The sequence below is a fragment of the Psychrobacter sp. CX97 genome (assembly GCF_057396285.1).
Map to the genome: position 1 here is coordinate 115,343 of NZ_JBXYJE010000001.1, position 57,671 is coordinate 173,013.

Annotated in this window: 44 protein-coding genes, 2 tRNA genes and 2 pseudogenes (2 of these 48 running past the window's edge); 28 read left to right on the forward strand and 20 right to left on the reverse strand. The window is 36.7% G+C overall.

Translation table 11 applies throughout. From position 1 onward, the window contains the following. The 7 genes from AC2SLL_RS00490 to AC2SLL_RS00520 form a co-directional block, all read left to right on the forward strand. Window positions 1–83, forward strand: the 3' end of a protein-coding gene (locus AC2SLL_RS00490) for a bifunctional folylpolyglutamate synthase/dihydrofolate synthase (RefSeq protein ID WP_486529903.1). 1,234 nt of this gene lie to the left of the window's left edge; only the last 83 of its 1,317 coding nucleotides appear in the window; the start codon falls outside the window, past its left edge; its stop codon occupies window positions 81–83. Window positions 84–208: 125 nt separating this feature from the next. Next, a complete protein-coding gene (gene gspE / locus AC2SLL_RS00495) occupies window positions 209–1,687 on the forward strand; it encodes a type II secretion system ATPase GspE (protein WP_486529904.1) in 1,479 nt (492 codons plus the stop codon). Between the two features lie 454 nt (window positions 1,688–2,141). Next, the gene (locus tag AC2SLL_RS00500; RefSeq protein ID WP_486529711.1) at window positions 2,142–3,944 is read left to right on the forward strand and encodes a TolC family protein; all 1,803 of its coding nucleotides are present in this window, start codon (window positions 2,142–2,144) and stop codon (window positions 3,942–3,944) included. Window positions 3,945–4,007: 63 nt separating this feature from the next. Continuing rightward, window positions 4,008–6,662 carry a type I secretion system permease/ATPase gene (locus tag AC2SLL_RS00505; RefSeq protein ID WP_486529712.1) on the forward strand — a complete coding sequence of 885 codons (2,655 nt, stop codon included), beginning with the start codon at window positions 4,008–4,010 and terminating at the stop codon, window positions 6,660–6,662. 2 nt (window positions 6,663–6,664) lie between these two features. Next, window positions 6,665–7,834 (forward strand): beta-barrel domain-containing protein, encoded by a 1,170-nt coding sequence (locus AC2SLL_RS00510; RefSeq protein WP_486529713.1) that lies wholly within the window; start codon window positions 6,665–6,667, stop codon window positions 7,832–7,834. A 305-nt stretch (window positions 7,835–8,139) separates the two neighbouring features. Continuing rightward, a tRNA-Val gene (locus AC2SLL_RS00515) sits at window positions 8,140–8,215 on the forward strand. A 52-nt stretch (window positions 8,216–8,267) separates the two neighbouring features. Continuing rightward, window positions 8,268–8,344: transfer RNA gene (locus AC2SLL_RS00520), tRNA-Asp, on the forward strand. A gap of 421 nt (window positions 8,345–8,765) precedes the next feature. On the opposite strand, the gene AC2SLL_RS00525 is transcribed toward AC2SLL_RS00520, so the two are convergent. Continuing rightward, window positions 8,766–9,107: a hypothetical protein gene (locus AC2SLL_RS00525; RefSeq protein WP_486529714.1), complete on the reverse strand. Its 342-nt coding sequence runs from the start codon at window positions 9,105–9,107 to the stop codon at window positions 8,766–8,768. Window positions 9,108–9,327: 220 nt separating this feature from the next. Between AC2SLL_RS00525 and AC2SLL_RS00530 the strand changes: the two are divergent. Beyond that, window positions 9,328–9,943 (forward strand): annotated as a pseudogene (locus tag AC2SLL_RS00530) (transposase). A 21-nt stretch (window positions 9,944–9,964) separates the two neighbouring features. On the opposite strand, the gene AC2SLL_RS00535 reads toward AC2SLL_RS00530, so the two are convergent. Genes AC2SLL_RS00535 through AC2SLL_RS00555 form a run of 5 tightly spaced genes read right to left on the reverse strand, consistent with a single transcriptional unit; the run spans window position 9,965 to window position 16,614 of the window. Then, window positions 9,965–11,044, reverse strand: a complete 1,080-nt coding sequence (locus AC2SLL_RS00535; RefSeq protein ID WP_486529715.1) for a caspase family protein — start codon at window positions 11,042–11,044, stop codon at window positions 9,965–9,967. Window positions 11,045–11,046: 2 nt separating this feature from the next. Next, window positions 11,047–13,512 carry a GAP1-N1 domain-containing protein gene (locus tag AC2SLL_RS00540; RefSeq protein WP_486529716.1) on the reverse strand — a complete coding sequence of 822 codons (2,466 nt, stop codon included), beginning with the start codon at window positions 13,510–13,512 and terminating at the stop codon, window positions 11,047–11,049. Window positions 13,513–13,521: 9 nt separating this feature from the next. Beyond that, a complete protein-coding gene (locus tag AC2SLL_RS00545; protein ID WP_486529717.1) occupies window positions 13,522–14,346 on the reverse strand; it encodes a TRAFAC clade GTPase domain-containing protein in 825 nt (274 codons plus the stop codon). After that, entirely contained in the window at window positions 14,346–15,311 is a 966-nt protein-coding gene (locus AC2SLL_RS00550; RefSeq protein WP_486529718.1) for a TRAFAC clade GTPase domain-containing protein, read from the reverse strand. The genes AC2SLL_RS00545 and AC2SLL_RS00550 overlap by 1 nt, the downstream gene beginning before the upstream one ends. Then, window positions 15,304–16,614, reverse strand: coding sequence for a GTPase-associated system all-helical protein GASH (locus AC2SLL_RS00555; protein WP_486529719.1), 1,311 nt, complete (start codon window positions 16,612–16,614; stop codon window positions 15,304–15,306). The genes AC2SLL_RS00550 and AC2SLL_RS00555 overlap by 8 nt, the downstream gene beginning before the upstream one ends. 374 nt (window positions 16,615–16,988) lie before the next feature. Between AC2SLL_RS00555 and AC2SLL_RS00560 the strand changes: the two genes are divergently transcribed. Next, complete coding sequence (locus AC2SLL_RS00560; RefSeq protein ID WP_486529720.1) at window positions 16,989–18,191, forward strand: phosphoribosyltransferase-like protein; 1,203 nt, start codon at window positions 16,989–16,991, stop codon at window positions 18,189–18,191. Window positions 18,192–18,417: 226 nt separating this feature from the next. Beyond that, window positions 18,418–19,593, forward strand: a complete 1,176-nt coding sequence (locus AC2SLL_RS00565) for a reverse transcriptase family protein (RefSeq protein ID WP_486529721.1) — start codon at window positions 18,418–18,420, stop codon at window positions 19,591–19,593. 6 nt (window positions 19,594–19,599) lie between these two features. Here AC2SLL_RS00565 and AC2SLL_RS00570 read toward each other — a convergent pair whose 3' ends face one another. The 5 genes from AC2SLL_RS00570 to AC2SLL_RS00590 all read right to left on the reverse strand — a co-directional run bounded on the left by AC2SLL_RS00570 (window position 19,600) and on the right by AC2SLL_RS00590 (window position 28,005). Further along, window positions 19,600–22,728 (reverse strand): type I restriction endonuclease subunit R, encoded by a 3,129-nt coding sequence (locus AC2SLL_RS00570; protein WP_486529722.1) that lies wholly within the window; start codon window positions 22,726–22,728, stop codon window positions 19,600–19,602. Between the two features lie 53 nt (window positions 22,729–22,781). Next, window positions 22,782–23,918 carry a restriction endonuclease subunit S gene (locus tag AC2SLL_RS00575; RefSeq protein WP_486529723.1) on the reverse strand — a complete coding sequence of 379 codons (1,137 nt, stop codon included), beginning with the start codon at window positions 23,916–23,918 and terminating at the stop codon, window positions 22,782–22,784. Window positions 23,919–23,972: 54 nt separating this feature from the next. Beyond that, window positions 23,973–26,759, reverse strand: coding sequence for a type I restriction-modification system subunit M (locus tag AC2SLL_RS00580; protein ID WP_486529724.1), 2,787 nt, complete (start codon window positions 26,757–26,759; stop codon window positions 23,973–23,975). A 506-nt stretch (window positions 26,760–27,265) separates the two neighbouring features. Next, on the reverse strand, window positions 27,266–27,541 hold the full coding sequence (locus tag AC2SLL_RS00585) for a hypothetical protein (protein WP_486529725.1): 276 nt from the start codon (window positions 27,539–27,541) through the stop codon (window positions 27,266–27,268). Window positions 27,542–27,795: 254 nt separating this feature from the next. Next, complete coding sequence (locus tag AC2SLL_RS00590) at window positions 27,796–28,005, reverse strand: helix-turn-helix domain-containing protein (protein ID WP_486529726.1); 210 nt, start codon at window positions 28,003–28,005, stop codon at window positions 27,796–27,798. Between the two features lie 136 nt (window positions 28,006–28,141). On the opposite strand from AC2SLL_RS00590, the gene AC2SLL_RS00595 reads away from it, so the two are divergent. From AC2SLL_RS00595 to AC2SLL_RS00610, 4 genes are all read left to right on the forward strand, one after another. Beyond that, window positions 28,142–28,357 carry a hypothetical protein gene (locus tag AC2SLL_RS00595; protein WP_486529727.1) on the forward strand — a complete coding sequence of 72 codons (216 nt, stop codon included), beginning with the start codon at window positions 28,142–28,144 and terminating at the stop codon, window positions 28,355–28,357. Between the two features lie 2 nt (window positions 28,358–28,359). Next, window positions 28,360–29,526 carry an Arm DNA-binding domain-containing protein gene (locus AC2SLL_RS00600; RefSeq protein WP_486529728.1) on the forward strand — a complete coding sequence of 389 codons (1,167 nt, stop codon included), beginning with the start codon at window positions 28,360–28,362 and terminating at the stop codon, window positions 29,524–29,526. A gap of 122 nt (window positions 29,527–29,648) precedes the next feature. Beyond that, a complete protein-coding gene (locus AC2SLL_RS00605) occupies window positions 29,649–35,267 on the forward strand; it encodes a tyrosine-type recombinase/integrase (protein ID WP_486529729.1) in 5,619 nt (1,872 codons plus the stop codon). A 12-nt stretch (window positions 35,268–35,279) separates the two neighbouring features. Then, on the forward strand, window positions 35,280–35,894 hold the full coding sequence (locus tag AC2SLL_RS00610) for a hypothetical protein (RefSeq protein ID WP_486529730.1): 615 nt from the start codon (window positions 35,280–35,282) through the stop codon (window positions 35,892–35,894). Between the two features lie 6 nt (window positions 35,895–35,900). Here the strand turns inward: AC2SLL_RS00610 and AC2SLL_RS00615 are convergent, their stop codons facing one another. Further along, window positions 35,901–36,155: a helix-turn-helix domain-containing protein gene (locus AC2SLL_RS00615; RefSeq protein WP_486529731.1), complete on the reverse strand. Its 255-nt coding sequence runs from the start codon at window positions 36,153–36,155 to the stop codon at window positions 35,901–35,903. A gap of 71 nt (window positions 36,156–36,226) precedes the next feature. Here AC2SLL_RS00615 and AC2SLL_RS00620 point away from each other — a divergent pair, with 71 nt between their 5' ends. Further along, a complete protein-coding gene (locus AC2SLL_RS00620) occupies window positions 36,227–36,817 on the forward strand; it encodes a hypothetical protein (RefSeq protein WP_486529732.1) in 591 nt (196 codons plus the stop codon). A 70-nt stretch (window positions 36,818–36,887) separates the two neighbouring features. Further along, window positions 36,888–37,685: a hypothetical protein gene (locus tag AC2SLL_RS00625; protein ID WP_486529733.1), complete on the forward strand. Its 798-nt coding sequence runs from the start codon at window positions 36,888–36,890 to the stop codon at window positions 37,683–37,685. Window positions 37,686–37,807: 122 nt separating this feature from the next. Here the strand turns inward: AC2SLL_RS00625 and AC2SLL_RS00630 are convergent, their stop codons facing one another. After that, a complete protein-coding gene (locus AC2SLL_RS00630) occupies window positions 37,808–38,035 on the reverse strand; it encodes an antitoxin VbhA family protein (RefSeq protein WP_486529734.1) in 228 nt (75 codons plus the stop codon). A gap of 144 nt (window positions 38,036–38,179) precedes the next feature. On the opposite strand from AC2SLL_RS00630, the gene AC2SLL_RS00635 reads away from it, so the two are divergent. The 3 genes and pseudogenes from AC2SLL_RS00635 to AC2SLL_RS00645 form a co-directional block, all read left to right on the forward strand. Beyond that, window positions 38,180–38,425 carry an EexN family lipoprotein gene (locus AC2SLL_RS00635; protein ID WP_486529735.1) on the forward strand — a complete coding sequence of 82 codons (246 nt, stop codon included), beginning with the start codon at window positions 38,180–38,182 and terminating at the stop codon, window positions 38,423–38,425. 2,635 nt (window positions 38,426–41,060) lie between these two features. Further along, the gene (locus tag AC2SLL_RS00640) at window positions 41,061–41,540 is read left to right on the forward strand and encodes a DUF2059 domain-containing protein (RefSeq protein ID WP_486529736.1); all 480 of its coding nucleotides are present in this window, start codon (window positions 41,061–41,063) and stop codon (window positions 41,538–41,540) included. Window positions 41,541–41,800: 260 nt separating this feature from the next. Then, a pseudogene (locus AC2SLL_RS00645) lies at window positions 41,801–42,004 on the forward strand (cysteine peptidase family C39 domain-containing protein); the annotation flags it as partial. Window positions 42,005–42,538: 534 nt separating this feature from the next. Here AC2SLL_RS00645 and AC2SLL_RS00650 read toward each other — a convergent pair. After that, complete coding sequence (locus tag AC2SLL_RS00650; protein ID WP_486529737.1) at window positions 42,539–44,101, reverse strand: ATP-binding protein; 1,563 nt, start codon at window positions 44,099–44,101, stop codon at window positions 42,539–42,541. Between the two features lie 71 nt (window positions 44,102–44,172). Further along, window positions 44,173–44,847 (reverse strand): heavy metal response regulator transcription factor, encoded by a 675-nt coding sequence (locus tag AC2SLL_RS00655; RefSeq protein ID WP_486529738.1) that lies wholly within the window; start codon window positions 44,845–44,847, stop codon window positions 44,173–44,175. Window positions 44,848–45,182: 335 nt separating this feature from the next. Here AC2SLL_RS00655 and AC2SLL_RS00660 point away from each other — a divergent pair, with 335 nt between their 5' ends. The 6 genes from AC2SLL_RS00660 to AC2SLL_RS00685 all read left to right on the forward strand — a co-directional run bounded on the left by AC2SLL_RS00660 (window position 45,183) and on the right by AC2SLL_RS00685 (window position 50,273). Then, window positions 45,183–45,443 (forward strand): hypothetical protein, encoded by a 261-nt coding sequence (locus AC2SLL_RS00660; RefSeq protein ID WP_486529739.1) that lies wholly within the window; start codon window positions 45,183–45,185, stop codon window positions 45,441–45,443. A 161-nt stretch (window positions 45,444–45,604) separates the two neighbouring features. Then, on the forward strand, window positions 45,605–46,231 hold the full coding sequence (locus AC2SLL_RS00665; protein ID WP_486529740.1) for a c-type cytochrome: 627 nt from the start codon (window positions 45,605–45,607) through the stop codon (window positions 46,229–46,231). A gap of 21 nt (window positions 46,232–46,252) precedes the next feature. Then, complete coding sequence (locus tag AC2SLL_RS00670) at window positions 46,253–46,855, forward strand: DUF411 domain-containing protein (RefSeq protein ID WP_486529741.1); 603 nt, start codon at window positions 46,253–46,255, stop codon at window positions 46,853–46,855. Window positions 46,856–46,996: 141 nt separating this feature from the next. Next, window positions 46,997–48,706: a copper resistance system multicopper oxidase gene (locus AC2SLL_RS00675; RefSeq protein ID WP_486529742.1), complete on the forward strand. Its 1,710-nt coding sequence runs from the start codon at window positions 46,997–46,999 to the stop codon at window positions 48,704–48,706. A gap of 33 nt (window positions 48,707–48,739) precedes the next feature. Beyond that, window positions 48,740–49,762 carry a copper resistance protein B gene (locus AC2SLL_RS00680; protein WP_486529743.1) on the forward strand — a complete coding sequence of 341 codons (1,023 nt, stop codon included), beginning with the start codon at window positions 48,740–48,742 and terminating at the stop codon, window positions 49,760–49,762. A gap of 22 nt (window positions 49,763–49,784) precedes the next feature. Continuing rightward, entirely contained in the window at window positions 49,785–50,273 is a 489-nt protein-coding gene (locus AC2SLL_RS00685; RefSeq protein ID WP_486529744.1) for a DUF305 domain-containing protein, read from the forward strand. A 157-nt stretch (window positions 50,274–50,430) separates the two neighbouring features. Here the strand turns inward: AC2SLL_RS00685 and AC2SLL_RS00690 are convergent, their stop codons facing one another. Next, window positions 50,431–50,631 (reverse strand): hypothetical protein, encoded by a 201-nt coding sequence (locus AC2SLL_RS00690; RefSeq protein ID WP_486529745.1) that lies wholly within the window; start codon window positions 50,629–50,631, stop codon window positions 50,431–50,433. 186 nt (window positions 50,632–50,817) lie between these two features. Between AC2SLL_RS00690 and AC2SLL_RS00695 the strand changes: the two genes are divergently transcribed. Further along, entirely contained in the window at window positions 50,818–50,937 is a 120-nt protein-coding gene (locus tag AC2SLL_RS00695) for an MGMT family protein (RefSeq protein WP_486529905.1), read from the forward strand. A 323-nt stretch (window positions 50,938–51,260) separates the two neighbouring features. On the opposite strand, the gene AC2SLL_RS00700 is transcribed toward AC2SLL_RS00695, so the two are convergent. The 4 genes from AC2SLL_RS00700 to aroQ form a co-directional block, all read right to left on the reverse strand. Then, window positions 51,261–51,725 (reverse strand): Rrf2 family transcriptional regulator, encoded by a 465-nt coding sequence (locus AC2SLL_RS00700; protein ID WP_486529746.1) that lies wholly within the window; start codon window positions 51,723–51,725, stop codon window positions 51,261–51,263. Window positions 51,726–52,093: 368 nt separating this feature from the next. Then, complete coding sequence (locus AC2SLL_RS00705; protein ID WP_486529747.1) at window positions 52,094–53,341, reverse strand: NnrS family protein; 1,248 nt, start codon at window positions 53,339–53,341, stop codon at window positions 52,094–52,096. 525 nt (window positions 53,342–53,866) lie between these two features. Then, the gene (locus AC2SLL_RS00710; RefSeq protein ID WP_486529748.1) at window positions 53,867–55,165 is read right to left on the reverse strand and encodes an ABC1 kinase family protein; all 1,299 of its coding nucleotides are present in this window, start codon (window positions 55,163–55,165) and stop codon (window positions 53,867–53,869) included. Between the two features lie 64 nt (window positions 55,166–55,229). Then, entirely contained in the window at window positions 55,230–55,718 is a 489-nt protein-coding gene (aroQ, locus tag AC2SLL_RS00715) for a type II 3-dehydroquinate dehydratase (protein ID WP_486529749.1), read from the reverse strand. Between the two features lie 511 nt (window positions 55,719–56,229). Between aroQ and AC2SLL_RS00720 the strand changes: the two genes are divergently transcribed. Then, on the forward strand, window positions 56,230–56,445 hold the full coding sequence (locus AC2SLL_RS00720) for a cold-shock protein (RefSeq protein WP_486529750.1): 216 nt from the start codon (window positions 56,230–56,232) through the stop codon (window positions 56,443–56,445). Window positions 56,446–56,923: 478 nt separating this feature from the next. Continuing rightward, window positions 56,924–57,671, forward strand: partial view of a DEAD/DEAH box helicase gene (locus tag AC2SLL_RS00725; protein WP_486529751.1) — the 5' portion only. Its footprint extends 404 nt past the window's final position; the window shows 748 of its 1,152 coding nt (coding positions 1–748); it begins with the start codon at window positions 56,924–56,926; its stop codon lies off the right edge, out of view.

A 57,671-nucleotide genomic window follows, 5' to 3' on the forward strand; every position in this document is an offset into this window, starting at 1 on the left:
TACCAGTTACCACGGCGGATGATCTGATATTAGTTTGTGGTTCATTTCATACGATTAGTGAAGTACTGTTAACTTTAAGGTAATATCAGAGTCAATTTGTCTATATAATAATTAAGTCATTATAATAATAAAATTATCGTTCAAACTTAGTAAGTAGCACTTTATGTTATTTTTACCCTATGGCTTTGCAAAGCGTCATCAAATCCTTATGGTACCGTCTCCTGACAATACGGTTGTTCCTTCTTTGGTGGTCACTGAGGACACACCTATCAGCGCTATTAATGAAGCTATTTCCTTTGCTTCTATCAATGGTACTTCTCAACCCCTAGATATAGAAACTGTACTAGCGGATGAGTTTGATAAACGTATGGAGACCGCTTATGCAGGAAATACAGGCGAATCGCAGCACATTGCTGCTGGTCTAGAAGACCACCCAGATCTAGACAGCCTTGCCGATAGCGTCCCAGAAACTGAAGACTTGATGGATCAACAAGACGATGCGCCTATTATTCGTCTAATCAATGCTTTGCTATCTGAAGCCATTCGTTTAAATGCTTCGGATATTCACATCGAAACCTTTGAAAAAAGATTGTCTGTTCGTTTTCGTGTTGATGGTGAATTAAAAGAAATTGTCAGCCCAAAGCGGCAGTTAGCACCTCTGTTAGTATCACGTATTAAAGTAATGGCAAAGTTAGATATCGCTGAAAAACGTGTGCCGCAAGATGGTCGTATCAGTTTAAGGCTGGCAGGTCGTGAAGTAGATGTTCGAGTATCCACTTTGCCATCAAGCTTTGGCGAACGGGTGGTAATGCGTCTGTTAGACAAGCAAGCGGGTAGATTGAACATGACTTACCTTGGACTAGCCGACAAAGATTTTCAAGTACTTAAAAAGCTCATTCATCGTCCGCATGGTATTTTTTTAGTAACAGGGCCAACCGGTTCGGGCAAAACCACTACCTTATATGCTGCTTTATCAGAGCTTAATGATCAAACTCGAAATATTTTAACTGCTGAAGATCCTATTGAGTTTCAGCTTGATGGTATTGGTCAGACGCAAGTTAACACCAAAGTCGAGATGACCTTTGCGCGCAGTTTACGCGCCATGCTGCGTCAAGACCCAGATGTGGTCATGGTAGGCGAAATTCGAGATTTAGAAACCGCCGAGATTGCAGTTCAGGCATCATTAACGGGTCATTTAGTATTATCAACTTTACACACTAATACGGCTATTGGTGCCGTTACCCGTTTACAAGATATGGGCGTTGAGCCGTTTTTACTTTCTTCCTCTCTCATTGGTGTAGTGGCCCAACGGTTAGTGAGAACGTTATGTCCTCACTGCCATCACTGGAAGGATGCTGATCCTGTGCAAGCGCAACTATTTAGAGAAGTCGATATTCATAACTCAGCAACTGAGACAATTCGGCTGCCTATTCCTAAAGGCTGTGAGAAGTGTAGTCAGTCTGGATTCAAAGGGCGTACTGCCATATATGAAGTTATTCCTGTGGATGATGACTTAAGACGTATGATTCATGGCGGTGTTGCAGAATATAAACTTGAAGAATATGCCCGACTGTTAACACCTTCCATACGGGCCGATGGGCTTAAAAAAGTATTGGCAGGAAAAACGACACTAGAAGAGGTGTTAAGAGTGACTAAAGAGACTGTTTTTGCCAATTCAGATGAGTAACTATCATTAATGAATATATTTATTACTATTATAATAGGTAATATTTAGCACTAAAATTTAGTATCAAGGCTTAAGCTAACAAGGCTTACAGTAAATGGTACAATTTTTGCTAGATATTTTCATAAATTTTGCTTGGGTTATATATAAGTTTACTATCAGTTAAGCTTAGGATTATATTTTCGCTAAACTGTATATAGAAGTTGTAATATAAAAGTTTTAATGTGTTCTACGCCACAATTTTTAAACCAGTAAAAATAGGCAACTGTCTATTTTTAGTCGCGGGTTTTAGTCGCGTGAAAATTATTTATACTGAGTACGGCGGTAACTTGGTTGCAACTATTTCTTATTGTAACCACTTAATAAGTACAGCTAATAATATTAATACGAGTATGCTATGGTAAAATGTATTAAATCCAACCTAGCATTAACCCCTTAACAAATAAGCTTACCCACTATGCTATTTAGTCAATTTAAATATAAAAACAAACTATTGCTTTCACTACTGTTAATGTCTGGTGTTAGTTTGCCATACCATGCTCAAGCAGCAGTCAGTGACGTGCAGATAAACTCGTTAATATCGCAAGCTATTGACTCGCATCCCTTAGTTGGCTCGGCAAAAGCTGAACAAGAAGCCACTAAAGAGGGCATTTCAGCGGCAAAACTTAATTTATTGCCGGTACCCAGTTTTTCGACGGGCTATCAAAAAGATAAAGATCTCGTTTCAGAGATTAATATTCGTCAACCTTTATGGACAGGTGGCCGTCTTACAGCTAATGTCAATCAAGCCATTTTTGATGATAAAGCTGCCATAGAAAATATTTATGAGCAGCAAAATGATGTGGCTAAAACCACCATTGATGCATGGCAAAGTTATATTTCGGCAGTGGCTAAGCAGCGGGTTTATTTAGAAAATCTTGAACAGTTGGCTGATTTTGAAGCGATGATGCAGCGCCGTGTTAAGCAGGGTGTTTCAGCAAGAATTGAGCTTGATTTGGTAACCAATCGTATTTTACAAGAACAAAATGCGTATGAAGCAGCAGTGGAACAGCAAAGCATTGCTGGCTCTAGATTAGAACAAATTATTGGTCATCCACTATCTAGAGACAGCGCCCGCTTTGTCCCTCAGCTAAAAGTTTTAGCCGATCAAGCTAAAATTCAATCAGCTGGGTTTGAACAAATGGCTTTTAATAAAGCCAGCTTCTATAACCCCTCTGTTGTCAAAGAATACTTTCAAATTGAGTCTGCCAAACAGCAAGTAAAATCTCAAAGAGCCTCAAATTATCCTTCACTATATGCTCAATATACCCATACTTATGAGCATGAAGATAATGATAATGATGGCGCATTTTTAGTGGGTTTAAACTACGAACCAGGTGCCGGATTTTCTAATCTAGCGTTAACGCGTGCTTCCGCAGCTCGGGTAAATAGCTTGATACAAAATCAAGAGGCAGCACGTCGTAATGTGATGGAAAATATTCAGGTTGAGTATCAGAAATTCGCCAGTGCCAAGAGTCGTGAGCAATCATTAGTTGCAGCGGTTGCTGGTGCGCAAATTGTTGTTGATTCATACCGTCGACAGTTTATAGCGGGTAGAAAGTCATGGTTAGAGGTTCTAAATGCGGTACGTGAGCTTAGTGACTATCAAAACCAATTGGTGCAAACACGCTCTGATATTTTAGGTTCGTTTTATAAACTTCAAGTTGATTTTGGCTTAATGCCTTGGCAGAAGTTTGCCCGTAATCGTGAAAAAGTAGATTTGTTCAAAGTGACTGACCCTGTACAAAACTGGCTAGGAAAACAAGATAGTGTGTTGGATGGTCAGGATTTTGAATATAATAATTATGTTACTCAAGATCAGCCAATAAGCTCTGATTCATTAATGGAAGTTAATCTTCCAGCCTCAGCTGAGCAAAGACTTAACGATGGTGTTATCTTAAGGATAAACGATGATAAGAGCGTGGAAGAAGTATCTACTATTGAAAATGAGCCAAGAGAAATGTCGGACAAGGCTGGCAAGCCACTGTCTATTAAACCCAACCCAACTGATATTCATGAAGTAAGCGATGATTATATTTATATTGAAGAGTCCAATCAAACGTACCAGCAACCACTAAATAATGATGAAGACAATACTGTAAAAGTTAGAGCGCCTATCTCTTTAACAGAAAACTTTGTTGATAACAACGATCATGACAATGTATATAAAGTTGAAGTTTATGAGGTAGATGATTTTTTTGTGTATGCTGATCGAAATTAATCAGCTATGAACTGACTGATTTTGTCTTCTAATTGAAAAATAATAATTGAATAAGTGACATCTATGACTGTTAATGATAACCAAACAGATGAAACAGTGTTAACTGGCGAATTGGTAGAGACTAATGAACAGCTTACTATTGCACAATCGTTAGCAGATGCATTAAGGCATCTGCTAAGCCAACAGGGCTACCCTGTTGACAATGTACGCCTACAAGATGTAATAAGACGCCATGATAATCAAAAAAATAGTGGTGAGGGCCGTGGTATAAATACTCTTGGCGGGGTTATTGAAGTATTACATGGTATAGGTGTTGAAGATACGCCAGAGATATTAGAGCAACCTGATGCTGCTTTTTTACCGTTATTGACATACCACACGAGGTTTGGTTGGGGCGTTATTGATGGGCATACTCCACAAGGTGCGTGGAATTTTCGTCAAGAAGAAAAAACTCAGCCTGTCCGGGTTAGCGAGTTATCACTCGTATTACGCGTACGTTTAAAAGACGATCATATTAAAAAGCGTAATGCGACATTTACGGACTTATTAAAATCGAATTTAAAAAGCTATAAAGGTGTAGTAATTGAGGCGGTACTTGCTTCTTTTCTTATTAACTTTTTAGCACTTGCAGTCTCTTTGTTTTCAATGCAAGTCTACGACCGTGTGATTCCAACACGTAGCCAATATACGTTAATAATTTTAGCGAGTGGTGTAGGGTTAATCATCCTGTTTGAAGCGTTCATGAAATTCTCCCGCTCAAGAATTATGGATAAGGTAGTCGCTGGATTGGATCAGTATCTATCACGGGAGGTGTTTCAACGCTTATTAAAAGTTCGCATTGATCAGATGCCAGGCTCAGTAGGGTCTATGGCCGCTCAATTGCGTGGTTATGAACAAGTGCGCAGCTTTTTTACAGCAGGTACGTTGTTTGCTTTAGTCGATTTACCCATGACAGTTATCTTTTTATCGTTAATAGCTTATATCGGTTCGCCTCTGGTTGCACTAGTACCTATCATCGCTGCGACTATCGCTATTATTTTGGGTTTAAATGCGCGCAAACGAATTGATACCATTGCGGCCGAAGGTGCTTCTGCTTCTTACTATAAAACAGGTTTATTAGTTGAAACTGTTGAGGGTGTTGAGACTATTAAGGCAGGGGCTGGAAGTTGGAAGTTTTTATCACGTTGGCTTGATGTAATGAATGTTACTATCAAGAACGACTTAGACATGAAGCACACCAATGATAATTTAAGTTATTTTACCCAAATGTTACAACAAGTCAGTTATGTTGGTATGGTAATTACCGGTGCATTTGTGGTTATGAGTGGCGATATGACCATGGGTGGTTTGATTGCCTGTTCAATTCTAGGTGGTCGTGTTCTTGCCCCTGTTATGGCCATACCAGGGCTTTTGGTTCAGTTCTCTCATGCTAAAGCTGCTAAAGGTATGATTGAATCTATTTTCGCCCTTGAGCAAGACAATCATGGTGTTAACTATCCGTTATCTCCTACTAAAATAAGAGGTCACTATCAAGTTGACGATATGGTTTTTAATTACCTGGGTAATGACCGTCCCGCTATTACCGTTCCTAATTTAACCATAAGGCCAGGTGAAAGGGTAGCTGTTCTGGGTCCTATTGGTTCTGGGAAATCTACTTTACTTAAGCTGTTATCAGGATTATATGCCCCAACATCAGGAAGAATATTGCTTGATGGTTTAGATATCCAACAAATTAGCCGAGAATCACTAAGTGAGCAGGTCGGTTATCTTCAGCAGGATCATCGATTATTTCAAGGCACTTTACGTGAAAACCTCCTGATTGGTATGGCAGCGCCTACGGATGATGTTATCCATCAAGCCCTATTAAAAACAGGTTTAATTAATTTAGTTGCCAACCATTCAAGCGGTTTAGACTTACCGATTAGTGAAGGTGGGCGTGGGTTGTCGGGTGGTCAGAAGCAGTTAGTTGCCTTTACCCGTCTTTTATTAACAAAACCGTCTGTCCTATTGATAGATGAGCCCACAGCCTCAATGGATAATCGCCAAGAACAGCGATGTTTAAGTGTACTACGTGAAGAGTTGCAAGATGGGCAAACCTTGATTGTATCGACTCATAAGACAGCTCTGTTAGACTTGGTTGACCGTATTATTATTATGGATAACCAAAAAATTGTTATGGATGGTTCGAAAGAAGATGTATTAAACAAGTTAAGGCAGAATGAAAAAGCTAAGCACACCACACCAATCGATAAAATTGGACAATCGCCAAGCTCTGAAACGGCCCTAAGTGCCCCTTCAAGCAGTCCAAAATCCCCTAAGGGGCCTAACAGATTAGGCAAGTCAAAGAGGCCGCCATCTGCTAACCAAACTATTGTGATTAATCCCGCCTCAGAGAAGAAGAGTAGCGACTCTGCGCAGTCCGGTACTCAAAAAGATACTTTAGATGAAGCCAGTAAGTCGTCTATCAAGGCTAACAGTACTAGAGTATCATTAAAACCGACAAGTAGTAAGGCTTCAGGAGACAGTAAAAAGGCATCAATTTCAATAAAGCCTGTCTCAGAGCAACAAGCAGGGTCAGAAGGCAATAATACAGTTTCCCAGACTGTGTCAAACGTTGAGCAGAAGCGAAACAATGTGAATCATAGCGCAGATAAAACTGCGCCCAGAAAGCCGAAGCAACCAACCATCATTATTAAACCTACATCAGAAGAGAAATAGGCATGTCTGAATATCAATATACACCAACAAAGCCCAAAGTTGGCCGTGCTCGTCTTAGTATATGGATTGCCCTAATCGGTATTGGTATATTATTGACGTGGGCATATTTTGCTAAAATTGACCAAGTTACTCGCGCCAAAGCTACCGTAATTGCCAGTGCTAGAACGCAACAAATTCAAGCTTCTGAAGGTGGAATATTGACCGACATATTAGTATCAGAAGGGGATGACGTTAAAGAAGGGCAGTTGCTGGTTGTATTAGAAGAGGAGCGTGCTAAAGCCGCTGTAGATAACTCAGCTTCAAAGACTGCTGCTTTAAGAGCAAAGCTTGCAAGATTGCAGGCCGAAATTTTTCTGAAGCCACTGGTCTTTACCGATGATGTGCTTGATTATCCAGAATATGTCGAGAACCAAACCCAACTGTATAATCGTAGACGTCAAGCCATAAATGAAGATGTTTCCTCCTTAGAGAAAATGCTGGTATTGGCTCGTAAAGAGCTGAGTATGAATGAACCGTTACTTGAGTATGGAGATGTTAGCCAAGCAGATATCATTAAATTGCGTCGTCAGGTGGCTGATATTGAGGCGCAAATCAATAATAAACGTAATAAATATTTTGAAGAAGCACAGGCTGAGATGACAAAGGCGCAAGAGGAGCTTGATACTGAGCTTGAACAGTTGAGAGATAGATCTCAGGTGCTGGAAGAAAAGCGATTATTATCACCTGCAAACGGTAAAGTTAACAATATTAATATTACTACCATCGGCGGTGTTGTTAAACCAGGTGAGGTTATCATGGAGTTGCTGCCAACAAGTAGTGACCTAATAGTTGAAGCTGAAGTTAGTCCGGGAGATATTGCTTATGTTAAAGAAGGGCAAGCTGCTTCGGTTAAGCTAGATGCCTATGACTTTTCAATCTTTGGTGCAATGAATGGTACGGTAACTTATATTAGCCCTGATACCCTAATGAAGAAAACCCCAAATGGCGAAGAACCGTATTATCGAGTGCTCATTAAGATAGGGGAGGCTGAATTTGCGGGACGGGGTGATGAAATTGTTATTAAACCTGGTATGACAGCCAGCGTTGATATTAAAGCAATGGAACGTACTGTGCTATCCTATTTAACCAAACCTATTACTAAGACGTTGTCAGAGGGATTAGGGGAGCGTTAAAAATTTATTTATACCATCGATAAGCCATAGCTTATTGATGGTATAATCCAATAGTGTATTAAGTTAGCGTCTTCATTAAAGTCGATGTTGAGTTATTAAGTTATTTTATTAAAATATTTGACACACCGTTTAAAATCTATATAATACACTCCCACAGCGAGAGACCTTAGTTGTTAAATAACTGTAGTTTTTGAATAACTAAGTATATTACAATTATGTTTAGTTTCTTATTTTTACTTAATACTGTAAAATTAGTTTTCTCTTGCGAAATTAAAAAAGCAGTGCTTTTTTAATACGTTTTTCAAGGGTGATTAGCTCAGTTGGTAGAGCGTCTGCCTTACACGCAGAATGTCGGCGGTTCGAATCCGTCATCACCCACCACTATATAGTAATGGTTTAAAAACCAAGTGGTTAAATAAGCTAGACGACCTAAGCAGCGGTAGTTCAGTTGGTTAGAATACCGGCCTGTCACGCCGGGGGTCGCGGGTTCGAGTCCCGTCCGCTGCGCCATATTTAGAAAACTTAGTTTCCAACAAAGTTGCAACCTCAAGTAGAAATACTTGAGGTTTTTTTGTGGGTGGTGGTTTTACTTCAGCCCTTAAAACACATAGTATTCCGACTATAACAAATAAATAATACATCTTATTTTGTAGATTCTTATAGGTTGTAATTTTTAGTATAGTACATCTTTAACTGATTAGTATTGTTAATAAATAGTTTAGCTATTCTACGGTGACCAAATGCTCGGTGACCAAACGGTGACCATTTTGTGACCAAAGTTGTAAAAGACGGGATTGGATGTCACTCTTGGGCACGTCCATGATAATTGAGACATAAGACCTATAAGCCATCAAACTATCACTTACTACATTATCTCTATCCCAAACTTATACGACTAAGTTTTAGCATTATCAATATATATAAACTCCTATCATACTTTGGCTTTATCTAAATAATCTCGCAGCCACAATAAAAATTCTTTAGAGGTTGTACCAACATTTAGTCGAATATAAGTTTTGAAGTTGCCACTCGGTGAGAATAGAAGCCCCGGCGCAACATGACATCCCTCAACATATGCATATTCAGCAAGAGTCGTGCTATCTATACCAACATCTAGCCATACAAACAAACTCAACTCACTGATTTTATTTTCGATGTAAAACTCATCTTCAATATTGAAATTTAATTTATTGAGCCAGTCTATTAGCTGGCGATGTGATTGGCCTGATAAGACCCTGCATTTTACGAATGTGCCGAGGGTAACTGCTATCACTTAGCATATTGCTAACGATACGTTCGTTAAGCTCAGAACAAGCAGTTACACTGACAACATTTTCTGTCGTAATATTTCCTCTCGCAAATGCTCAGGGCATACCATAATACATACCCGCCAATTACCCCCTAAAGATTTGGAAACACCATATACGTATATGACCTGTTGATTAAATCTTCAGCCAAATAAGGCGGCACTTTTTTACCATAAAATAAGACTCATTATAGAGTATTATTTATCACTCGAAGCAAATAGATGACATCTTCTAGACATAAGTCAAATTAGACGAAAGCTACTTTGGCAGAGTACGTAAGGGTATAAGAAGTCGAGGTGGTGCTGGAAAAACTACCGTTTTTGGCATTTTGAAGCGAAATGGCAAGGTTTATACCATTGTCGTGGCAGACACCAGACAGAACACCTTTATGCCCATCATTAGCTGTAAAATAAAGCCTTACAGCTTTGTTTATACCGATAGCTATCGAAGTTATAATGCGTTATAGTCTGTTCAATTTAAAAGAGATACAAGGCAACCGAGTGCAAGTACTACTGCAGTAGGCTAAACGAGGTTAACTCCGTAACTCTTTTAAAGGGGATTGGCTATAGATGTGAGTGAGTTTAAACACTTTAGAGTAAATCATTCTAAAGAGTTTGCTCGTGGTGGCAATCACATCAATGGCAATGAAAAATTTTGGAATCAATCTAAACGTACACTTAGAGAATACAATTGAGTCGATAAGAAGAACTTCCACTTGTTTGTAAAAGAGTGTGAGTTTAGATTTAACTACGGCACACCATCAAAGCAGCTTAAAACTCTAAGAAAATGGTGTGATATTTAATCCTTATCTACTACAGTCCATTCATAGTTCAATCAACTGACTATGATTAGGAAAATCCTCCCTTGCTTCCAATAATAAGCTATTTAAGCTTATATTTGAACCACCACCACCTTGGCTTAGGGTTCGTAAGGCTGAATACCATTGTGATTTACCTGTTCCATGAAGCTTTAATCTAGATATATCCCCGCCAGCTCTTAACCATATATCTTGATCTTTAGGACCTTCTGGATATAAATCAACAAGTATGCTTTCAAGCTTTTTATCCTGACTTACAATTTCGTTATTAACTAAATCAGTATTGGTCTCTACGCTTTTCAATCCGCCACATCTAAGTGCCACTGCAAAGTTATTTTCAAGACTAACTTTTAATATTGGATGTTGTTCCCGACCAATACTTTTAGCTTCCCGATTTACATTCTTCTCTAGGTATTCGAATATATCGAATACTCTTATAAATTCATCTGACGAATTAGTATTTCCTTTTAGTGCCGATAAAAAATGCTTAGTAAATAAACTATTTTTATCACCTCTAATTACCAGTGAAACTTCTGAAGCTCTTGATGAAGCAAATAATACCTTACCTTTACCTTTAGAGAGACGTTCTAATGACTTATCGGCAATACCACCTGTATATTCTTTTGTAATAGATTTAAAGCTAGCAACACCGCCCGAATGGCAGGCGTCAATTACAATTAGTAATCTATCGGATTTTATTGAAGAAAATAGTTCTGATAACTCCCGCTCATGTAATAAACTTTCTAATGGTTTGTTAGCATCAAATGGTACTAAGAAACTCGCAGGGTCGTTTAAATCCCCGTAACTTCCACCGTGGCCAGTAAAATAAATAAAAACTGTATCATCAGGCTTTGCTTTAGAAGCTATTTCATTTATCTCATGACGTATATTTAATAAAGTGGCTTCTGAGTTTAATAAGAGCTTCACATTAGATTTATCATATCCACAATAATTCTCCGCTTTAAGTGTATTCGCAATATCATTAGCGTCTTTAGTCACTATATCTGGTAGGCGATTATTTCCTTGGTATTCTGAAATACCAATAATTAATGCATGTGCCTGTGAGAAAGATTTATATAATGACATTACTAATTCCTGAATAAATTTTCTAAAGTTGAAATTCTAGGGTTGTTAGGATAATCCTGTTTAATAGTATTTATTAAATCTAACGGAGACGGTTTAGCTCCATTTTTTATTATATTAATAGCATGATACCAAGCATCACGTCCTGAATCCTTACCCTTCAAAGAAGACTGATCACCTCCTGATCTACTCCATAAGCTTTCCTGTTCAGGCCCTAAAGGATATAGCTCTATTACAATCTTAATAAGACCTTCCCACTTTTGGTCTTCAGTTTGTGGAATAACTCCAAATAAATCCCAAAACGACAATATCCCATGCCAAAATGGTAAAACAGATTTTAAATCGGGATCTTTTGATTTTGAATAATTTAGAACTAAGTTAGCAGACTTTTTCCAACCCCTTATTTTAACTAACTCACCTATAAGATCTAAATCGATTTTTTCTTTTTGACCTGATTGTTCAATCCAAAAGCTTAGCCATTCTATGAAATCAGCTTCTTGCAATGTATGAACCCTCTCAAAGATTTTGATAATCGCTGTAGGATTATCTTTGGTATCCTGCTTCATTCTTTTATTTAGATTAGGAATATGACATATCGCATTTTCTAATTCTAAATCTAACTCAACAAAATCCATATTTAGAGCACGTTGATACCATCCTATAGCTGTGTGGGCTAGATACTCATCTACACTACTTAAATCAAGAAGTTTCCATAAAGATGATTTTCTTGAATAATCACATAAATCTGCAAGAGGGGTTTTGGATAGTAACGCTATTAGCTTTTCGTGATTAGACTTCCCGTTGTCTATAAAATCATCAAATAATGAGTAAAGAATTGCTTTTGGATTATTTGGTGCATTCCAAACATTTAAATCTCTCTCTAACACTTGAGTCCAAATATATAGTGTTTTCTCATTATGATAATTCACACTTTTTAGTATGGAGGGGTTGGTAAGTGCTTCATCAATTGTAATTTGTGTAATACGAGGTTCATTGATAGATGTGCAAACTCCAAGCAACATTGAGACGTCTGCTCTAGAAGCAATTTCTTTCAACCCAGATATGAAGGATATATCTGTATCAATGCTTAATTGTTTTTCAAAAGCTTGCTCGGCAGGATAACGCAGTGCCACTAATAAGCCATGAAGTCTCAGTAATTTTTTATCAGCAAGATACGGAATTATTAAATCTTCTACTTTTTGGGATAACTGAAGTGGTGCATTGATAGATAATGCGTTCTCAATCTCTTGTGTAATATCTAAAAATTTTACAAATTTAGACATAACTTCAGGAAATGCTTCTAACCATCGCCAAAAAGATTTGAAAATTAAGGAGTCGTGATGATTAAAAGCACTTACGACACCGTTAATAGTTGATTGACTCCATACTTCAACGACGTTGTCAATATCTAACGCATTTTGAATGAGTTTCTGAACAAAGATATCTTCATCTATAGAGTACGAATAGTGACACAATCTTAACTCGATTGTGTGCCACAGACTATTAGATGTTGAGAATTGCGCACCAGAGAAATTCCTTAGTAATAGCAAATCTTCTATGTTAGCCTTAGCAACTAATTCGTTAAATCTCTGCATAAGATGAGCTTTTTCAATTGTCCCATCATTACTTTTCGGTGAAAGGACTTCAATTAACCTCACAAAGGATAGATAATCACTAAATTCGGCTGTTTTGATATTTGTATATCTAGTATAAGCTTCATCTAATAGTCCGACTCTATTCGGGCTATCCAAAGTTATACCAAACTTATCGCAAAACTCACTATATTTTTCATAGCCAGTCGAAAATGCTTGCAACCTGACATCTGTAGTTGATACATTTTTGAATTTATCAATAATCGCATTATGGTCTTGCCAGCGAGCTATAAGCATTTCGGGAACGCAAACTAAATCATAACTTTCACTATCTCTAGGCGTCAGACTTAGACTAAATGAAAAGCTCTTCCGCATATCAGGCCATAAGCTTTGCCACACCTCAGCTATCTGCTGAGAAAAACCTTTGACCCCCCTATAAACTAGGGGTCTTTTTTTACTAGTGACAAGTAACTCTGCAACATTACCACTTAATTTACTATCTCTTTTTTTCTCCAAACTGCTATCGTCAGCATTAATAGCTTGACTAAAATCATCGTCTTCAACAATTTCACATGGTAATAGATCGATAAACATTTGAATGTTATTGATACGAGCTATAGTTTCAATGGGAATAGCTAAAGCATAGGACCTTACCATTCCTGAACGGCTAGCGTAATTATCAATAAAAGTTCTAGCAACAATATAATAATTACCTAAAGGAAAGCCTGAAAGATAAGGCGGTAGATTGAGACCACTTGGTAGTGCATCAGGCAAGTCTAGCTTTGATGTTATTAACTCAAATTCTTTTAAACGACTACTACATCTACGTAAGCCGTGTCCCTGACTTACTTGACCAAAGATAGCAGTCTCTACTTTCATCAATATATCCTAAGCTTGCTGTTGATTGATTAAATATTTTAAAGGAAGCGTCAAATCAGAAGTTTTACTTCCATTTGGCTCTATGATATAACCTATATTTTCTGGTCCTTTCAATAGATACTCTTGATCCTCGTTCTCATTATCTAATTTCTTACCAAGAGCTGACAATCCTAGTATTAATGGATTTTGCCAATTAGCGCAAATAAAGTCATAAACCATTGGTAAGCGTTCGTTTAGTAACTCATGGGGTGTCAAGGTTGATTCTAGTTCATCCCAGCAACTAATGATAAAACATGCTTTTGGTACGCCTGTCCTATTTGAACTCCGATAACTATATATTAATATCTGCAATAGCTCTACTAGTCTAGTTTGATCTGCTAACTCACCATTTTCCGTAAGGTCACTATTATTAGTCGTAACGTCTGAGGTAGGTTTAGAAATTAAGTCTTCAGGAACTCGATACAGTGAGGGTCTTAACAAGATTAGCCAAGCATTACTACCAGATATACGATTGAACCATTCTTCAGGTACACTACGAGATTTAGTAATGTCTACAATCTGTTCTCCACCATAATCTGGCCATATTATTTCACCTAAATAACCCTCGTCGTTTTTTATAGGCCATTGACTTTCAACATATACATTCGAGGGTGTGTGGTCGGAAGTTAATCCTTCGTGTAACTGTTCCATAGTTGAATCAAATGGTTCGATATTAATAGTTGCTCCATCCATACTGAGTGAACGATTATCTTGCTGTAATTGCAGTAATAGCTTTGCACCATAATGTGTTTTACCAACACCAGGTTCACCGACTATTAGAATAGAATTACTCATTACATACCTCCATAAGACATAAAGAAGGGATCCTTTCCTGTATATCTATATTGCGGAAGCTCAACATAGCCAGTTGTTGTATTTGTTATCCATTCTAATAATTTCAATAGCTCATTTACATTAGTAGACTCGCTATCGTTACTATTAGGAACAACTTGAACCTTAAATTCTTCAGCATTTTCAATAGAGCTTAATGTACTTTCTCTTACGTTATTTATCATATTCTCATCTGCTGAGACATCACTCTTACTCCATACTAAAGCGATAGGTCTGTTATTTAACTCTCCACTTAGTCGTTTACTTAAATTTTGAAATCTTGATCTAGCTCGACCTTTACCTGTAGTCGAGAAAGCTTCAGTATCAGCAATTAATAGGAAAATATCTGTGTTATCCGATAGCCAACGTGCACCCTCAGCCTCTTTATCTTCTGAGTTTACCGCCCATTTCTGAAACCATTCACCTGGAGCATCCGTAAATAAATAATCTTGAGTTAGACCATTTATCTCATTATAAAAAGTGAGATGCAATAAACCAGGAGATCGTCGAGACTGGCTAGGCGTATGTGGTGGAAAGGTAGGGAATTGTCCAGCCTCCCATCTAAGGTTACCTGATACGTGCTCCCAACCTAGCAAAGTATATGAACCAGCAAACCTTAGTTTAATACTATTAATCAAACCTTTCGAGACTAAAAGAAACCAAGAAGCCAGCAATGTCGTTTTACCTGAGTTCTCTGCACCAACTATTCCAACGACAATGGGTCTAGACGCTCCACTAATAAATTCTAAATCCTTTAACCCAAGAGCGTTCCCAGTCCATGGCAATATAATTCTAGCATCTGAAATAGCATTCTCTTTCTCCTCTTCATTACTACTATCTTGCCAGAATTCACAATTAGATAGTTTTTGATTGCCCATTTGGCAAAGTGCATCAGGTGCAAAACAGTTATCCTTATTACACTCATTCATCAGCATCACCTTTTGACAACAGAGCGTCTATGGCTTGTAACTCCCGAAATACCCAGATTGCCCATTCGTGGTTTGATAGTTCTAAACTCGCATTAATTCCCGTCAACTCTAAAAAGCGACTTTCATCAGGCATTGTACTGTTATCACTTATACTTAATAGGCTAATAATAGGACCCCGATTCTCCAGGCTATCAAATGTAGTGCGGATATAATCAGTAAGAGCGACAGCATGTGATGACTGTTTTAGGCGAGTCATGATTTCGTAAACTGTCATGGTTTTAGGTTTTTTAGTAGGCTCAATAGACGCTACCGTTTCTCTTAGGAAAGCTGTAACGCTGGCTGGAGAGAGCGTTGGTACTTGATTGAATATGTCATAAGCCATAATAGCACCAGATTCAAAGAGAGGAATGTTACGATAACTGCAGTTTGCACTAGGGGAATAAAGAGACTCTTTCCACCATATCAAGCTGGTTCTTTTTTGTAAGCCACTCGTAGAAGTACTTATTTTATCTAAAGTATCATTAATATGGTTTTCCACCGCTTCTGATAAACCTTTAAGAGGTTTTGATAAATTAATCGGCTCAATTTTTGCTTCTTCTAAAGCGTTATCTATTACATCTGCAATGGTGGTTGTTAAGATAGGGGTGAATTGAAAAACCCAATGTTGTCCGTTGTTAGAATAATGTTGATTACCACCAGTAGCTTGGTTCTTGGAATTAGTAGGACCACTAGCTTTTTCAATACCGGTTTGTAGTGCTTCACGATCTAACTTAACTTCTTTAGAGGAGATATCGATAGATTTAGGCGGACTGTACGAAAAAGGTTCAACGATGATTTTTTCAGGAGCTGACCACTCACTTTCTGCTTGTTGGTTTAATTTAATATCGTTGTTCTGAATTAAACTGTGCCATATATTAGTTTCTTTTGCTGTATTGATATGAGGAAGAAGGTTTTTGGTTACTGCATCAAAGGCAATAGCGACGTTTAAATTATGATTAAACTGATTTGACAATCCTTGGAGTAATAACGCACGGATAACTTGTATAGGTGTTCCTTTGAAAGCGTTAGGATAAGTCGGCCAATTTTCATCAAGTGTGTTGATAACCTCTTGAATGACTGTATTATCTTCAGCAATATTTGGATCAATAGCCGTATAAATATAGGCCAAGGCCTTGGAAGGCGATTCTTTTAAAATATCACTGATAGCTGAGGACGTTTGCTCAAGTTTGGCAAGCTTTTCATCGCTACCTTGCAAGTCTATAAGGTTTATTTTTAAAAATTGCATTAGCACTTCTGTCGACATTGTAGATCCCTTTATAACAATAGATAAAAATTTTAATAGATTGATTAAGTACTTAAATAATCCGATTATAGCAATGAATACCTTTAACGTAATGCTTAAAAAAGGGTTTGAACTAGTTATCTAGGACAGCCCTTCAGTTATTATTAAAAGATATATCTATTTTCAAATAAAATAATTAAACCATTATAATCTGACAGTATAAGCGTTCAGTTTTTTGCTATAGGATCCTTGTTTACCACTAAGTATATACACCTTCGGCTACATTTTGGCTCTACTTAAGCAAACTATAAATATTACCATTTCAATAACTAAATATTTATTAATCTAAAATTTATATTATAGCTATCATCTAATCCGACATAGGATGCATTTTAATGAATAATTCAGACAGTAATTTAAAAAATTTATCAGTTGAGATGATTGAAAAATCACCCGAAATCAATGATTGGTTAACTCAATTTAATAGTGATGACAAACCTATTGCTAAGATTATGCTATCGAGATTAGTCTTTGTTACTAGAGATACTTACTCCAGATTTATAAGAGAAGCTGTAGAAGATTTATCGACTGGGGATATTACTGCGCTTTATTCTGTACGGAAACTAGAGTTATGTGAACCTAATGATCAGGATAATGCTAATTGTCTAAAGTTCTGGGAGCCTGATGGTTCACCAGTAGTTAGACCAGGGGTTTCGCTAGGAAGTGAAGACTTAGTATATTCATTAATATCAAATATTGTACGTAATAACGATCAATTTTTAGATCACCCCTCTCTAGATGAATTAAAGGAGAAGAAAATACGTCAATATTATTTGATTGATGATTCAGTTGGTAGCGGAGATAGGGTATCAGAATTTATAAATACGATGCTAAATCATCCAACATTTTTCAGCTGGTGGAGCTTTGGCTGGTTAAAAATAACTGTTATCAGCTTCTCACGTACAAGGGAATCAAAAAGTAATATCATTAACAAAATAAAAGGCTCTAATCATTCAATTAGGAAATACCCTACAGCTTGCAAAATAAATTTTCATAGCCGATACGAATATAATCAGAACTACTTAGAGTTTAGATGGGGTGAACAATATCAGGCAATCAGGCAACTATGCGAAAGTATCACTAAAGTAGCTAGATTTAGTCGTTTGGGGTATGGCGATGTATTGTCTAACTTAGTTTTTTATCATAGCGTTCCAAATAATATACCTGGAATCCTTTGGTTTACTAACAAACGCTGGAATGGCTTAATGCCGAGACGTGAGTTTCCAACTTGGCTTGAAAAACTACTTGATTCAAATTTAAATCAAAACGACTCCTTAGAATTATCAACTGAACTATATCAGTTGCTCCAACTAGTAAAACGCGGTGTACGAAGAATAAGTAGTCTTTCGATTAGACTTAATTTAGATGCCTCTTACACTAGAGACCTTATTCAACATGCCATTCAAATAGGGCTAATAACTCAAGGAATTCGTCTAACTAAACCTGGGCGTGATAAACTTTTTGAGTATCAGAAAGATATTGAGCTTTCATCTTGGGACAATAGCCTGTATATTCCTAGTTCATGGTGTGCAGATTAATCGTTCGTTCAGCCGTTGGCTTGTGAATTGAGTAGTAAGTCGACAGATTCTATTGATGTTGAATCAGTAGATGGGGGTATCGGATAGATACCTCTGGAAAGATCTAACGCTAAGGTGGTAAAACCACCCTAAAGGGTGTTACCACCCTTTAGTATAGAGTTCAAGGTCCTTCGAGGCCTCGTAATGAACTCTATACTAATGGCCCCTTGGGCTAAAGGAGAGGTGAATGAATGATTGGTCTGTACATCATCTACATGAAGAAGCTAAAAAAAAACTTGGCAATGAAACCGCACTGAGTTTAAAACAGTATGCATTGATACTAAAACGTTCTAATCTACCTGTTATATTTACACTCCGGCATCTTGCCAACATAGTAGATGTCGATTACAAAACACTAAGAGCGACTGTAGATAGACATAGAGAGTTTGCAAACTATCGAATGTATGCAATTAAAAAGCGTTCAGGTGGTAGACGCCATATTCATGCTCTATCAAAAAAACTATTAAAAACCCATCAGTTTATAAATTCAGAAATCTTACAAAACGTTAAACCTCATTACTCCTCATTTGCTTACCACCCTACAGGCGGTATTAAGCCTTGTGCGCAAATGCACTGCGGTGCACGTTGGCTATTCCAATATGATTTGAAAGATTTTTTCTATTCAATAAATGAGTCTGATGTTTATAAAATTTTTGTAAGTTTAGGATATCGTCCTTTATTTGCTTTTGAACTAGCTCGTATCTGTACAACTCTAAGACTGCCTAACCATCTAAAAAAATTACTTGTATTACCTTCTTTCTCGCAAGAAACGTATAAGTACTATCAAATAGAAGAAGACATAGATGGATTTGCGTTCAAAAATCTTCATAAAATGGGCGTTCTTACACAAGGTTCACCAGCTAGCCCTATGCTAGCTAACTTAGTAGCTAGAGCACTTGATGAAGAATTTACTGAGTTCGCAGATGAGTATGGGTTTGTTTATACTAGGTATGCCGACGACATAACACTATCATGTAGCGGAAATTTTTCCCAAGAATTAACAATTGGTAAAGTACATAGCCAAGTAGTTAGAATAATTCGTAAGCATAATTTTAAGGAAAATAGACAAAAGACAAGAATTGCTGGACCAGGCTCTAAAAAAATAGTTTTAGGCTTACTAGTAGATGGTAGCACCCCAAGACTTTCTAAAGAAATCTACAAACGAATAAATCGCCATCTATATTCTATAGAAAAATTTGGTCTAGCTGAAGTTGCAAGATATGACGGTTTTGATTCTTCACTAGGTTATTACAATCATGTGGCAGGTCTGATAGCGTTTGTTAAAGATGTGGATGAAAATCGATGGATTGAATTTTCAAATAGATTCGAAAGTGTAAAATCACCATTAACACTACCTTCATAACTATGCCTAAACCTTCCCTTCACTTAAAATAAACTTCCTCAAAGCAGAATCAATTTTAATATTGACCTTCAGCATCGCTAGATTCTGACCTTCTAGTGACTCAAAATAAGCTTTTGCTCTATTTTTATCTACCGTATCTTTTAGGGCATTAAAGTCACCAAACTCATTAATAGTAGACTCCGTAACTTTCTTTGCAATAAGTTTACGAAGTAAGCTTTCATCTAAGCCTAAATTATTGGCAAAAAGCTGAATATTGTCTGTTTCGGCTTGAGCCTGATAATCAACGATATAATCTTTAAACGTTTTATTGATATCAATATCTACTTTGCCACGTTGCACATCGTGCAAAAACAAATTAGCGTATTTTTGCTCTTCTTGAGTCAATGATGAGAATGTTTGATGCAATTCGTTAAGTGCTTGCTCTGCATCGCCTCGTTTAAGTGCTTGAACATATTTATCAAAGCGCGCATTAAGATAGTCATTATCAATCCTATCCGTATTAATCTCAGACAAATGCCCCGAAATATCAAAAGGTACATCACCTACACCGTTACCACCTGTGACCTCTTTAAATAACTCTTTATAGCGTAATGCCATAATTAGATATGTTTGTTCATCGCACAATAAAGTGACGCTTCTAGTGTTATCATCATTGCCAAATTCATAGGTTAGAGTCTGCCAAGAAAACCCTTGAATCAAGGCCGCTTCTAAATAGTCATTAAATAGCTTAAATAGTTTGGCAAATTTGGCTTGGCTCTCTTGCTCTTTGGGCAAGGTTGCAAATTCGTTAATTTTGGCAATGTTAAAAACCTCGGTAATTTCAGAGAATATTTCATTGAGTTTTTTTAGGTTACCTTCAAGTTTATCGACAAATAAGCTTATAGGCTTATCACCAGAGTACAACTTAATCGCAGCATCAATATTACGCTTCATAGAATGCGGCTTACGATAATAGCGTATCGTACCAAATGGCTTATCCGGACCAAACAAGCGATTGGTACGAGAAAATGCCTGTATGATATTTTCGTAGCGAATGAGCTTGTCCATATATAAAGTGTTAACCCAAATGGAGTCGAAACCTGTTAGCATTTGATCTACAACAATAAGAATGTCTAATTGCTTATCTCGTGATTTCTCAATGAGTTTATACGGTTTTTTGTGTGCCAATCTTTTAGCAATGTCTTCTTTAAATTTGCCGTGTGAACCACTGGTAAATTTTTGATTAAAGGTTTCATTATAGTCTTCAATAATCTCAATTAAACCTTTTTCTTTATAAGTAGACCTTTTCTCATTACCTTCATTTGGATCAAATAATGCACTTATTTTTAAGTTAAGATTATCATCTGCTATTTTTTGTTTTAACAAGCGATAATAGCTTATGGCTTCAATAATACTACTGGTCGCAAACAAAGCGTGAAACTTACCACCACGGCTTAGGGTTGAAAAGTTGTCTAATATGTCAGCCACCACATGGATTTGGTGTTCATCAGTAAGGTATTGCTCATTCGGCACATAGTCTTCAATACCTTTGACGTAGTCGCCATTGGCTTGCTTAAAGCCTGCCATAGGGACTTTTTTTGTGTCCATATAATGTAAATACACCTTTTTCTTACTCTCATCTGCCCAAACCTCAGCCTCTGTACCGGCTTTGGCTTTCATTAGTGCCACTTCTTTACGTATGTCCTTATCTTTGAAGGTAGTGACTTTATATAAATCAAAACCCAGTACGTTTTTATCCCTTATACCATCGGCAATGCTATATCTATGCAACTCATCACCAATGATAGATGCGGTGGTATTCATTTTATGTTGGTTTTCTTCAAAGATTGGCGTGCCTGTAAATCCAAAAAACATCGCTTTAGGGAAGGTCGCTTTAATGGTAGGTAGCATCTCTTCACCAAATACGGTGCGGTGTGCTTCATCTAATATAAATACAATCCGCTTACTTTGAATCGTTGCCAAGTCAAAAGCATTCATCGCCCCATTTTCAGCCTCTACATTGCTCATCTTTTGGATAGAGGTCACAATAAGTGTGTCCGCAGGGTTATTACTGGTAAGGCGAGTGATTAACTCATTGGTATTGTCCGTTGATTGTACGCTTAAGCTATCGTCTGCAAAGCTAGTGTATTCTCTAAAAGATTGATTACTTAGCTCAATTCTGTCTAATAGAAACACCACTTTATCTGCATCTTGTGAGCTGGCAATTAGCTGGGCAGACTTAAAGCTGGTCATAGTTTTACCTGAGCCTGTCGTATGCCAAATATGCCCACCAAGCTGACTGTTTTTATCTTGCCATTGGGCTTTTGCTACTTTGTCAGATATAGCATTTGCGGCATAATACTGATAGCTACGCATAACTTTAAGTACACCGTCGCTTTTATCGGCTACGGTATAAAATCCAATTAATTGGTGTGCCATGGGTATAGAGAGCAAGTCGCCAGCGATATCTTTGTAACTATGGTAAGGCTCGTTGTAAAAGTCTGCCCACTGGAAGTAGTATTCAGGTTTGAAGTTGCCGTTTGGATTGGCAAAGTAAACAGACTTCTCTGGTGTCATCGCCACGAATATCTGTACCAAAGCAAATAATCCCGTAAAGATATCTGCATGGGCGTATTTCTCTATTTGAGTAGTGGCTTGGCTTATAGAGACACCGCTACGCTTTAGCTCTAAATGAAAGACGGGCATACCGTTAATGAGTAGCATTAAATCGCCACGACGGTCTTTAGCGACAACGTTTTTGGTGGGGAACTGGGGTTGTTTGACTATTTGATAACGGCTTTGTCCTTTGGCAATCTCATGACGGTCATATATTTTTAGACTGATTTCCTTGCCATAGTGCAAGGTATCATCTGGATTGTCACGTTTGATATCGACGCTTTTACCATTGATAAAAGCATTTAGCTTTAGCGGAGTTTTTAGGGTATTAATCTGCTCAATAAGCTGTTGCATCTCACCATCGGTTAGTGGATAGTCGTTTAAACGGTCAATACCTCGGTTGTTTTCAAATAATATACTTGCCCAGTTGTTTATTAAATCTTGCTCAGTAGGATATTCAATGACCTCATTTTCCCACCCTTTTTGGGTTAAAATGTTGATTACCGCATCTTCAAAATCCGTTTCTTTATTAAATATCATAAACTCTCTCTAATATTTTGACTGGGCTTGCTAAGTTTTGTATAAAAATCGGGCTATACAAACATTTTTGCTAGTAAAGCTTTTTTTAGATTCTCTAGGGTTTTTATTTGTTTGGCTTGTAGGGTTATGGTCTCGTCTAGTTTCTTTAGGATGTTCGCTATAGTGGTTTGTTCCTCTTTATCTACAGGTATTATTAATTCTGCATTTTTGATGTCAGAGGAACTAATAGATTCAAATGTAGACCCTGTGCTGACGTTATTCCAAAAACCATCTAATTTTATTTTTTTAAGAAGCTGGTAAATAAACTCATTACCTCGTATTGAAGCTACCCCACGTCCAATAACCGCATCAAAATCTGTTTTACCTATGTCACCTACAGGTGCTCTAACACTCATTATTATATCGTTTTTAAGTGCAGTTTTAGTTATGACCGATGTCCATACCCGAGGCACGACTTTACCTTCTTTCATATCTGCATTACCTTGAATAAGAACGTAATCCTTAGGATTGTCTGTATAATATTTTGACTCAGGCGATTGCCCCATCGTTACCTCGACAATATCTCCTAGTTTCATAGCTACCCAATCACCACTAAATCCTTTTAAACGCATTTCGGGCTGACTTTGACCTGCCTTTGGAAAGAGTTTTGCTAATAATGCCTTTTTTAACGTTTTGGTTTTTTCGTGCTTTTGGCGTTTTAAAGTTAGGGTTTGGTCTAGGGTTTGGAAAAGTTCGCCTATGGCTTTTTGTTCTATTTTTTTCGGAATAATAATAGATATCGAATGTATCGCCGTACTTGTTAGACTCGGTACTCCAGTAGAAGTATCGAATTTACGCCAAGGAATTCTTTGAAATAATGTGTAAACAAAACGACCATCCACATCTTTAAATAGTTCACTATAAAATAAGGTATCCACTGTCCAAAAGGGTGAGTTCATATAGTAAGGTTTATCGATTGTACCTTTTCTACCTATTAAAACGCTTTCAAGGCTATATAATGCAACATCAGTACGTCCAATTTCACCACCTGTTGCTAGAATTGGATAAACACCATTCGGACTTTCGACACCTTTTTGTGACATACCACTTTTAATCTTTAATATATCTCCTATGACTGTCTCGTTCCATTTGTTAACAAACCCATCAAACCGTATTTTTGGACTATTTTCGCTATTTGAAGTCTTATTCATTAACTTTATAACCTTAGTATTTAATATCGATAAAATTGACGTTTTTATCTAATATCACGCCTTCAACAAAGCCTGTAATGCTTGCAAGCCTGACATATCGAAGGCATCGCCTGTTAAGTCATTCAACAAATCGGCTAACTGATGTTCTGCATCATTTAGCTTGCTGGTCGTGTCTATAAAGGTATCAGCATATTTATCTGCCAAGGCTTGTACTTGTGCGGTCAAATCGCTAACCACATCGTTTGCTAACTGTGCCATCGCTTGCTGTAACGGTTTAATCCACTTATCGTGCAATAGTTTTTTGACTTTATCGTCCTCTAGCTTTTCAATAGCTTGCTTAGTGGCAATATGCAACGCCTCGCTTTCTTGTTTAATTTGAGCTTTTAAAGTCTTTTCTTCATTTAATAAAGCATCAGCTTGTACCACTTTTGCTTCATCAGAGTCTTCATCAAACTCATAATTGGCTTGTAGTTCTTGCAAGTATATAGCCACTTTAGACTTCCCATAGTCACCGCCGTTATTGGCTTCAATATTTTGCCAATGTATATTAGGCTCATTTGCCACATAGTCTAGTTTGGCTGATTTTTTTGGTTTAGTGTCTAAGAATGCTAAATATTTATTTAAGGCCATAATCTCGGGAGTTTGTATGTCATTATAGGCAGACTTTAACGCTTTATTGACTTCACTAACCGCAAATTTAGTATTACTATCATTAAGCAGTTTATCTTTTTCCTCTTCGCCTAGCTCATCAATAAGTGCTTCAAGTTCACCTGTCACCGCGGTCAGTCTGTTCTCTTTGTCTTGCAAGCTATTTAGCTTGTCTTTTAATAAGTGACGCTGGGCAAGCTCAAAGGGGATAATATGACCTAGCCAGCCTTCTTGCACCTCTTTATCTTTACCTTTGACTTTTTTGATAACCATATTTGGGTCAACTTTTGTAGTTGTATCAAAGCCTTCAGTTTTTATCATCTCTAAGTCATTTCTGATGCTTTGCCAATGGTCATCTAGTGCCTGATAAGCCTGATATTTATCAATCAGTTTAAAAGGTGCCAAACGTGTAAATATATCGTTGGCTAAAATGTCTTCTTGTTTAGATACTTTAAGCGCATCAATATTATCGATAAGCTGTTGTTGTAAATATTTAGGGAAATCAGCAAACGCAGATTGATAGCTTTCAAAAAAAGTTTGTACGTCTTTATTGTCATATATACGTTGTTCAATCTCATCAGTTGCTAAAGTATAGTAAGGCGAGTCGTCTGATTGAATGTTTGGCTGTTGTATTGCTTGTCGCTTAAATAGTGACTCTCGCAAGCTAGGGTACACTTGCCAATAACGATGCAAGGCGTCTATCTCATTTTGAGGAATACCGCCAAACATAGTGGCATAAATATCCCAAACTTCAGCATCATCGGAGGAGTCTACATAACGTGGAATGTTTAAATTGTAGTTTTGCTCTCTGATAAAGTCTCGACTCACTACCCGAGCAAACTTTTCAATATTTTCTCGATTAATTACGGCATCTGCAATTTTTTTGATATTTGAGGCTTGAAGTTGGTTATCTTTACCTACCTTAATAAACTCTTTTGACGCATCAATGATAAGCACATCAGTGTTGCTACGCTTTTGCTTCAATATCATGATAATAGTTGGGATGCCAGTACCAAAAAAGATATTAGCAGGTAAGCCAATGACGGCATCAACATGATTGGCTTCAATCAGGTTTTTACGGATAGTCTCTTCTTCACCACCACGGAACAGCACCCCATGCGGTAAAACGATGGTCATAATGCCATCGTGCTTTAAGTGATATAGGTCATGTAACAGGAATGCAAAATCAGCTTTGGTCTTGGGCGCGAGACCAAAACGGGCAAAACGTGGGTCAGCTTCTTTATCTTTTGGATCCCACTCTTGTGAATAAGGTGGATTAGACACTACCGCATCAACATGAAGTAACTCGTAGCTATTTACAGGGTCGTCCGCCTCAAAATACGGCCAGTCATCTTCTAGCGTATCCGCATTACGAGTCACAATATTAGCAGGCAAGATACCTCGCATGATTAAATTCATACGAGTAAGGTTATACGTATTTTGCTTTAACTCTTGAGCGTAGTATTTGATATTATTGCTATCGCCACTATTGTCAATATGCTTCGCTACAGATTGACCAATATTTATAAGCAACGAGCCGGATCCACTTGTTGGATCATAAATCTCAATTTTTTCACGGTCTTTTAAATGATTTGCAATAATATCTGACATAAGCATAGAGACTTCGTGCGGTGTATAAAACTCTCCCGCCTTTTTACCTGCATTTGCCGCAAACATACCTAATAGATACTCATAGATGAACCCAAGCACGTCATAATCTTGATTAGCATCCATCGGAATATCATTGATAAGGTGTATCAGAGATTGAGCTGCTTTAGTTTGTGAAGCGGCATTTTCACCAAGCTTACTTAAGCCTGTTTGCAGAGTATCAAAGATACCACCAAATACTTTTTTATTTTCTATGTGTCGTGAAAAAGCAGACAACGCATCACGTACATCACTGATTTCGAAATCACTGCCTTTGGCTATCCATGTTGAAAATAGATGAGGATAATCAATGTAATACCCAAGACTGTCTTTAATGAATTTAACAGTTTCAGTATTTTCTTCGTTTAAAGAAGCGATATCTGCGTCCGATGAGTCATTCGCCTTTAAAAAACGCACCTCTTTATCGGATAAAAACTTATAGAACATAAAGCCTATGATGTAATCTTTGTATTCATTGGCTTCAATTTTGGAGCGCATTTTATTGGCTGACTGCCAAATTTTATTGGCAAGCTGTTGTTTATTCATAATTTTCGATGTCTGTCTAGGGTAATCTAAAGGAGGGATAAATAGGTAGAGATTGTAACCGTGAAGCGTAATAAAGGCAAAAAATAAAGCTACATTTAGCTACAAATTTTAGCTGAAGACTTTAAAGTTTAAAACATGAAATAGGATTTATACTTTTATTCTGAAATTTAGTTAAAATTGCATTCCCGTACTTAGCTTGGCATAATCTAGTAAGGCATAATGTTGTAGAGCCCAATTCAGGTAGAAGGGACGCTTGCTATAGTCTTTCTAGTATTAAGAATGCAATTCTAGTTAGGTTGGCGCTGCGGTGACGTAGGTTCGAGTCCTACCCAATATTATGTCGCATTCACCTCTTAAAGATATAAATACATTTTATAAGCTTTTTAAGTTTTATTGACGTACGTAATTATACTTAAATTAAGTGCTGATATGCACGGTTCAAATACATCCGCTATAAAACCATAACCTAATAGACATAATATTTCTCCGACTAAATCAAACTCGAATTAAATTGCATACGGAATACCATGCATTTCCATAATACCTAGAAATCTAGACTCTAAATTTTTTAAGGTAAATTGATTCATAGACAACCCATCGTTTAGCTCTCTTTGCACCCACACCCTTACCGCTTCATCATTGTAAAATATCGGATTTAAACCAAGCAGTATTGCAAGGTTTGAACCTTGTTGTATCTGTAAATCAATAATGAGTTTGCCCGATAACGCTATTGCTTCTCTACTTAACCAAGCCGAAGGTTGTAACTCTCTAGGTGATGACATATTGATTATCCTATAGATTATTTAGTTATTTAATAAGGTCAAAATAACCTTCTATAGAACATAGTATACATAAAAAAGCTCTATTACAACTAAAAACAATCTACAGAAGATTACTTTTAGTTGCAATAGAGCTTTTGATTAATAGCTATTAAGAAAGTGTATTGTTTATTATATTAACTAACCTTTTTTTATGGTGTTTCATCGAGCAGTTTTAGCTTTAATTTAGGCGATTACTTTTTGGAATGTAACGACAACTATTCCTCATCATCAACCACTTCATACAACTCGCCGACATCAATCTTTAAAAATCGGCACAGCCGTTCAATAACATCTAAGTCTACCCGAGTCGCTTCTTCATGATACATACGAGTAATTGTACCTCGGTTGATATCTGTCTCTCGTGCTACGTCAGCGATTTTGAGTCTTTTCTCCCCCATGATTGCCGATAAATGACACTTGATCATAACCTTCTCCATAACAAAATGTTCTATAGTGGATAAAAATAGCTTGCAAAAGATTAAAAATAGTGTAGATTATGTTCTGCAGGAGGTCATAACGACCATAAACAATATCACATTAATCTTGTATAGGGATTCTACTATGAACTACACCTATTTAACAACCGAAGAGCTATCCGAACGCATTAAATATGATAGCCGTACCATTCGCAACCAATTAAAAGACTCTGTCTTGATTGAAGGCGTACATTACATTAAACCATTTAATGGTCGCAAAATATTGTTTATTTGGCAAAAAATTGAAGAATTAATGCTTAATGGGTATGACGATGACATTCCATTCGTAGGGGGTGCATAATCATGGCAAGTATCAATAGCAGAAATAATAAGTTATACATTGATTTTCGTTACTTTGGTAAACGTTGTCGGGAGCAGACGTTATTAATTGATACTAAAGCAAACCGCAAACGCTTGGCTAACTTTATCGAAAAAATGGAAGCGGAGATAAAACTTGGTAGCTTTGAGTACGAAAAGCACTTTCCGAAAAGTAAAAAACTGGCTAAATTTAAAGCTTTGGAGCTAATACGAGCCAGCAATAGCCATGATGATGCCAATATCAATTTTGAAAAGTTTAGTCGTATTTGGTTAGAGGAAATGAAACCGCAATGGCGACCATCACAAATACAAAACGTTGAAGATATTTTTAGAATTTATCTCCATCCTAAGTTTGGTTGTTTACCCATAAATACGATAAGTAAAGCGATGATAATGGATTTTAGAGGTCAATTGGTTAAACAGGGTAATAATGGGCGCAAGCTATCTGCCTCACGTATTAATCATATCATGACACCCTTACGCATGGTACTCATTGAAGCATCAGATAGGTACAGCTTTGAAAGCCCGTGGAAGAATATTAAACCACTTAGTGAGCCTAAGAGTAAGGTCAGTCCGTTTAATTTAGATGAAGTCATGCTTATTATCAATACGGTACGTAAAGACTTTAGACCATATTATACAGTGCGGTTTTTTACAGGTATGCGTACTGGTGAAATTGATGGATTACCTTGGAAAAATATTGATTTTGAACGTCGTCAGATTATCATTGATCAAGCTGTAGTAAATGGAATAGTAGGACCTACTAAAACTATTGGATCTAACCGTACTATTCAAATGAATCAGTTTGTTTATGAGGCTTTATTAGAACAAAAAAAGTTAACTGAGCATCTAAGCGAATATATATTTTGTACTAAGTCCGGCACACCGTTACGTCATCGCAACGTGACTAAACGTGTTTGGTATCCTCTACTTAGATATTTAGAGTTAGAAAAACGAAACCCTTATCAGACTCGTCATACAGCAGCAACGCTATGGTTAGCGGCTGGAGAGTCGCCCGAATGGATTGCAGCGCAACTGGGGCATAGTAGTACCAAAATGCTGTTTACGGTCTATTCAAGGTATGTTCCTAACTTAACAAGGCAGGATGGTAGTGCTTTCGAAAATCTTTTGATAAGTGTATGTTTGGATTAGACTTAAATACAAAAAATATTAAAAAATATAGTCAAACCATTGATATTATTGAAAATTTAATATTGTTTTTTTTAACTACACGAGTTAGGTTATAAGGCATATTCCACTATAAACGAATAAAAATGTCTGCAAATCCTATCGAAATTTGGCTTCAAATCAATATTATCGAGATGCTCTCGAATGATGAATTAACTGCGGACTTACTAATAGAATTAAACTTTCTAAATGACATTTTACCTAATCAGTATCACTCATATTTTGACGATGAGATAAATACACTTAATTGTTGGTTAGAAAAAGAACACTCTAAATATCGACCTAATAATGGATATATAAATTTCATATATTTAAATGGTGTAGATAAAAAGAGTTATTTAAAGGATATAAAAAATCGTGCACTTATTGCCTTTTTAGCTTGTAGAGCTCGTGAGCCTAGAGTTAACCTGATACGGTCACTATACTTTTTCATCTGCTTGCGGTTAGTTAATCTAACTGATTATGAGAGTAGAATAAAAACGACTTTAGATGAATGCCGTTTTTTAACTTCAAAAATTCGCGGGTTTTTAGTACCTTTATTACCGGATATTGATAATTGTCAAGGTCTTGAGAATGTTGACGTCTATCTTGAAGATTCACAAAATAATGATAACTATTCTGTATGGCAAGAACAAGATTCAAAATCACTCACCAATTTTTCAAATAAACTTTTCAAAAAAAATCAGTCATCATCAGGTAAACCACAGCTCGATATTGACGAACATGTACTCGTCAATAAAAAACTAAGTGAACACCTTTACGAATTCATTTTACCCATAGAATATTATTTCAAAGGCTCATCAGGAATTACGCACAAAAATAATGAAAATGAAACTGTAATCGAAGGGAATGTGATTTTTGATGATGTTACCGGCAATACGGTATCCACTCTAGGTTATATTAATGAAGATGATAGCAACATTTCTAATTTTGAACCTCAAGAAGTGCAATTCGATGAAGAAGAGTCTTTTAACCTTGTCACGTTTAGACAGCCTTCTAACTACTATCTTGATATTATTTCAGCAGAGCAACAGCTTAACTGCCAACATAAAAACTCTTTAAGTCAAGTCACCCATGTTAATGTTGCACACGCAAACGAAATTAGTGTCTTACTCAAATATATCATCGATAATTTAATTAAATTAGATTTTGATCTTATCTATGATGATTCAATTAATTTAAATCTTTCAACTTTCAGTATTGAGCAACGAACTTCGCTTTATTTACTCTTAATTCTGATGACTGGTATAAAAGGTATCAATGAAACGAATAGTTTTAGACTACGTCATCATAGCTATCAATCTAAAGTCAGTTTTAAACCAACTCGAAGTCAAGTAAACGACGACTGGGATACTACTCTATGTAGTGATATTCAAGAATATCTTTATTTATTTCTACCTAAACTCATTGGTGAAATTCATATAGGTATGTTTTCAAATATGCATGGTGCACTCGAAGATGAGATAGAAGACTATACCAAAGACTGTCTTAGTAAACTTAACAAATCGTATGGTACACGACTGACCTTAAATAAAATCGAAAAGTATATATCTCACTTTTTGAATCAAAAAGGGTTTGATAATGCGATTATAGATATTTTAACAGATAAGCCCATTGATCATACCTCGTCACTACCGTACTTCAATGTTAGTCAGCTTGATTTATTCACTTGCCAAATAATATACCTCCAACATCTTCATGAACTGGTTGAAAAATACGACTTCATACCTAACTCTACTCATAACGTAAATCATACTCAATTTTTTAAGCTACCAGGTGAACATGAAATAGACTACTGGTATAAATGTACGGGTAGCGTACTTGCTATACAAGAACAAAAACTTGCTCTAATTATCGAAGACATGGTACATCAAGCCGAAGAATCGATCATACAAAAGTCTTATGGTGATATTTTTAGTTTGATAAATCTTCATAATAAATTGACTGATTATTTATATGTTCTACTGTCACTATCAAGTGGCTATCGCCCCGTCAACGAACCTTTTGGCAGACTAAGCCATATTGATGTGCAAACCAGCAAATTTTTCATTAGTGATAAGGAGAATAAACTGGGCAGTAGAGGTAGATTAATTTACCTACCAGATATCGCTATCCAACAAATCAATCAATTCATCGCTTATCTAGAGTATCAATCCCTTGTTATTAGTGGTTTGTACGAATCGCTTGCCAGCATTTACAACGATATTCTTAAAAGTAGAACTGGTTTCATTAGCTATTTAAAGTTCGATGAAACCTCTCAGTTGGTAGTTCGTGAAGACACGAATCAGATCTACATCTCCAAACGTATTTCAAAATTCATCAATCTACCTATAAATTGGTATAGGCATTTTATCCGCTCATATAAGCTTACAGAGTCAAGCATGTACTCAACATCCAATGGGTTTACTGAGGATGGCTTCGGTTATGACGTTATTAGCGCATGGATGGGGCATGCAGATGAGTTGGGCTATGATTACTTCAACAAATATAGTGGTCTTAAGACTAGTGAAATTCATCGTCTGTCTTCCAGAATAAATATAATTCTAGAGAGTCTTAATTTTAAAACTATTATATTAATTGATGAATTGCCAAACAGACTTAGACCTAGAGTATTCGAAAATAACAACATTGATGCGATTGAAAAGCGCAGACTTAATCGACAGACAAAGCAAAAAAATTTAGAAAAGACAGCTTTAAAATTAGTCACGTCAAAGATAAATATTAAGCAAATTAAAGACTCTGAAGATCCCCAGCAGTCATTTGAATTAATGTGGAAAGAATTCGAATTATCTTTAAAATCGCACAAAAAATTCCAATCATATTTAGGCTATGTCGATGGCTTTAACAATTCAGTCCAATATTGCCAAAAGCTATTTGAAGCGAATGATATAAGTATAGGTTTTCCAAAATTAATCGTTAAATCAAAACGTCCTAAGTCTTTTAGAACTAAAGATTGGTTGTTTGATGCTCAAAATGTTGCAGACTTTTATATCTTATGGGTAGATGATTTAACTGTAGTAAAAGACATAACGTTACAAGAGATTTTACTCTCACTTGTATTTCATAGCGCAGTTCTACAAACCCCAATTCTTCAACAAATTCTTCTTGATATCCTAGGCAATAAATTATCGTTGAGTTGCATTCATGGGCTACCGGTAATAACGCTTTGTATTGATAATATGAACTGTGGTACTAACACTTATGTTAACGCAGAGGCAGTACATCAAACTCAGGTATTTATATCCCCTGTAACCGCTCATTTTATAAAAAAGTTTAACCTAACTTTATCGAATACATCAAATACTAAGGGTACAGTATTATCAGATATTAATACCTTATATCGAAACATTAAACTTACCAAGTTAGAGCGACCTATCAATGAAACAATGACTCTTAGGCGTTTTTTATTAGGTGCCATTCATGTTTTAGAAGATTTTATAGGCATCAGTCTATCTGAATACATGTGGTACGTTTTAACAGGTGAAGAAAAAGCCCAAGCTTTACCAATTAGTAACTGGCAGTCTGTTATTTATGATATTCAACATACTTTTGAAGAACCCACCAGCTTAAGTACAAAGCAAAAGCATTACGATAGTTCTCATACCGAAGATATTAAAAAAAATAGCGATTTAATTATTCAAATTAATAAACTGTTCAAGTCTACTGGTTCTCAACACAAGATATCGCATAAATCTTTCGTAGAAAGTCTTACAAGTATATATAACAGTCTAATCAATCATGATGCACCGCTCAATAAAACTGTATTAGTCGCTTGGTTACTTTTCAAGACGGATAACTGCAAAGTCAGTAGTATTCAAACCTATAGCAATACAATAAGTAGTCGTTGGCTTGTCTTAACCGAGGGTGTAATACTTGATGAGTTAGATGTTGATGATCTCGAAGCTTTATACAGGGAGTTAATTGAGCTTGGCAAAACTCAAAATGCTAAAAATAGCATTGCTAAGCTTATTGATGAAATGCATAGTTTTATGGTGCAGAATTTTGATTTCGAGCCAATAACTAGGTTGGCTGAAAATACAAGAGCACATTATAAAGTTGGCTACGTGTCAGAGCGTATGTTTAAAGCTATTTTTAAGGCAGTAGATAATCTTACACTGACAGTAGATGAGTTAGATGCCATTAAGCTTTCATTACTACTTGCCCAAAGATGTGGACTTAGGATTGGTGAAATAAGTAAGCTTCTGCTGCGTGATATCTCGCCTTCTACATCATATTTAGAGATTAGAAATAACAAGCTAGGAAATAATAAAACAAGTTCTGCCTTAAGGCGGGTGCATATTGATAAGTTATTCACTACGAATGATAAACAAGTGATGCAAAGGGTTTACCTTAGACGTAAGCGTGGTAAGGGAGAGGCATTGATTGCAAACAATTCAGGTGTACCTTTTGACTCACGGAATTTGTCAAAGCTAATTAGTGACATAATGAAAAGTACAACTGGACTTAAAAGTCTGTCCGTTCATCATTTGAGACACAGTTGTCTGACTAATATACAGCTCATGTCATTCCTAAATTCATACGATATAAACTCTAATACTCATGAATGCTATCAGTTTTTGGAAGGCTTATTACCTTATGATAAAGAGGATTATGATGAAATCACAACTTTTTTTGAGTCTCCGATTCACTATAAGAAAATATTTTCTTTAGCCGGCATAGCAGGACATGCAAATCCATCTACTACCTTTAAGTCCTATATTCACCTTACAAATATTCAAATCGGACTATTAGTATCGCAAGCTGATTTGAAGCTTCCAACTCAACGAATACCGTTACTTAAGCTTCCTAGAAGAAAAAAACAACTTGCTGGCGATCAAAATGAAGTGAATAGTTATTTACTAAAGAAGTTACGTCTTCAACCATTAGCCAAGCCTAAATACTGTGAAAATCTTAGATCCATTACCTCTCAATCCAATTCTTCACAGCCTTACAAACCGAACTATTCATTTAATGACGTGCATCAATTAATAACAGCTTATTTAGAGGGGTCGGATTATAAAGCTCTACAGTTTGCGTTTAATGTGGATGATGAGGTTCTACAAAAATGGTTAGCAAACGCTAAAGTGCTACTAACCAATTCAGCATTCAAAACCACAAAGGGTAATCCTAGATTATTTGATCACAATGATGAAAGAGATGAAATTAAGCTATTGCCCAGAAAAGACAAATTTGGAGTTGATAGGGATGAAATGACAAAAATGACCAATAAATTTAGAGAACTTTATCAGAATAATCGGAGCAAACGGACGAGAGGATTATTAAAGAAATTTGTACTTTATACATTGATGAATGCTCAATTTACAAAGAACTATATTTTGTTCAATACTGTGACTGATTTAAAGCTTTACTTGGAAGTACTCATCAAGCTTTTGCCTAAAAAGAATATAAGATTAGCTGTATACAACTATGAATCTACCAACTCAGAGCTTAAGGTATGGAAGCGAGTATTCGAACAGTTTAAAGGCAATCAAGTGTCTTATAAAAATAATATAGCTGAGAACCAAACTTATAACAGAAGCGTTAGAGTCCAATTATCAGTTGCAAGTCAAACAGAAGCAACAAAAATAAATAATCTTACAGATTCGGCTAATACTATTAGCCAATGGACGGTACGCACCGTACAAATTTTTTGTCATTACGTTTACATCATGATGGGTGAGCGTATATCAACTTTAAATAGATAAAAGGCATAGCAAATGAAATATAGACACAGAAATGTTTTCTTAAATAAAAGTTACATATTTAAATTTCACCCACTAACTGGACAACTATTTGAGATAATTAATCAGTCATATTTAAATGGCGGTCAAAATGAATATCTTGCAGAAATGAGGAAGCATGTCAAACTAAATACACTTATGAAGTCCAAGATAGTTTATGTATTAAAAGATAGCCAAGATGATAAGTGTTATCAAGTTATTGGCGGTTGTTTTCATCCATTCTTTAGGTTAGATAATGACATAATAAGAGAGGGTTCAACTATTATGAGTTGTTTTACTCTTGGTACTACTATTGAACTTAGACCTAAAGAGAAGATAGAATTTGAACAAGATGTAATAGACTTTATATATGCAGATTTTATTTCCTCAATTTCACTCATATCGTTAAAAAAATTTGGCTTCGTTGTTAAGTATTTTAATGAGGTTAGCAAAAAATACAAAAGTGAAATTTGGGATGAAATTTTTATTAACGATAAAGACTACCTCACTCAAAAAGAATTTTGTAAAATATTAGATGTGTCTACTAATACAATACATAAACATACACAAGGATCAGTAAAGCTAAAAGATGATTTGAATAGACAGACCTAAAAAAAGCTAATCAAACTTAGAGCTTTTCAACTTTTTTATGACCTCACTAGCGTCTAAGTCAAGCGCCTCACAGTACTCAATAAATTCAATGATATCTAAACGCCTGTCCCCTGTCTCAACCTTACCGATAAAAGAATAAATCACACCCATACGATCCCCTAAGGTTCGTTGGGTGTAACCTAACTCCTCACGTCGACGTTTCAAAAGCTGACGAAGAAATTCATGTTCAGACGAATGTATAGATTTGCGTAAGTTACTCATTGAACCTATATTAGGTTCATGCTACGATGAACCTGTTTTAGGTGCAAACTATATTTATTAGGGGATATGAGATGTTAGATAAGAGGGTGAAGAAACAACAGGCAGTAGCCAATTCAATTAAGATGTCAGGGCTACTATTTGTACCTGTTTTAATTGTTCTTATATTTAGCATAATTTGTATAAATTATGGCTATCCTAAAACAGGATATATCACTTTAGCAGTCACAGCATTTCTTATCTATAAACTCTATAAACGTATTTTTAATGTTAGTGAAGCTGATATCAAGAAGAGTCAAAGTAAGCTTGACAAAATCAATAAGCAGTACAACACCAATTTTAGGTCTGATATGGGTTTTGGTCGGTCTCGACACCTCTACTTTGATACCGATAATCGTAAAATTTATGTTGATACAAAGGATATAAGTGGGGTTTATGACTTCGATTTTATTCGTTCATGGCAAGTTAATAGCACTGCACTTACTGGTATGAATCCAGAGCTATTAAGATCAGCTTCAGGTAATCGGACTTATACGACTCATGAGAGTGTTGCATTAACGATTAATACCAATAGTTTGGAATATCCCGTTTTACAGTTCCCATTATCATCTATCCAAGAGGCTGAAACGTGGAGCGCTCGATTGGACTTACTGATGAATGGCTAATTCTAATATGTAAACTTTAGCCAAAGTAATATCCCCTTTCTTTTAAAATTTAATCGTAGGTATATACATTATGAGTCTTAGTAATAGCCAAGCGTCAAATACTATCAATACAGCGTCCTTCAATGTACTTATCATAAACTCCTCTGGAAATTCGGGTAAAACCAGTGCTGGTAGAGGATTTATTTTGCCTCGATTAGATAACCCTACCTATTGCAGAGTCGATTTCTCAAAAAGAAATTTAAGACAGGGGGAGTCTTTTTTCCCTGCTCACAGGTTATCTGATGTTCATAAAGTATTAATGCAGTCTCACTCTACGGTTGTTGAAGTGGGGGTATCTGTCTGTGAAAAAGTTATTAATAAAATGATTGAAATGGAAGGTTGTCATGATGACTATGATTATGTGCTTGTACCTACCTTTAATACATCACCTAAGTTAATAGCGGACAGTATCCGTACTATAAAAATACTGATTAATATGGGAGTGCCTTCATACAAAATCAAAGTGCTGTTTAATAAAGCAGATGATAGTAACACTTATTTTGAACCTTTAATCAAAGCTTTAAAAGAGTTAGGAATACCTTATCATTTGGAGGCACAGAGTCATAGCTACAAATATTACGATGGGTTAGACGCATTGGATATAGATTACCACGATGTGACTGAAACTAAACTTCAAGATGACTTGCATTATCTTAAGCTCTTAAAAGATAGAGCTTCTAAATATGGGCTGACATCAGAAGAGTCTCAAAGATACGACTATCTCGTCGATGCAATTGAAGTACAGCGACTAGTACTTAGTTATAAAAAACATGAAGATGAGGTTTTTGAACTACTTTTTGGAAATGGTCATTGTGAGCGAGTCGCTTGATTGGCTTTTGAACGATTGATGTGGTTAACGTTTGATTTAAATTATTACCGTCGTAGATAGCTAAAATTATTATAGTGCATTCTAAGACAGGAGCTTCATTCCAAAAGACGCTCTTAATGACTTCATTGTGGGCTTTCTTCGTCCAAGTTTTTAGGTTTAAGTGGGCTTTTACCTTCAGCAAGTTTCTGAAATCCCTCTATAGTCTCTTCTAGTGTCTGGTAGCCTAGTATAAAACGTTCCGCCCATTGTTCAGCATGTTTATTTGGAACAAAACCAGACAAACTGACATTACCTTTTGCTCTTTCCCAAGATTTTCTACGTCTTGCTTGTTCTTCGAGTGATATTCTCATAATTAAAGCTCTATTTTCTATATTAACGAGGTCGTTAAGTTTGTAGTAACTTTGAACCAATCTTAACTTAATAGCCGAAATTGTATCGATAGTAAGTCATTAAATAACATTTTTGAGTTCAACCAATTTTAAAGGATTAACCGTATGAAAAACACTTATATTATAAATACTTTTCTAGCCTCGGTACTGGCTTTGTCTTTAACAGGTTGTAGCGAGGAAAAGGTTAGAACCGTCAGCTATTATACTGAAAACCCTGACGAGATTGATAAGGTACAGGATCGCTGTGAAGCAGAGAACGATAAAGGGTATAAGGTCGAAGGTAACTTGGCTGAAAATTGTAAGAATGCCCGTAGGGCTAAGATGAAGCTGATTAGGTCTGCATTGAGGTAAGTATTCATTGTGTGGTCACTGAGAGTTAAAACCCTACTAGCCTAAAATAGTTATATAAGACCGTTAGTTACAATTAGTTCTAACGGTTTTTTTACTCTTGTTAATTTAGATTCTAAATTACTATTTGAATCGTCAATGCTAGGTTAGCAGATGACAACTCAGTGAAATATCATTATAGGTATATAAGTGTACTTAAGTATCGTACGATTAAAAGAACTCTAATTCATAAACCGTACGAAAGCAAAAACTTAAATTTAAATCGTACGCACTATCAAGCAGGATTTAAAATTCGTACGAACTAATAAAATACCTACTTAAACTCACTACTTTAACAACTATAATAGTTTTAGAATATATAATTGATTTTAAAACGATACAAGTGATTTAAAGAAGATATAATTGGTTTTAGAACAATACGATTGATTTTAGAGAAGTAAAATCGCAACATTGAAATTGGTAGAATGTAATTATCAATTCACTGTTAAAACCCCCTTTAAACTGGGACCTTTTAGAATATATAATTGATTTTAGAGCGATATAAATGATTTTAAGAAGATATAATTGATTTTAGAACAATACGATTGATTTTAGAGAAGTAAAATCGCAACATTGAAATTGGTAGAATGTAATTATCAATTCACTGTTAAAACCCCCTTTAAACTGGGACCTTTTAGAAGATATAATTGATTTTAGAGCGATACAAATGATTTTAAGAAGATATAATTGATTTTAGAACAATATGATTGATTTTAGAGAGGTAAAATCGCAACATTGAAATTGGTAAAATGTAATTATAAATTCACGGATTCAAAATCCCTTTAAATCTGAATGTTATTGAACTATATAATTGATTTTTAAACGCTATGATTGTTTTTTGAACAGTATAATCACAAGGTCGGTTAAGCCTTCCATAGGTATAGACTAGCTAAATGACATAATAGTACTATTCGAATAACAGCAATTTAAAAATTCATCATGAAACCTTAGAGGTTGTTGAATATTCAGACATTAGAATTACCGATAGCTATGCCAAAGGGGTGCAGGACTGTTTTTAGATAGAATCGTTATATAGTTTATTGTGGTGGTTTGCATTCGATATTTTTGAAATTGGGTCAACTAGATTCGTTTAGAAGTAACCTTGATTATTTAACTAATGCTGTTTGGTATCTAAGGAAATCAAAATCAACTCTATCTATAATGTTTAAAACTTGTAGTTTATAGACATAATCTAATATCAACTCCTTTCTAACCAACTTGAGTATAAGAGTCGAATGTTTAGTTGTATTCATAGAATCACACACTAATTAATGTGTTGGAAGTGTGTTTAAGCATATAATTAAGGAGATTTGACGAACGTTCTCACTATTAGCTTAGTTGAATTGTATTTGATATCAAAATACTTAAGTATTTTTAACAAAATAAACCAATTTTTTAAGAATATATATGATGCATTGCTTCATCTTTAAGTAGTCTGATTAAGATACGGTATAGATAAACGCAGGGGTAGAATATAGGATGTATAAAAATTACACTTTTGGTATGCTAAAAAACTGTAAATACTATACTAATTAGGTGACCATTTTTGCAATTTGCGGCTTGATAAACTGTATTAAATTACGCTAAATGTCATACCTAGAAATATTGCTATAACCCTTTATTTACATAGCTTTGTATGTTAAAGTATTTTAATACAATTTAACGAAATATGGTGGGTTTAGCCTGTCACGCCGGGGGTCGCGGGTTCGAGTCCCGTCCGCTGCGCCATATTTTAAAACTGGTTTTTAGAACAAAGTTTCAGCCCTAAGCATTTATTTACTTAGGGTTTTTTTGTGGGTGGTGGTTTTATTTCTTTTCTTCAAAAGCCTTTATTAACAGTATTTTCATGGAAAGGTAATTACCTCAAAAAAATAACAACACCTAAATAGCAACACCTAAAGGCAATTTTAAATACCATGCGTAATCCTACAAAAATCATGATTCAATCGGGGGAAGAACCCGCTTTACTGGCCCAGAAGAAAGTGTTGTTTTAAATAGCCAAGGCATAGTTATTACAACATGTGGTTAGCCTAGCTCTCGCTAAGTTGGCTTAATTGTTTTTCAGCGTTTATTTAAAGACTCTAGCGGTAGGGTTTGGTTAATGAAAGTACGTATTGTTGGATTGCTTAGATTTAAAGTTGAAGTGGTGTTAAAACAAGTAGGTAATAATGACAATTATTAATCTAATTATCTCAAAACAACAGGCTGAGTTTTTACAAAAAGAACGTTACTTATAATTTGTAGAGTACGGTAAGATTCAAAGTTTCTTTGCCTATACAAGATATGATTATACGCAAAGTATGTTTGCTAGTATTAATGATGACAATTATCAACTATCTGAAAGTGGATTAAGCTTGCTGAAAAAGCTTATATTACTAGATAATAATGAAGCTTATTGGTCTGTCATGCATTTAAAAAATAGCATGAGTGAAACCCAAGCGTGTCATAACGCTTTGAGACTAATCAGCAATAAAGAGTATGTGCAATTTTCTTTGAGTATAAGTTCTAATTTAATCTACGATATTCTTTATAAACTATAGATCGTTTAGAATAAAAAGCACATTGCTATCTGATAAATGGACTTTAAAAGGAGTAAAAAATGTCATTTTTAACCAAAACTTGCCAACATTTATTCTTATCAACCACGCTTCTTATATCAGGACTAGCCATCACTCAAGCAAGTCATGCCGCCGTAGCTTTGCAAGCGCAAGATAGCCATAAAGTTGCGCTTGCTCGTAAACTTATCAATATGGATGGCTCTAAACAAGGTTTCAAACAAGCCAATAAATTCGTTATAGAGTCTATGCGTAGTAATATGATTGATATGCCTGATGAGTTTTTTGAAAAACTATCGAATAAAATGGACAACTATGATTACGAATCTCAATTAGCCTATACTTATGCACAAGTGTTATCCACTGATGAGCTAAATGCTTTAATTGATTTATATAGCTCGCCTACAGGCAAGTCATTAGCCAGTAAGATGGGACTATTAACGGAACGTATTGCACAACAACAAAGTCAAATCTCTGAGCAGATGATTCAACAAACCTTGGCTGAGATGGGAATGCTCAATTAGCCATTGTCTGGAAATGAGCTACTGTCATTAGATTGAATAGGTACTGCTTATGATTAATCAGCTAACTAAATGAGCATATTAATTTATCGCAGGCAGTGTTTGGCTTTTTAGCGCTTGCAACCTCTATGAGTGCTAATGCTGCGCCTATAGTATTAAATACCAGTGCAGGTACGGAGTTTGTTGATATTCCCATAACTACCTAGAAGCAAATGCGTGATGCTCAAGTTGTTAAACAAGATTTAGATTAATCTTGCGGTGCTTCATCGCTATCAACCGTATTAACCCACTTTTATAACACCCCGACGTCTGAGCAACAGATTTTAGAAGATATGCAGCTGACAGATATGATGGCATCCTTTCGAGATTTAGCTCAGGTTAGTCAAAAATATGGATTTACTGCCAAAGAAGGTATTCAAGCTTTTCGGCAAGGTTATGAGACACTGTTTATTACTGGAAATTATTGATTTGCAGTCTATGAACGGGAGTTTGATGATTAGTAGTCAGTTTTCAATAGAGCATTGGCGTGATAGGTTTAGTAATTAAACGATTGCCAATGTTTCGCTAGATCGTGTTATCAATCTAGCGCCCATCATTGAATTAAAAGGTAGGTCTATGAGGAAAGTATCAGATGCTTTTGATCGGTAATATTAAATAGCTTTTCACTCTGAAATTAACGTGGTCACAAATGGTAATAATGGCTGGTTACATAATTTGCCATTTGGTGGTCACGTCTCATAAGATTAGGTGAGTATGGAAGAGGTCATATCGCCTTTTCAACTTGCTCTACGACTGCTAGTCTAAAGCCTAATGTGTAATCCTTCTGTGTGGGCTTAAACCTTGCAACATGTGACTTATCTATTTATAAAATTCCTTTGTGTAAACTTATTTTAGGAATGGGATAGGCTCTAATTAAATGACCAAAATGCTTATTATAGACTTACTAACATTAATCTTTAAAGTAATAATTGCAATCCTTAACGTCTGTAATTATAGTAATCTTAAAGCAACAACTTGATAACCGCTATAAACAATCTGTCTTGCTGAATAGTGATAGTTACCTTGCCACCATGCGCCTTAACAATTGATTGAGCGATAGATAATCCTAGCCCTGTTCCCGAAAGAGTGATTTCAGTATTGTCATTATTGGTATGGGCAGTATGAATAGTATGGCGGTAAAAACGCTCAAACAGCCGATTTGCCTCTTTTTGAGTCATTGGCACTGCAAGTTCGTTTTGAATAACAATGTTTAGAGTGGGCTGATTTAAAGGCAAAGGTTTGGTGCTTTTATGGGTCAAATTAGAATGTTCTGTGTTGTGGGTTTGCTTATTAGCACTGATGCGATTGGCACTGATACGAATGATGCTATTCGTTTTCGAATAATAAATAGCGTTTGAAATTAGGTTGGCAAATAATCGTTGTAATAAGCCTTTATCGCCTTTGACGGCTGTAAACTCTCCCTCTTTTAATAAAGTAAGATGCCTATCGTCCGCTAACAGTTCATAATATTCAATTAAATTATTAAGCATATTATCTAAATCAACATCTTCAAACTGTTCTGGGCTCAAGCCTTTTTGAGTTTTGGCAAGTAGTAGCATATTATTAATCAGCTCTGACAACTGCTCTAATGTCTCATGTTGCTGATGTAACTGCTCGACATAATCATCGCTATCCCTTGGTTGACTCAGCATGACTTGTGTCTGGGTGCTCAGTATGGCAATTGGCGTGCGTAGTTCATGGGCTATATTGTCAGAATATCGCGATAAAGATTCAAAATTATCTTCCATTTTACTCATCATAATATTATATGACTCAGCAAGAGGACGCAGCTCACTCGGCATATCGGATACGGTGATGCGCTCACCGAGTTGCTCAAAGCTAATGCTTTTCATTTTCTGAATAAAGGTCGTTAGGGGTGAAAACCCCCAATAGACACTGAGAGTTGCGATTGAGATTAATAACAGAGTTATGGCAATCAGGATAAGTTTTAACTGCCATTTAAATTGATGAAGGTATAATTGATGTACGTCAATTGGCAAGGCTAATAAATAAATGGTATCTGCGTTATTATCAGAGTTATTATGTGGGTTGTTATTTGGGTTATTATCAATATTGTTAAAAGCACTGTTAACGTTGTTAATTATAATACTACGATACGGTCTGTTATTTAATGTCAGTTCAAATTGTTTATTACCGTGCTTTTTCACTAACTCACGTATATTGAGCTGCCTGACAGCTAGCTGCTCTGCACTTGTCGTTTGATCTAGTAATAACAGTCCATTAGCATCAAATTTAAACACCTTAATATCGTAATCCAAACCGCCAGAATGCAGATGACTAGTGACATTTTGCGGGTTAGCTAAATTTTCACTATCGTTTAAAGAATTGCTATCTAAGGTATGACGCAAATTATAAGCCGAATGGGTTAAAATCTCTGCATCCATGACTTCAAAATGGCTATTTACTGACCGCTGAATCCAAAAATAGACCACGATTTGTGACACAACCACAAATACGGTGAGTAAGATGACCGTGCGCCATAGCAGTGAGATTCTAATATTCATTCGGCAAATTTCTTATGTGTTAGGCATCATTTTGTCGTTTAGTTGGCCTTAGGTTCAAGTTACTCTTCAAGTTATTCTTCGAGCTTATAACCCATGCCACGCACTGTATGGATTAGCTTGGTCTCAAACCCTTCATCTATTTTCATTCGAAGACGTCTGATAGCCACGTCAATGACATTGGTATCGCTGTCAAAATTCATATCCCAAACCTGTGAGGCAATAATCGAACGTGGTAACACCTCTCCTTTTCTCTCAATCATAAACTGCAATAATGAGAACTCTTTTGATGTCAATTGAATAGAGGTGTTGCCTCTATAAGCAGTGCGTTTGGCAAGGTCTAGTGTTAAATCGGCTATTTTAAGTTGGGTGCTAAGGTATTCTGACTGACTGGATCGTCTCAATAAGCTTTTAAGACGTACCACCAGTTCTGCAAAGGCAAACGGCTTGGTCAGATAATCGTCTCCTCCAATCTCAATACCTTTAATGCGGTCTTCTAAATTATCTTTAGCGGTCAGAAACAACACGGGGGTAATGTGACCTGCTGCACGGTAGTTTTTGACCAGCTCAAAACCGCCAATATCTGGCAACATAACGTCCATAATGATGGCATTGTAGCTCTCGGACATCATTGCATGGTAGCCATCCAAGCCATTTTGCTTGTGATCGACAAGAAAGCCTGACTCGGTTAAGCCCTTTTTGATATAGTCGCCCAGCTTGACCTCATCTTCGACTAATAAGATTTTCATTTACGCCCCAACAAATTAATATAACTAGGACTTACGCATATTAAGAAAATGTGACGACTGGCAATCATTTTTAAATCGTCTAAAGGTAGAGCGAAGCCTCTCAAAAATAATTACAAGTCATTTTATAACATCGTTCAATCATATTTTGCGTAAGTCCTAATAACCAGTCTTCATGTTAGAACAATAGAACCTAATTTAATAGCATCTTGCCCTCAACATGACAGATTTGTAATGTTGACGTCATGTTGGTGTCATTAGACAAACCGTATCATTACTATGAAAAGATTCTAATCCAATCTTAATGCAACCCTTAAACTCTACAAAAGGTAATTCCAATGAAAGTACTTAATATGATTTTAGCCACTGTCGCTACTTTAACGATTGCGACAAGTGCCATGGCGCATGATCCTAAACTGCATGCTCAAAAAGACCAAATGAATTGCGAGAAAATAAGCCAACACATGCAAATGATGAAAAATATGGATCATAGCAAAATGGATATGAATGACCCTGCTATGCAATCAATGATGGCAAATATGAGTAAAATGCAACAGATGTATGCCAAGCACTGTGTTAGCTCAACCGATAGCAAGTAGCTTTATCTTCAAACTCAAAAATTCCCAATCAAATCTGATGTAGCTCAAGGGAATCTCAGGGGATAAAGCGGAATGTAATATTTAGCCTTTTTTAAAATCTCATAGCCTTTTACTAATAGCCCTTTAATGAACACCCCTTAAATTACTTAAGTAGGACTCAAATGATAAAGTTCATTTTAGGGGGTGTGACCACCCTAGTTGTTATGTTAATTGTCGCTTACGCGGTCCTATTAAGTGGACGAATAAATGTTGGTGCTGACCATGAACATAGCCCAATCGTTTATAGTCTAATAGAAAAAGCACGAATCAATTCAATTAAACATGCCAGCAAAGACATTGTTGTTCCGAAACTTAATGAGCCTGCAATGATAAGTGCAGGCGGTGCCGATTATAAAGATATGTGTGCCAGTTGCCATTTATCACCCGACGTTTCCGCAACTGATTTAAGCTTAGGTTTATATCCTAAACCTCCAAATTTTACGGATACTAGTGTCGTCAGTCGATTTGCAGACGATGAAGGCGCTAAACAGGGATTTTGGGCGATTAAACATGGCATTATGGCATCGGGTATGCCTGCATGGGGAGCAACGCACGATGATGACAGGATGTGGGCAATGATGGCTTTTATCAAAACCTTACCCAACTTAACGGCTGATCAATATACCATGCTTACCACTAAGTTCGATGCAGAAATGATGGGTGAAGCAATAGATGGCATGATGGATGATTCTATGAACGACATGATGGATGATTCTATGAACGACATGAGTGGTGATATGCAGCATTAAAATGACAGATGAGGTAGTAGTATGCAAAACTCTAATATTAGGTCTGTTAAATCCATAAGTGCGTCAATACTATTTGGCTTGATGTTATCCTTAACCGCTTGTGGTGCGCCAAGCAATTCCAACTCAGCGATAGAATCAACAGGGACTGCTTCTGATAATATAGCAATAAAACAACCTAAGCTTAACAAATCTGATGAAAATCATAATAGTGGCGCTTTATTACAAGGTATCAGTGCCACTGTTTATAAAGATGCCAATTGTGGCTGTTGTACCGAATGGATCAGCTACGCCAACAACTTGGGGTTACAATCTACCTATCAACATCCTGAAGCCTTAAACTTGGTAAAAGATCGTTATGGTGTACCTGAAGCATTACGCTCTTGCCATACGACGGTCACCGAAGATGGCTATGTGTTCGAAGGTCATATCCCAGCAAAATTTATCGCTCAATTTTTAGCGAATCCACCGTCTGATGCTATCGGGTTAGCAGTTCCTAGTATGCCAGTGGGTAGTCCTGGTATGGAATTTGAGGGTAAATTTATGCCTTATCAGGTTTTCGTGATAAATAAAGATGGTTCTTATGAGGTGTTTGCCTCCGTCGAATCCCCCGAACAGCAGGTCTAAGGCATGACAATAGCTAGCAAGGTTCATTTTTAAGGGTGTGCTATTCAAATTATTATCATTAAATTCTATCCCTTTATGTTGACATAATGCTGGATTTATCTCTTCGAATCACTCTGATTCATATCTTAATTAGGTTGTTTTATGAATAACAAACATAACTTGAACCGTAGAAGGTTTTTATCTGGTGTTGGATTAGTGGCTGGAAGTACCGTTATTAGCCCCGCTTGGGCAAACTCTAACCTAAGCGGTAACAATTTGGGCGGTATCAATAGTGGTCATCTCAATCCAGCTGCTGAACAAACTCCTGTATTAACGGGTACTGAGTTTGACTTATATATCAACAAAACACCTGTGACCATCGCTGGTAGAAAAACCACGGCGACATTAATTAATAACTCACTGCCTGCGCCGACTCTGAAAATGAGAGAAGGCGATACAGTCACGATTCGAGTCCACAATGAGATGAACGAGACCACCTCCATTCATTGGCATGGGCTATTAGTGCCTTTTGAAATGGATGGTGTTCCCGGTATTAGTTTTGCAGGTATCCCTCCTAAAAGTACCTTTACCTATCGGTTTACCCTAAAGCAATCAGGCACTTATTGGTATCACTCGCATTCAGGATTTCAAGAGCAAACCGGTATGCTGGGCGCTATTATTATTGAGCCGAAAACTCGTGAGCGTTATCCGATTAGTGAAGATCATGTGGTAGTACTGAGTGATTGGACTTTTCGAGATCCGCATACGTTATTAAAGCTCTTAAAACAACGTGCTGATTTTGATAACTACCACCTTCCTGATTTTAAAAAGTTACTCTCGGATATTGCCCAGACTGATATTAAAACAGCAATGGATAAGCGTAAGATGTGGAATCAGATGCGCATGATGCCCACTGATTTTAGCGACTTAACGGGTGAAAACACCTTCACTTATCTTATTAATGGCAGACCCTCAACTGAAGCTTGGTATCAAAAAATTAAAGCAGGGCAACCTGTAAAACTGCGGTTTATTAATGCGTCAGCGCAAACCATATTTGATGTGCGCATACCGGGTTTGAAGATGAAAGTAGTGGCAACAGATGGCGTCGATGTAGAACCCGTTAGTATTGATGACATCCGAATTGGTGTAGCCGAAACTTACGATGTTATTGTGACGCCAACTCAAGATGCGCATACTATTTTTGCGCAAAATGTGGATCGTACAGGTTATGTGACAGCGACACTTGCCACCAAAGATAATGCACATGTGCCTGCCGCCGCTATCCCTAAAATGGATGGCGTAGAGTGGCTGACCATGGCCGATATGATGGGTGAAATGAGTGGTAAGTTTAAAGCCAACCACGCCCATACCGAATATGACTTTAAAACAGACATGCGTGTTGACACGCCTAGAGTGAATCTTGATGACCCGGGTATTAATCTGCGTCATATTAATAGAGACGTACTGACTTATAGCCAGTTACGTAGTGTGGATGATCACATTTTTGCTGAGCAATTAAAACCGACCCGTGAGCTTGAGCTGCACCTTACTGGCAATATGGAACGCTATATTTGGGCGTTTGATGGGGTTAAATTTAGCGATGCGGCGCCAGTTAATATCAAACCTGGCGAGCGAGTTCGTATTACCTTAGTCAATGACACTATGATGATGCACCCCATGCATCTGCACGGTATGTGGAGTGATATGCGAGCACCATCTGGCGAGTTTCAAGTCAGAAAGCATACGATGTTGGTGCATCCTGCTCAAAAAATGAGTTTTGATGTTACTGGTGAGCATGGACGATGGGCTTGGCATTGCCATCTTTTATACCATATGGAAGCAGGTATGTTCCGAGAAGTCGCCGTTGTTTAATTCCTAAAAATTATATTTAGACAGAGCCATCAGATGAAAACACATAAGATAGGTTATTTTACGCTTAGTATGGTGTCACTGGTTTTAACCCCTTCTGTTGCATTGGCATCAACGTCGTCTGCAGAGGCTAACTTACAACCACTTAAAATGTCGGGCATGGATCCCAGCTCGATGGATATGTCAGGCATGGGTCATAGCTCGATGGATATGTCAGGCATGGGTCATAGCTCGATGGACATGACAGGCATGGATAATAGCTCAATGGACATGTCAGGCATGGATCACAGCTCGATGGATATGTCAGGTATGGATCATAGCTCGATGGATATGTCAGGCATGCAAGGTGGTAAACCACCAAAAAGTGCCCGTAGCCCTGATTACTCCAACGGCATTGATTATGGCAAGTTTGGCAAACCTATGATGATGGGCGATATGCCGACATGGGGGGTATCTGTTTCTGATTTGGGTTATAACTTTGATGAGGACAATATTAATTTTGAGACAACTGCTTGGTATGGTACTGATGAAAAGCGTGTTATTTTTGAAAGCGAAGGTAGTGCACAAACGAAAGATGATACAGCAATTGATAGCTTATCCTCGTTGTCTTATTGGAAACCACTAAGTATCTTTTGGAATGGTCGCTTAGGTGTGGCTTATGATACGGCATTGGATGACGCCGCTGTCATGGCAGGTATTGAAGGGACAGCACCCTACTTCATCGAAACTTCAGCCAATGCTTATTTATATACTAATGGTCAACTTAGATTAAATGCAGGCGCTGAATATGAATGGCGACTCACACAACATTGGGTCGTAAACCCCGAAGTAGAAATCACCGCATTTAGTAAAGATGATGATTCACAACATATAAGAAAAGGGTTTAATGAACTTGAGAGTAAAGTTAGACTTACCTATGAGACCCTAAACCGTCAAGTAGCCCCTTATATTGGTGTCAGTTACGAGACAGCACTGGGTGCAAATCGAGGGCAGCACCGAGCACATGGAGAATCAGTAGACACAAGCAGTGTGATAGCTGGGTCAAGTTTCTGGTTTTAATCACCGTTATCAGGAGGCGATAATGAAACAGGCAGCAGAGCACAATGCACATTATTCAGATTCAGGTATGAATCCTTATCTGAAATTCACGTTAATGATCCTTACTTCAACATTGATAATGTACGTGATGATGTACTTAAACACTTATAAGTGGGATCACGTTTATTTTAGTGAAACTAGGGCTTATATGGCTCTATATATGGGCGCTGGCATGGCAGTAATAATGCTGGCATTTATGGGTAATATGTACAAGAACACTAAGCTTAATCTCTTGATCTATGGTATTAGTGTGGTGATCTTCGCATTAGGGCTTTGGGGTGTACGCTCTCAACAAACAGTGGAGCAGGTGGATTGGATGCAAGCGATGATTCCCCATCATTCGATTGCCATTTTGACCAGCTCACGGGCAAACATTGAAGACCCGAGAGTTCAGAAGCTCGCAGATGATATTATTGAGGCACAGCAGCGTGAAATTAAAGAGATGCAGGCACTGATTGAGGAGCTAGAGTAATATAATTAGGGTCAAAGAAGTTAGGGTTTACTTGTTTATAGGCTTTTTTGCCTATTCAGGGCCAGTTAACACTTGATATAAACCCAGCTGAGTTTCGTAAGTAGGGTCTACCGTGTGCACGGCAATCTTCTTCATGGTAGTGTTAAACGGCTGAAAATTATTGAGAATGGTTTGGTCTACAAGGTACATCTAGCATGCGTGTATAATCGATAGCCTGTTGCATCCCTTTACCAATCGCATGTTTATTGGCTTTGGCTTTTACCACCGCAAGAGGCCTATTAGGCTTTTGATATAACACATTATTGCCGCAATCAACAAAAGCATTTGCTACCTCGCATTTTGTGATGACGAGCAACAAGGGTAGGAAGCTCTTTATAATAAGTGTCCATAAGCTATATTCATTGCGAAGATCATGGGATTACATCGTTAAGTTATGACTTTCTTTGAAAATCGCATGAGCTTTCAGACAAACTGTAAAGAGACTATTAAACTGCATTTAAAAGGAACACCTTTTCAATGAGAAGTTTGGTAGGCATTACTGTCTATCCATATAGCAGAGTTGACAACCTATTGTGCTATTGCAGCGATCATAGAGAACCCCACCGCACAGAAAGCTATTGGCAACGCAATCGGACAAAATCCTGTGGCTTTTTTAAATCAATAAATTCGAGTTTAAGAAATAAGAGTAAAATCAATTATTAAGACATTTCGATGACGACGTTAAAAATTTATATTATGTTTGTTTTTCTAGAGTTTATCTGGGAAGCGTCATTCATCTTAAGTTATTTAACATGCCCTAGAGTTTGAAGGAGCCGTAGATACCCTATCGTTGGTAATGAATGCAACAGGAGTGCTAACCACTTAGTCCCATGATAGGGCTGTGATGAGCGGTAAATGATAGGTAATGTACTAAGATTGCGTCAGCTGACGTTGTCATTCTTTTGGCTAATGAGTTTGGGTTTTATCCTCTAGCTTTTTTTGATTAAGCTATTTTGGAGCAGCAGTTAATCTTAATTGCTGCCATAATTGCGCATCGTTTTCTGTTATATCAGCCAACGTATAATTGTCCATTACTCTCAAAAAAGCGTTAGTCGCTTTATAAAATACATGCTGTAATTGGCAAACAGGTTTGATAGAGCAGCTTATGGATTCTTTTTCTTTATAATTGTTTAAACAGGTGACAGTAGCAAAATCGGGTTCAGTATGGCGCAGGACTTCTCCTAAATTGATATCTTTGCTTGATTTAGCAAGGCTTATACCACCATTTTTACCGCGCAAACTAGTTATATAGCCAAGTTTTGCAAGCTGGTGAATAATTTTAGTGAGATGACTCTTTGAGATGTTATAACTTTCTGCAATATCAGATATAGTGGCCAGTTTATTTGAGTCAGGCATTGACGCTAAATACATCAAGGTTCGTAGTGCATAATCACTATAATTAGTAAGACGCATAAGCCATTTCCTATAAATTAATTTTAGTGCATTCAGTGTATGTCAGTAGATATTTATGAGGTATCACTTACCCTAACGAGAGGTAGAGGTAAAAGGCACTATAGATTAGGTGCTATGGCTTGCGAACTGTGGAACAAGCACTATGAATATAGGGTTACAGTTACTTACTGTATAGTCCTACCCAAGGTTAAATTATTACGGTGTTACCTTGACCATTCACTAGCCGTACGTACTACCTACTGTAGAGGATGCTCTCGGGTTGCTTGCCATAAGTTTAAAATGGTTTGGTTATAGTGTCGATACGTTATTGTTTTTTATACCGTGCATTTCAGTCTCAACTTAGAACATTCAATTTGATCGTAATAAGACTAACCGAACAGTCCATCTTTTCTTGGTCTAGACAAAATGGGAAGGTAGCTGACACAAAATAATGCAAAACAAGCTATCCAAGCCGTTTGTGAAATCATTATCCAAGCTAGATATTGGTCTAATGAAATAATAGGCATAATGACTCTAAATAAAAACACTATTATCATTAACCAAAACATTAAAATCACAGTTTTAGGGGGATTATGGATATTTAACCCAGTGTGTCCCAGTGACACTCTAGCCATCATTGCAATGGTCATCATACCGATTCCAGAAATTGCTATTGCATGAACGGCTAAACTGTGACTAAAGTTAAACCAAGGTTGTAGGGCAAAGAGAAGAAAGCCGATACACATTCCTAAAAATGCCATATAGAGTGACCACAACAATGGCTTTTGCCAAAGCCGAGGGTTGTACCAACCCACAAGCCTGATAAAGTTGACGATAAATACAGTAAACGCGCTTATGCTTATGAGATAAGGCATAGGGAAAAAGATATCTGCAAGCATGAATACAAAGAAAGAAATTAGACTTAGGATATCGAGCAGTTTGCTGTTTTTTACCTTCACTTCATCTTTACTATCACAACTTAATCCACGTTCGATAAAAAAAGGAACCACACGGCGTCCTATGGTAAGCACTACGCCTATAATTAAATAGAGTCCAACGTAGATGCCTATTCTTGTATAGTTAATATCTCCCTTATAAAAGCCATAATAACTAAGCGCATTGCCAATAATAAGTAATAACAGCTTGGAGACAATGCCTATCTGTTTATATTGCTTTACCTTTAAAACTGCATGAGCAATTGCCGCTATCATAAGCAGCATAAAAATTAAGTCGCTTAGCATTGCTAAAAATAGCCATGCAGAGCTGCTGCCTATATTGATCCCTATAAATGCCCAGCTAATGCGGGCTATAGCCCAAAATATGAATATACCCATAAGGCGATAACCGTATGGCATCATTACGCCAGTCCATGTTTTAACAGCAGTGAGTAAAAACCCTGCAACAATGGCCATGGCATAGCCATACAACATTTCATGGCCATGCCAATAAAAAGGGTTTATTTTAGTCACATCTATACTGGTTTTACCGGTATATATAAACATCCAAATTAGAATAGTGATAATTGCAAAGAGGCTACCTGCGCTAAAAAATATTCGAAAACCAAAATTAAATATGGGATGTGGCGATATAGGTTGGTGTGATGGTGGCTGAATATTTAGCACCTTTTTATTCATCATGACTTTCTTCTTAAAGATATATTTAAAATGAATGTTTAATTTTATTATAGTTTAAATACTTCTGATTGGATAGATTATTGAAACAAAAAACACGCAATATTGATTAGTTGTAGATATAAGCAAAGTTTAAAACAAAAAAACCTGCTGAGTAACCTCAGCAGGCTATGGAGACAAAGACTATTATTGGTTTTTATTATTATTATTAGTTATCGGAATTAATTATTGACATTAGTGATCTCCATTAACCCTTTAACTAATAAGTATTATAAACGCATACATTCAAAAAGTAAATGATTATCATTAACTTTAAAATCAAACATTATCTTACTCATCAAGGTCTATTCACACTTTGATTGAATGGTCTATATAATAATTTTTGCATCATAAAGAGGTATAAGAGCCAGTCAAGGATTTAAACTTAAAGAGTCAGATAGAAACGCCATGTGAAAACCGAATATTTAACTCATAGAGTTAGCCAATAACACGCAACGATACATGTTGATATTAGAACATAACATATGGGTATTAGAAATCTATATACTGCCTAACTAAGGGACTAAGATCAATTTCAACCCCTAAATTGACCAAATTCCAGTACTGACCTGTTACGGTACGGTTTAGCATTAGGGTGGTTGATGAGGGTTGAAATTGCTTGTAATATTTCAAACTTTGCTTAGCCTGAGCGACCGCTTCATAATGTACCTGACTGTTGCTAAAATCGAATGGCCCGGTATGGTAGGGGGCAATAGAAAGCGGTTGGAGCCCTATTTCCAACCACTGCTGATAGTATTGACCAGGTACTAGTACATCATCTTCACAACGGATTTCCATGGCGATAAGATCTTGCTCTAAAGCGGTAACGTCACCTTTAAGCGCATGTTTGGCAAAACGTTTAAATAACTGCATTTCAGCATCGCTATAGGAGCGAATACCTCCAAAGTCATAGGCTATGACACTACCATCTGGCCGAAAAGCAAAATTGCCTGGATGCGGATCACAATGCATACGGTACAGCTTAAATAGCTGTCCTGCACTGAAGTGAAACAGTCGCTCTGCTATTTTTTGTTTTACACTGTTTTTCCAAGTGGCAGCAACGCTCAATGATTCCCCAAGTTCTTCGGTTAAAGTTAAAATACGTCTCGTTGAATGACTTGGAATGACTTTAGGAATGATAAGTCCGGTATCATCAGCATGAAAAGCGGCAAATATGGCCAAGTTATGCGCTTCTTTTACGTAATTAAGCTCATCTTTCAGGCTATTTCTGATTTCATGAAATATCTGCTCCTGTAACTCGCGACTCATATTAAGTACACCGGCCATTTTCAAAGCCATACGTACCTGTTTAAGGTCACTGTCACAGTTCTTGTCTACATCAGGATATTGTACTTTTACTACCACACGGTCGTTGTTCGGTAATATCGCTTTATGAACTTGTCCGATAGAAGCCGCAGCAAAAGGCTGTTGTTCAAAGCTTTTGAATGCTTGTTCAATTGGTTTGCCTAACTCATTTTCAACTTGTTTTTTTATTTGGTAATAAGGCATGGGTGGTGCATTTTTTTGCAATCTTTCTAAAGCATTAGCGACCTCAGGGGGAAACACATCTTTGTATTGGGAAGCAATTTGCCCCACTTTCATCACTGCCCCCTTCATCTCGCCTAACGTGTCGGCAATCTGTATACCAACATCTTGCAGCATTTCAGAACGCGCTTGATTACGTTTAGCCTCATCGCTGGACAAATGTCTAAAAGAATTTTTTGCCGCTTTACCCGCAATACTTGCGGTCATACCTGCAAGTTTGATGAATCGTTTGCCTGATGTTGCCATGGTTGCAATGCCTTGTCCGTCTAACCTAATTGTTGATAGGCTGCTAGTTATATCAGCTTATTCATTACATGTCTGTATATTGAGCGATAAAATAACTTACGGCCATGTCATAGCCGAGATGGCCTAAACCACAAATTACTCCTAAAGCGCAGTCACTAAAATATGATTGACTTCTGAAGGCTTCACGGTTGTGAATGTTTGACAAGTGAACTTCAATAAAAGGTTTGTTGGTGGCGAGTAGGGCATCACGCAGCGCTACAGATGAGTGGGTAAATGCAGCAGGGTTAATGATGATACCGTCGACTTGCTCGTTGCTATCAGTGAGTAGGCCATGATGCTGTATGGCATCAATTAAAGCGCTCTCTGAGTTAGATTGCAGGCAAATTAACTCTACTTTGTGTGCTTGGAGCATATTGATTAAGCGAGTTTCAACCTGTTTTAGGGTGGTTGTCCCGTAAATATCGGGCTCTCTTTTACCTAATAAATTAAGATTAGGGCCATTTATAAGCAATAGTCGCCGGTTAAAATTTAAGTGATTTTTGACAGGGGGCATTGTAATCTCAGCTGGTCAAAATGAATAAAGAGGTTTAATTAACACAATTCTATTTTAAGAGTATACTGCTTTTAAAGTTAGGATGCCTAACGGGTTGTCTGTATTTAATTGTTTAAATAACGGTTTAAATATTTGGTTTAATAGTTATCTCCTTCGTTGGTCAAAAACCTTTCTAAGTAAGCGCTAAACTTAAACCAATAGAGGTCATATATTCATATTATTACTAAACTACCATATGAAAGTAATACAACAAATGTGAATTTTATGTTAAAACTCTTTGTGTTGTCATATTGTCATGATATGATTAGTTATAGATAATATTTATGTCAAAATGTTTCACTGGTACTATTAAATCATATTATCTTAAGAAACATGATGAATAATTAATATTATCTATCAGTGGATATAATATCCATCACAACATACACCCAGTTTTAGCTATAAATTTAATTTATACAATTAGCAATTGGGGCTAAATTGAAGTTTATTTATTAAGTTTAGGAAGTAAATTATGTCAGCTCGTGAGCAAGGTACTGTTAAGTGGTTTAACGATTCAAAAGGTTTCGGTTTTATTCAACGTGATAGTGGGGAAGATATCTTTGTTCACTTCCGTGCTATTCAGGGCGATGGTTATCGTTCGCTTGCCGATGGTCAAAAGGTTGAGTTTATTGTTACTGAAGGCGACAAAGGCTTACAAGCTGAAGAAGTTACTAAAGTTGAAGACTAAGATTAGCCCTGTTGATTATTTATTTGATGTAGATTGCTTATTGTAACTTTTAAAAAATAAGTTGCAATGAAAAAGATAGTTTTAGAAACGTTATATATTAAGTTAAATTAGATTTTTCATATCTTTGTTTTAGACATACTTTTGCTGAAACTCAGGTTTTTTGATTAATAACGTTTTACCATTAGCGATACTTTAAATACTACTGATGTTTTAAGCAAATGCTGTCTAGCAAATATTGTTTGCTGGTTTTGTTAGACCGCTATATGGCCGACACACTAGACCAGTTGCATATTATATGCAACTGGTCTAGTGTGTCGGCTTTTTTATTTTCAATAGTTATTATCGATAGTTATTATCAATAATTATTACCATTCGTTATTATACTTATTTATTATTAAGGTTTGATATACTGACGGTGGTTGATGAATATAATAAATCCAAAGTTGTATTAACGGGTATTTAAGCATAAGGAAGTTCAGTGGATAATTTTATTAAATTCAGTGATTTGGCATTAAGTGATAGTATCTTGCAGTCCACGAGTGAACTTGGTTTCACGGAACTGACGCCAATACAATCGCAAATTCTACCCTATACCTTAGCTGGACAAGATGCCATTGGTCAAGCGCAGACAGGCACTGGCAAAACAGCTACATTTTTGATCACTATCATAGAGGCTTTATTAGCAAAGCCGTTTGATAATGATGAACCTCGATATGTAGGTGAACCGCGTGCTTTGATATTAGCCCCAACGCGTGAACTTGCCAATCAGATTTTTGAAGATGCCCTTATATTGACTCGTCATACTCAGCTACATAGTGTCTGTGTGATGGGCGGCATTGATTATGAGCAGCAAACTCACCAGCTTGAAAAGGCGTTTACGGATATCTTAATAGCAACACCCGGTCGTTTGATTGATTTGATTCATAAAGGTTTTGTCTTTTTAGATCGTATTGAGGTATTTGTGCTGGATGAAGCAGACCGAATGTTAGATATGGGTTTTATACCTGATATTAAGCGTATTATTGGTTATATGCCTGCCAATACAGATCGACAAAGTCTTTTATTTTCAGCCACATTCAATCAAGATGTAATGAATTTAGCTTATCAATGGTTATTAAACCCAATATTTATTGAGATTGAGCCAGAACATAAAACCAGTGATTTGGTAGAGCAAAAGTTTTATTTGCTTACCGAATCTGATAAATATAGGGCACTATCTCAAATAT

Coding starts and splice junctions, on each gene's coding strand:
- AC2SLL_RS00600 (WP_486529728.1), top strand. CDS start 28,360: ATGGCAAGTATCAATAGCAGAAATAATAAGTTATACATTGATTTTCGT.
- AC2SLL_RS00535 (WP_486529715.1), bottom strand. CDS start 11,044: ATGTCATTATATAAATCTTTCTCACAGGCACATGCATTAATTATTGGT.
- AC2SLL_RS00680 (WP_486529743.1), top strand. CDS start 48,740: ATGAAAACACATAAGATAGGTTATTTTACGCTTAGTATGGTGTCACTG.
- AC2SLL_RS00545 (WP_486529717.1), bottom strand. CDS start 14,346: ATGAGTAATTCTATTCTAATAGTCGGTGAACCTGGTGTTGGTAAAACA.
- AC2SLL_RS00660 (WP_486529739.1), top strand. CDS start 45,183: ATGAAAGTACTTAATATGATTTTAGCCACTGTCGCTACTTTAACGATT.
- AC2SLL_RS00605 (WP_486529729.1), top strand. CDS start 29,649: ATGTCTGCAAATCCTATCGAAATTTGGCTTCAAATCAATATTATCGAG.
- AC2SLL_RS00665 (WP_486529740.1), top strand. CDS start 45,605: ATGATAAAGTTCATTTTAGGGGGTGTGACCACCCTAGTTGTTATGTTA.
- AC2SLL_RS00570 (WP_486529722.1), bottom strand. CDS start 22,728: ATGATATTTAATAAAGAAACGGATTTTGAAGATGCGGTAATCAACATT.
- AC2SLL_RS00575 (WP_486529723.1), bottom strand. CDS start 23,918: ATGAATAAGACTTCAAATAGCGAAAATAGTCCAAAAATACGGTTTGAT.
- AC2SLL_RS00505 (WP_486529712.1), top strand. CDS start 4,008: ATGACTGTTAATGATAACCAAACAGATGAAACAGTGTTAACTGGCGAA.
- AC2SLL_RS00585 (WP_486529725.1), bottom strand. CDS start 27,541: ATGTCATCACCTAGAGAGTTACAACCTTCGGCTTGGTTAAGTAGAGAA.
- AC2SLL_RS00685 (WP_486529744.1), top strand. CDS start 49,785: ATGAAACAGGCAGCAGAGCACAATGCACATTATTCAGATTCAGGTATG.
- AC2SLL_RS00700 (WP_486529746.1), bottom strand. CDS start 51,725: ATGCGTCTTACTAATTATAGTGATTATGCACTACGAACCTTGATGTAT.
- AC2SLL_RS00590 (WP_486529726.1), bottom strand. CDS start 28,005: ATGATCAAGTGTCATTTATCGGCAATCATGGGGGAGAAAAGACTCAAA.
- AC2SLL_RS00555 (WP_486529719.1), bottom strand. CDS start 16,614: ATGTCGACAGAAGTGCTAATGCAATTTTTAAAAATAAACCTTATAGAC.
- AC2SLL_RS00710 (WP_486529748.1), bottom strand. CDS start 55,165: ATGGCAACATCAGGCAAACGATTCATCAAACTTGCAGGTATGACCGCA.
- AC2SLL_RS00500 (WP_486529711.1), top strand. CDS start 2,142: ATGCTATTTAGTCAATTTAAATATAAAAACAAACTATTGCTTTCACTA.
- AC2SLL_RS00630 (WP_486529734.1), bottom strand. CDS start 38,035: ATGAGAATATCACTCGAAGAACAAGCAAGACGTAGAAAATCTTGGGAA.
- AC2SLL_RS00610 (WP_486529730.1), top strand. CDS start 35,280: ATGAAATATAGACACAGAAATGTTTTCTTAAATAAAAGTTACATATTT.
- AC2SLL_RS00510 (WP_486529713.1), top strand. CDS start 6,665: ATGTCTGAATATCAATATACACCAACAAAGCCCAAAGTTGGCCGTGCT.
- AC2SLL_RS00565 (WP_486529721.1), top strand. CDS start 18,418: ATGAATGATTGGTCTGTACATCATCTACATGAAGAAGCTAAAAAAAAA.
- AC2SLL_RS00640 (WP_486529736.1), top strand. CDS start 41,061: ATGTCATTTTTAACCAAAACTTGCCAACATTTATTCTTATCAACCACG.
- AC2SLL_RS00625 (WP_486529733.1), top strand. CDS start 36,888: ATGAGTCTTAGTAATAGCCAAGCGTCAAATACTATCAATACAGCGTCC.
- AC2SLL_RS00540 (WP_486529716.1), bottom strand. CDS start 13,512: ATGAAAGTAGAGACTGCTATCTTTGGTCAAGTAAGTCAGGGACACGGC.
- AC2SLL_RS00705 (WP_486529747.1), bottom strand. CDS start 53,341: ATGATGAATAAAAAGGTGCTAAATATTCAGCCACCATCACACCAACCT.
- AC2SLL_RS00655 (WP_486529738.1), bottom strand. CDS start 44,847: ATGAAAATCTTATTAGTCGAAGATGAGGTCAAGCTGGGCGACTATATC.
- gspE (WP_486529904.1), top strand. CDS start 209: ATGGTACCGTCTCCTGACAATACGGTTGTTCCTTCTTTGGTGGTCACT.
- AC2SLL_RS00580 (WP_486529724.1), bottom strand. CDS start 26,759: ATGAATAAACAACAGCTTGCCAATAAAATTTGGCAGTCAGCCAATAAA.
- AC2SLL_RS00615 (WP_486529731.1), bottom strand. CDS start 36,155: ATGAGTAACTTACGCAAATCTATACATTCGTCTGAACATGAATTTCTT.
- AC2SLL_RS00620 (WP_486529732.1), top strand. CDS start 36,227: ATGTTAGATAAGAGGGTGAAGAAACAACAGGCAGTAGCCAATTCAATT.
- AC2SLL_RS00675 (WP_486529742.1), top strand. CDS start 46,997: ATGAATAACAAACATAACTTGAACCGTAGAAGGTTTTTATCTGGTGTT.
- AC2SLL_RS00560 (WP_486529720.1), top strand. CDS start 16,989: ATGAATAATTCAGACAGTAATTTAAAAAATTTATCAGTTGAGATGATT.
- AC2SLL_RS00650 (WP_486529737.1), bottom strand. CDS start 44,101: ATGAATATTAGAATCTCACTGCTATGGCGCACGGTCATCTTACTCACC.
- AC2SLL_RS00550 (WP_486529718.1), bottom strand. CDS start 15,311: ATGAATGAGTGTAATAAGGATAACTGTTTTGCACCTGATGCACTTTGC.
- AC2SLL_RS00595 (WP_486529727.1), top strand. CDS start 28,142: ATGAACTACACCTATTTAACAACCGAAGAGCTATCCGAACGCATTAAA.
- AC2SLL_RS00670 (WP_486529741.1), top strand. CDS start 46,253: ATGCAAAACTCTAATATTAGGTCTGTTAAATCCATAAGTGCGTCAATA.
- AC2SLL_RS00720 (WP_486529750.1), top strand. CDS start 56,230: ATGTCAGCTCGTGAGCAAGGTACTGTTAAGTGGTTTAACGATTCAAAA.
- AC2SLL_RS00635 (WP_486529735.1), top strand. CDS start 38,180: ATGAAAAACACTTATATTATAAATACTTTTCTAGCCTCGGTACTGGCT.
- aroQ (WP_486529749.1), bottom strand. CDS start 55,718: ATGCCCCCTGTCAAAAATCACTTAAATTTTAACCGGCGACTATTGCTT.